Here is a 56,332-nt window from a genome sequence, read left to right as displayed (position 1 = left end):
TTTCTCGAATTCGAGCGCCAGAGCGAGTCTTACGAAGCACCGCTGGCACGCGTGAAGCACTACAAGGAGTTCGTACTCGCGCTCTCCGACGATCAGGCAAAGGTGCAGGGCGCACGCTGCATGGACTGCGGCATTCCGTTCTGCAACAACGGTTGCCCGGTCAACAACATCATTCCCGACTTCAACGATCTGGTGTATCGCCAGGACTGGAAGTCGGCCATCTCGGTCCTGCACTCGACCAACAACTTCCCGGAATTCACGGGACGTATCTGCCCCGCGCCGTGTGAAGCGGCCTGCACGCTGAACATCAACAGCGACGCCGTGGGCATCAAGTCGATCGAGCACGCGATCATCGACAAGGCCTGGAGCGAAGGCTGGGTCGAGCCGCAACCGGCCAAGCACAAGACCGGCAAGACGGTCGCCGTCGTCGGCTCCGGTCCCGCCGGCATGGCGGTCGCGCAGCAACTCGCGCGCGTCGGCCACGACGTCACCGTGTTCGAGAAGAACGATTGCGTGGGCGGCCTGCTGCGTTACGGCATTCCCGACTTCAAGCTGGAGAAGTGGCTGATCGACCGCCGCATGCGCCAGATGGAAGCCGAAGGCGTGACGTTCCGCACCGGCGTCTACGTGGGCAAAGATGCCCCCGACGCGCACATCAACAACTTCTCGAAAGAGACGATCACACCGGACCAGTTGCAGGCGCAGTTCGACGCCGTGGTCATCGCAGGCGGTGCGGAACAGCCGCGCGACTTGCCGGTGCCGGGCCGTGAGCTCGAAGGCATCCATTACGCGATGGAATTCCTGCCGCAGCAAAACAAGGTCAACGCGGGCGACAAGCTGGCGAACCAGATGCTGGCGACGGGCAAGCACGTGATCGTGATCGGCGGTGGCGACACCGGATCCGATTGCGTGGGCACGTCGAACCGTCACGGCGCGAAGGCGGTCACGCAGTTCGAACTGCTGCCGCAGCCGCCGGAGCAGGAAAACAAGCCGATGGTGTGGCCGTACTGGCCGACCAAGCTGCGCACGTCGTCGAGCCACGAAGAGGGCTGCGAGCGCGACTGGTCGGTGGCCACGAAGCGCTTCGAAGGCAAGAACGGCAAGGTCGAAAAGCTGATCGCCGTGCGTCTCGAATGGAAGGACGGCAAGATGCAGGAAGTGCCGGGTTCCGAGTTCGAGCTGAAGGCCGACCTCGTGCTGCTCGCGATGGGCTTCGTCTCGCCGCTGCAAACGGTGCTCGACGCGTTCGGCGTGGACAAGGATGCGCGCGGCAACGTGCGTGCCTCGACCGAAGGCGAGCGTGCCTACACGACGAACCTGCCGAAGGTGTTCGCGGCCGGCGACGTGCGTCGCGGTCAGTCGCTGGTGGTGTGGGCGATTCGCGAAGGCCGTCAATGCGCCCGTGCCGTGGACGAGTTCCTGATGGGCCATTCGGAACTGCCGCGCTAAGGTCTGGCTAAGTTGGACATGCGCACCTTCGGGTGCGTACGGTTTGTGCCTGCCAAAACCACAAATACGGGGTGGTTGTGATTTGAGAGGAGGGGCGCGGAGGTAGGCATCTGCGTCACTGTGAAGAAGCCGTCCGGATGGAAACGTCCGGGCGGTTTTTTCTTGCCTGTTCCTCCCGTGTCGCCCGCCGTGCGTCGCCACCCCGCGGATCCTCTAAATTCTGTAGATCGCTAAATATAAGACGTCATACAACAAGACGTCATTTCGTCGCATTCACATGTGAGATAACTCTCCCAACATGTGCAAACTTCAGTATTGATAAGGCTTTTAGCGGCGCGATGGTGAATCCGCTGAAAGACTAGGGATTATCCGTAAACCGCGTAATCTTTCATTGTCATCGTACATCTTCTGACGTAGGATGCCTCTCCAAGCAAGCGCGATGCTTGCCATAAAAATATCCACGAAAGAGAGACAACCATCATGGCACTGAAGATCAAAGGCCTGCGCTGGTGGATGATCGGACTGCTGACGCTCGGCACCGTCATGAACTACCTCGCACGTAGCTCGCTTGCCGTCGCCGCCCCCACGGTGATGAAGGATCTCCACATCACGACCCAGCAGTACGGCTGGATCACGGGCGCGTTCCTTGTGCTGTATCCGATCGGCGCCCCCATCACCGGTTATCTGATGGACCGTATCGGTCTGCGTCTGGGCTTCCTGTTGTGCGGCGTGATGTGGTCGGTGGTTTGCATGCTGCATGGTCTGGCCGACGGCTGGGTGGGTCTGTTCGTGCTGCGCGGTCTGCTGGGTCTGGCCGAAGCGTCGTTCATCCCGGCGGGCATGCGTGCCGCCGCGTTCTGGTTCCCGTCGAAGGAGCGCGCGCTCGCCGCCGGTATCTTCAACATCGGCACGTCCATCGGCGCGATCCTCGCACCGCCGCTGATCGCGTGGTCGATCCTGCGCTACAACTGGGAGACGGCATTCGTCATTGCCGGTGCACTCGGTCTCGTGTGGGGCGTGCTGTGGTTCGCGTTCTATCGTCACCCGACGGATCACCCGGCGCTCTCGCAGGCCGAGTCCGACTACATCAATGAAGGCCGCGTGGTCGATGCCGCCGCCGATGCCCGCAAGCCGAACCTCGGTTCGATCCTGCGTCAGCGCAACTTCTGGGGCATCGCGCTGCCGCGCTTCTTCGCCGATCCGGTGTGGGGCACGATCGTGTTCTGGATGCCGCTGTACCTCAATCAGGCGCGCGGTTTCGATCTGAAGACGATTGCCGCGACCGCGTGGTTGCCGTTCGTCGCGGCCGATATCGGGTGCCTGATGGGCGGCACGGTGTCGGTGTGGCTGAACAAGCACTTCAAGATTACGATCTTCAACGGCAAGCGCGTCGTGTTTACCATCGGCGCGATCATCATGACGGCGATGTGCGGCGTGGGCTTCGTGAAAGACCCGATGACGGCGATCTTCCTGCTGTGCCTCGGCGGCTTCGCGCACCAGACGCTCTCCGTCACCGTGATCTCGATGTCGGCCGACCTGTTCCAGCGCAACGAAGTGGCGACGGTCACCGGTCTGGCGGGGCTGTCCGCCGGGATCGGCAACCTGCTCTTCACGCTGGTGATCGGCACGTTTGTGACGGCAGTCGGCTACGCGCCGTTCTTCGTGGCACTGGGGCTGGGCGATCTGATCGGCGCGGTGATTCTGTGGACGGTGGTCAAGCCGCATATCACGGGCACGGCCACGCCGTCGCCGGTGCAGGCGCAGATGCGTAAGGGCGGGAACGGTGCAGGTGTCGACGTGAACCGGACCGCGAATGCCTAGCCAGCGAGACGACTGAAGATTTAACGTACGCCGCGCCGCACACTCCCCCCTTGGGTGTGCGGCGCGGGGTCGGTTTTGTTGTACCGATGAATCAGGAGCAAAAAGGATCACTATGAGCCAGACTTCCGGCAAACCCTTCCGCCGTCTTCTGCTGACTGGCGCTGCGGGCAACCTTGGCAAACAACTGCGCGGCAAGCTCGCAGAGTGGGCGGACATCGTGCGCGTGAGCGACATCGTGCCGATCACCGACACTGCGCCGCACGAAGAGTCGATGCAGGTCGACCTCGCCGACCGTGCGGCCGTGCACGCGCTGCTCGAAGGCGTCGATGCGCTGGTGCATCTCGGCGGCGTGTCCGTCGAAGCACCGTTCGACGACATCCTGCAAGCGAACATCCTCGGTCTGTACAACGTCTACAGCGCCGCGCAGAAGCAAGGCGTGAAGCGCATCATCTACGCCAGTTCGAATCATGCCGTCGGTTTCCATCCCGTGACGGAAGTGCTCGACGTCGACGCCCCGCATCGTCCCGACGGCATGTACGGCATCTCGAAGTGCTTCGGTGAAGACCTCTCGCGTTACTACTTCGACCGCTTCGGCCTCGAGACCGTGTGTCTGCGCATTGGCTCGTCGTTCGAACAGCCGAAGAATCCGCGCATGATGGTGACGTATCTGAGCTACCGCGACTTTATCGAACTCGTGCGTTGCTCGCTGTTCACGAATCGTGTCGGTCACGCGATCGTTTACGGCGTGTCCGACAACCCGACGCTGTGGGTCGACAACACCAAGGCGGCGTTCCTCGGTTTCCGTCCCCAGGACAGCTCGGCCGAGTTCGCCGGTCTATTCCCGGCCAAAGCGCCCGATCCGCAAATGGACGACTGGACGCAACGCTTCCAGGGCGGCCCGTTCGTGCTGATGGGGCCGATGGAGCCCAAGGCATGACGGGGGACGGCGTCTGCATCGAGCGCCTGGAGCCGTCGCGCGAGACACCTCACGCGGTCGGCGAAAGCCCGCTATGGCGTGCCGATGAACAGGCGCTCTACTGGGTCGACATCCCGGTAAGGCAACTGCATCGCGTAACGCCCGCCAATGGCGAACACCGTCAGTGGACATTCCCCGAGCAGGTCGCATGCTTCTCGTTCGACACAGCGGGCACGTTGCTCGCCGCGTGCGAAACAGGCGTGTTCGCCGTGCAGTTGGGCGCGCCGGGCGATGTGGCTGCGTCGGCGTGGACGCGTCTGGCCGCGCCCGAATTTCCTGCTTCGGGCATGCGCTTTAACGATGGACGTTGCGACCGTCAGGGCCGCTTCTGGGCGGGCACGATGGTGGCGGATATGTCGCTCGCAAGCGACGCGGGTTCGCTCTATCGCTTCGATGCAAAGGACGGACTGTCCGCACAGCTCGTCGACGGGCTCGTCACGCAGAACGGCCTCGGCTTTTCGCCGGACAGCCGAACGATGTATCTGAGCGATTCGCACCCGACGGTGCGTCGCGTGTGGGCGTTCGATTTCGATGCGGACAGCGGCACGATCCGCAACCGTCGCCTGTTCGTCGACATGAACCAGTATCCGGGGCGTCCCGATGGTGCGGCCGTCGATGCCGACGGGTGTTACTGGACGTGCGCTAACGATGGCAGCCGTCTGCTGCGCTTCACGCCGGTGGGCGTGCTGGACCGCGAGATCGTGTTGCCGGTATCGAAACCGTCGATGTGCGCGTTCGGTGGGCGCGACTTCGACACGTTATTCGTTACGTCGATTCGCCCCGGCGCGAATGCGAACGAACACGACGGCCATGTCTTCGCCGTGCGATGCGGTGTGCAAGGATTGCCGGAAGTGCCCTATTCGGGCGCGCTGCCGGTAAGAAGCGTGTAGGCGGGGGTACGAAGGTGGCGACGCCGCGCAGTAGTGCACAAGCGGCGCGCACTGAAGCGGGTCCGGGTTGGCTGGCTTACACAACGGCCATCCGGTGAGGCGGCGGGACGTCGGGGCGATCGTGGTGTTCGCGCCGGCGTCCCGTTTTGCCATGCAGACGGTGGGTTAATGCACGAAGTCAGTCGAGACGAGCGACTTGCCGCGCGTCTCGGGCAGCAGCAACGCGCACACGACGACGAGCAGATAGCCGCCGCCCGCGACCATCCCGATGGCCTTCACGAGCGAGCCGGTCTGCGCGAGTGTGCCCACTGCGATGGGGAAGAACGAGCCGATGCCGCGCCCGAGGTTGTAGCAGAAGCCCTGACCCGAGCCGCGAATGTGGTTCGGATACAGCTCCGTGAGATACGCACCGATGCCCGCGAAAATGCCCTGCACGACGATGCCCAGCGGGAAGCCGAGCAGCAGCATCGCGCTGTCGGTGATCGGCAGCATCGTGTACACCATGCCGAGTACGAACGACGCGACGGCGAAAAAGATGAACGCGCCACGGCGTCCGAGCTTGTCCGAGAGAATCGCTCCGACGATGTAGCCCACGAACGATCCGACGATCAGCACGATCAGGTAGGCGCTCGTGTTAAACACCGACAGACCGCGCACCGTCTTCAGATACGTCGGCAGCCACGTCGTGATCGCGTAATAGCCACCGAGCATGCCGGTGCACAGCAGACTGCCGAGGATCGTCGTCTTCAGATGCTCGGGCGCGAAAATCTGCGTGAAGTTGCTCTGCAACTGACCCTCGGCGATCTTGCGGCGCGTTTGCGTGAAGATCTCCGGGTCCGACACGTTGCGGCGCACGTAGACGATCCACACCGCAGGCAGAATCCCGATCCAGAAGCACGCACGCCATGCGTAGCCTTCATCGAGCACTGCGAAGAAGAACCAGTACAGCAGCGCGGCGGCCGCCCAGCCGACCGACCAGCTGCTTTGTACCGTGCCGACCGCTTTCGCGCGATGTTGCGGCGAGCGGATCATCTCGCCCATCATCATCGTGACGACGGTCCACTCGCCGCCGAAGCCGATGCCTTGCAGCGTGCGCGTCACGAGCAACTGCCAGAACGAGTTCGTGAAGCCGGAGAGGAACGTGAACAGGCAGAAGGTGGCAATCGTCCATTGCAGCACGCGCACGCGGCCGTAGCGATCCGCGAGAATGCCCGCGAGCCATCCGCCGACCGCAGATGAAATGAGCGAGCTGGTCGCGATCATGCCCGCCTCGCCCTTCGTCATGCCCCACGCGGCAATGAGCGTGGGGATCAGGAACGAATAGATCATGAAGTCGAACGCGTCGACGGCATAGCCGCTGAAGCCCGCATACAGGGCCTTGCGCTCCTTCGTGTTGAGTTCTTGGAACCAGGAAAAAAACGCCATGAAAACTCCTCGGTGGATCGTGTGCTTGTCGTTATGTGTGCGACGTGTGGTTGTTGTGTATCGATGCCGGGCATCGAGGGTCGGGTCCACGTCTGACCCGGTGATCGGCGGGTGGTCAGGGCTACATCAGAGTGTCAGGCCGCCATCGACATGAATCACCTGACCGGTGATTTGTCGCGCGTGCGGGCCGAGCAGGAAGGTCGCGAGGGCGGCGATGTCGTCGGGTTCGCAGAGGCGTCCGGTCGGTGTGGCGTCGGCCGCGCGCTGCCATGCGGCCGGATCGATGGCCGAGTGGCCGCTGTCCTTGCGTGTGTAGCCGGGCGCGACGCAATTGATCGTCACCCCCGCGCGGGCGTATTCGGCGGCGGCGCTTTTCGCTAACGCTTCGATGGCCGCCTTGGCGGCGGCTGTGGCCGGAAATCCGGGTTGGTTCGGCGCGAAGCGATGCGCCACGAACGAGCTGACGGCGACCACGCTGCCTTGCGACGAACGTTGGAGATCGGGCAGCGCGTGACGCAACAACGCGGCGAATGCACCGGGCATGGCGGCGAGCGTGCGCGCGAAGGCGTCGTCGTCGATGTCGGCCAGCGACTGGCGCGTGGCGAAGCCCGCATTGCTCACGATCTGGTCGACGGGACCGAAGGCGTCATGCGCGGCGTCGATGAGTCGCGCGGCGGACTGCGCGTGCGTCAGGTCCCCACACCACGTGGCGCACCGCGCGCCTACGTCTTCGCATGCACGACGCACCTCGGCGAGCCGCGCCTGACTGGCGTCGGACGCGCCGCGTGTGTGCAACAACAAGCGGGTGTCAGGGGAAGCGAGACGGCGGGCGATGGCCGCGCCGATGCCGGAAGCGGCGCCGGTGACGACAACGGTGCATCCGTCGCGCTGAGATGAATTCGGCGACCGGCCGGACGAGGAAGCTGGAGGAGTCACGATGAGCCCGGAGTTTGCCTGATGTTTGCCTGCTGGGGTGCTCGTGATTATGCCAAACCGCCTCGGTGCCGGAACAGCCGCGTCAATATTATTTACGAAGTGAACAAAGTGGATGAGTCGCCTGGTGGGAATGGCGTGGGGCGGCGTGAGAGTGTCCGCCCCCAGCGCCGTCATCAAGTCGTCACTATGCCGTCGCTATGCCGTCGCTACACTGCGCCGACGACCCGAGGCGGTTCGATCTCGTTCACCGCGTGCAACGTCATCGTGTGCTGATGGAAGCGGGCCAGCGTGTCGCGATGGGCCACACTGACGATGGCCGTGTCCGGCAGCCGCGCGTGCAGTGCGTCGTACACGGCTTCTTCGGTCTCGACATCGAGCGCGCTCGTCGCTTCGTCCAGAAACAGGAAGTCGGGCTTTTGCAGCAGCGCGCGCGCGGCCGCCAGTCGCTGTTGCTCGCCGCCGGAGAAACGCCGTGCCCAATGCGCCGAGGTCAGCAACGCGTCGCCGTATTGCCCGAGGTTCACGGCGCTCAGGGCTTGGCGGCACTCGGCGTCGGTAAACGTGTCGGGCGGCGAAGGGAACGCGAGCGCGGCCTTGAGCGTGTCGATGGGCAGATAGCTTTGCTGGGAGAGGAACAACACGCGGGCGTTGGCGGGGACTTCGATGCGTCCGCTGCCGAACGGCCACAGACCGGCCAGTGCGCGCAACATCGTGCTCTTGCCGCAACCCGAGCGGCCACGCACCAGCCAGCGCGATCCGGGGGCGAAGGCGAACGAACCGGGAGCCGCGAGCGGCACGCCGTTCGGCAGCGACAGCCGCAGGTCGGCGGCGGTGTAGGCCGCGACGTCGCTTGCCGTCACCACGGCGATGCCGTCTTCGGGGTGCGGCGTGGCGTCGATGACGCGTGTGAATTCGCGCAGACGGTTGATCGTCGCCTTCCAGTCGGCCAGCGTCGAGAAGCTGTTCACGAACCAGGAAAAACCGTCGCTCACTTGCCCGAAGGCGTCGATGATTCGCATCAGCACGCCCAGCGTGAACGCGCCTGCGAAGTAACGCGGTGCTGCCGCCATGATCGGAAAGACGATGGCGATCTGCGCGTAGATCGAGTTCGCGAAGATCAGGCGTTTCGTCACAACCATGATCTGCCACCAGTTCTCGCGCACCGCACCGAACGCCGACTTCAGACGCGACAACTCCGCGCCTTCGCCCCGATAGAGCGCGACCTGCTCGGCCGATTCACGCAGCCGGACCAGCAGAAAACGAAAGTCGGCTTCGACCTGTTGTTGCCGATAGCTGAGACCCACAAGGGGGCGACCGACCTTGAAGATCAGAAACGAACCGACGATGGCGTACAGCGCGGCTACCCACACCATGTAGCCCGGAATCGTCACGTTCATTCCTGCCAGCGCGAAGGACACCGCACCCGAGATCGTCCACAGAATCGTGATGAAGGAGAACAGCGAGACGAGCGTCGTCAACAGGTCGAGCGACAGCGCGAGCGACGAATTGACGAGCGTGCGGATGTCTTCGGAAATACGCTGGTCGGGGTTGTCGGCGAGGTGGTCGCGCTCGATACGGTAGTAGGCGCGATGGGCGAACCATTTTGTGAGGTTCGCGTCCGTCACCCACTGACGCCAGCGGATCTCCAGCATCTGACGGAAGTAAGTGCGAAACGTCGCGATGATGATGAAGCTGAATGCCAGCACCGCAAATTCGACGAGCGACGACTTGAAAACCGGCCAGTTGCGCTTGTCTAGGGCGTCGTAAAAGCCTGCGTTCCACGCGTTGAGCCGAACGTTGATGAACACAACGGCCAGGTTCAGTGCGATCACGAGCGCGAGCAGGCGTCGGCCCTCCCAGCGCTTCTCCGAGACCCAGTAGGGACGGATCAGTTGCCAGGCGGTGGGATGGCTGGGTGGTTTGGGCGGCGGTGTGGCGGTGTCGCCCGAGGGCTGCGGGGCGGAGGGCGTGTGGGTCGGCGTGTTGGCCATGATCGTCGGGCGGCGCAGCCGCAGTGGGGCAACGTTGTTATCTATACGTTTGGCACATATGGCCCATTTGACCGCAGTTCCCGATGGTGCGTTGCACGATTTGAGGCCCGAGCCGCGTGTGACGGGGATTTTCAGTTTACGGACCGTTACAAGCGACCGGAATCACGGGCAGGAGATCTCAAAAAACGAGACGCGACGAGCGTGCAATCGCCCGGGAAGCCAGCTTGCACGGGCGTCGGCATCTATGTTGTAATGGCTGCGGGCGAAACAGGGGTGCTCCGTAATTGGCGTAGTCACGTCAAAGAAGTCGCGGGGCTGAGAGAGACCCTTTGCACCCGACCCGGGTAATACCGGCGTGGGAAGTTTCCGACTCCTCCATTGGGGTAAGGTGGCCATCACCGTTTCGTCCTTTTGCTTTCATGAGGAAAGGGCCCCATGCGTTGCCTTCCACAACATTCGTCGTCTTCCCCTGAGTGCCTGCGCGCCTTCGCCTTGACGGCTTGCGCGGCAATGCGCGTATGAGCGCGACGGCTGCCATTTCCACGTCGCGTCCCGCCGGGTCACGTCCTGATATTGCCGTGCTGGGCGGCGGGCTGTCCGGCCGCCTGCTGGCGTGGCAACTGATTCGCGTCGGCGCGCGCGTGGCGCTGTACGAGCGGGGCGATGCCGATGGCTCGTCCGCTGCTGGCTGGGTCGCTGCCGCCATGCTCGCGCCGCTCGCCGAGGCCGCCGTGGCAGAACCGAGCATCGTCGAGATGGGCGCGGTCGGACTTGAGCGCTGGCCCGCGCTGATCGACGGCCTTCCCGAACACGTCTTCTTCCAACGCAACGGCACGCTGGTCGTGTGGCATCAGCCCGACCGCGCCGAGGCCGTGATGTTCGATCGTCGGATGCGCGCGAATGCACCGCCCGAGCTGCTGCGTGGCGGCGTCGAGCGGATTTCGGGCGCACAACTGAAGGACGTGGAGCCGGCGCTCGCCGGACGTTTCCAGGAAGGCTGGCTGCTGCCGAACGAGGGGCAACTGGATAACCGTCAGTTGTTGCGTGCGCTGGCCGCAGGACTGGCGAAGGCGGGCGCGAACCTGCACTGGCATACCGAAATCGGCGAGGGCGAGTATCCGGACGCCGGTCTGGTCATCGACTGCCGCGGACTGGGCGCACGCGAAGCGCTCACACAGTTGCGCGGCGTGCGTGGCGAGGTTGTGCGCATTCACGCGCCGGGGATCGGCCTGCGTCGCCCGGTGCGGTTGCTGCACCCGCGCTATCCGATCTACATCGCGCCCAAGGAAAACGATCTGTACGTGATCGGGGCGACCGAACTCGAATCGGAAGACATGTCGCCGATGACCGTGCGCTCTGCGCTCGAACTGCTCTCGGCGGCGCACTCGCTGAACCCCGCGTTCGGCGAAGCGCGCATCGTCGAATTGAACGTCAATTGCCGCCCGGCGCTGCCCGACCATTTGCCGCGCGTGCAGTGGGACGGTGCACGGTTGCTGCGTGTGAACGGTCTGTACCGTCACGGCTATCTGCTCGCACCGGCGGTCACCGGCGAAGCATGCGCGTTGGCGCAGGCATTGATGCAAACGAAGGGCGCGCCGTCGGGATCGGCGGACGCGTTCGACTGGGAGACGTGGCGAGCCAGCCGGCCGTGGCCGGAACTGTTTCGTCAGGCATGAGAGGACGCGGTACGCAATGGACATCCATATCAATCAACAGATGCTGAGCGTGGCCGACACGGCGACGCTGGCCGAGGCGCTCGCCGCCTACGGCGCCAAGCCGCCTTTTGCGGCGGCGATCAACGGGCAATTCGTGCCCAAGACGCAGTACGCCGCGCGCACGCTTGCGCAGGGCGACAAGATCGATGTCGTGCAACCGGTGGCCGGAGGCTGAGATGAACGCATTCACCGAATCGAACAACGTGGCGGCAAGCAGTACGCGCGATGCGCTCACGCTCTACGACACCCGCTTCGGCAGCCGCTTCCTGCTCGGCACGGCACGCTATCCGTCGCTGCAAGCGCTGAACGATTCCATCGATGCGGCGCGTCCGGGCATGGTGACGGTGGCATTGCGCCGTCAACTCTCGGGCACCGGGGCGCAAGCATCGGAAGGTCATTTCTGGGAGACGCTGCGCCGCCTCGCGGTGCCGGTGCTGCCCAATACGGCAGGCTGCCATTCGGTGCAGGAAGCGGTGACGACGGCGCAAATGGCGCGCGAAGTCTTCGAGACCGACTGGATCAAGCTCGAACTCATCGGCGACGACTACACGCTGCAGCCCGACCCGTTCGGTCTGGTGACGGCTGCCGAGCAACTGATTCGCGAGGGCTTCAAGGTCCTGCCGTACTGCACGGAAGATCTGGTGCTGTGCCGTCGGCTGCTCGACGTCGGCTGTCAGGCGCTGATGCCGTGGGGCGCGCCGATCGGCACCGGCAAGGGCGTGATCAATCCGTACGGTCTGCGCCTGCTGCGCGACCGTCTGCCGGACACGCCGCTGATCGTCGACGCGGGCCTCGGCTTGCCGTCGCACGCCTGTCAGGTGATGGAGTGGGGCTACGACGGCGTGCTGCTCAACACCGCCGTTGCGCTCGCCGCGCAGCCGGTGGAGATGGCCGGTGCGTTCGCGGGAGCGATCAAGGCGGGACGCGCCGCATGGCTCGCGGGTCCGATGGCCGAGCGCGAGAGCGCCGAAGCCAGCACCCCGGTCGTGGGTGTGCCGTTCTGGCATCAGTCCGGTAGCTGACCTCTCCCGCTTTCATGACTAACGGCCGCGCGATGCGAGGCCGCATCAACAAGGATTTTTCATGACGACGCACGCTGACGCCGCCGGGTCTGTACCTATGCGGCACGTGCAATGCCTGCCCACCGACGCATCGCTCGCGGTGGCCTGGCAGCAGGCCGGCGACGCGATCCGCGCGCGCCTCGCACCGTGGCCGGACGAGGCGACGTCGCCGCAATGGCGTTTGCATGCCGAGACGCCCGTCAGCGCGGGGCGGTGCGATGTCGTCTGGCTGCCGCTCGTGCCCGAGCATGGATTGGGCACGGCGGCGGCCGTCAGGGTGGACGCATGGCGTGCGCAGGGTGCGGTCGTGCTTCGCTCGCACACGCTCGCGCACGGACACGTGGAAGACACGCTGTACACGCCGGATGGCGTCTATCGTGTGGCGGGTGTCGACGATCCCGCATTCTTTCCTGCGTTTGCAGCGTTTCTGGACTGCGGATTCGAACCGCACGACGCACTGGTGCTCGGCCGCGCATGGCGTACGGACGGCAGTCATGCGCGTGCGGAAGACGTCGACACGCTGGGCGCATGGCCGACCGTGCTCGAGACGTTCCCCGCCGTGCTGGGGCAGGTGCCGTCGCCCGGCCACTTTCCCGCGTGCCCGGCGCGACTGGGTCTCTACCCGGTGCTGCCCGACGCCGATTGGTGCGAGCGCATGGCCGATCTTCAGGTCGGCACCGTGCAGCTGCGCATCAAGGATCCGGCGCATCCGGGACTGCGTAGCGAGATCGCGCGCACGGTGGCGGCCGGCCGCCGCGTGACGCACGACAGCGCGTGGTTCTTCAACGATCACTGGCGCGAGGCGGCGCAGGCCGATGCCTACGGAGTGCATCTCGGTCAGGAAGACATGGCGGCGCTGCGCGCCGACGAAGTCGCGACGCTGCACGCGAGCGGCATGCGGCTGGGCATCAGCACGCACGGCTATTACGAGATTCTCGCGGCGCATCACTTTCGTCCGAGCTATCTGGCCGTCGGCGCGGTGTTCCCGACGACGACCAAGGTCATCGCCACCGCACCGCAAGGGCTGGCGAAGCTGGCGCGTTACGTGAAGCTCATCGCGCCGCATTACCCGCTGGTGGCGATCGGTGGCATCGACGCGACCAACCTGCCGCAGGTGCTCGAGACCGGCGTGGGATGCACGGCCGTCGTGCGCGCCGTGACGGAAGCCGCCGACGTGGCGGCCGCGGTCCGTTCGATGCAGAACGAATTCGCGCGACGCGTGTGAGTTTGCGGTGCACCTGCGCTGTGATTACAGTTCGCGCGTCATGAAGACGGCGCCATCGCCATAGCCTGCCAGTTTGGCGGCGATCTGTGGCGAGACGTCTGCCGTCGCCCGATATCCGAAGCGCGCCCAGAACCCCTGCGATTGCTGCACGGCCACCAACGCCGAGGCGCGCAGGCCGAGCGATTGCGCCGCCGACAACGCGGCGGCATAAAGCTGACCGGCCACGCCCGCGCCACGTGTGCGCGGTGCAAGCGCCATGTCGTGGACGTACCAGCAGTCGGGGGTGTCCGGCAGCGCGTCGAGGACGGTGTCCAGTGGCGGCGGCGCGGCCAGACGCCACGGGTGCGTGAACAGATAGCCCGCGATGGCCGCTTCCGTCGGTCCGGCCGTTCCCGCATCCATCGCCACCCAGCAAGTCTGCGGCGACAAGGCCAGACGCGAGGCGAGGGTAGCTTCCGACTCCAGCATCAAGTCGGCGTACGCCAGTGCCTGGACTGTCAGCACTTGGGGAAGGTCGCCGGGTTGCATCGGACGAATCCGAAAGTCCGGTGTCGCCGTAGACTGCGGCGCGACGGGGCGAAAAGAGGGAGGGGTAGCGCGGGACATCCCGAAGAACGATAACGAGGGCGAAACGTCGTATTGTAGCAACGGCGCAACACCGGCGTGGGGGCAGAAAACGATAAGTCCTTGGTGCCGTTGGGTTTTTGCGGCGTTACGCCTATTGGAACGTTAACGCAGCAATACGTCCGGGGCCTGTAGAATCCCGCGGGGCAGCGTCGTTCCTTGCTTTCGCCGACCCGGCGTGGGCGGCATCGAATGGCAAACCCCCCTATAATTGGCGTTTTGCGCCGCACTATAAGACCCGAAACGTGCCTACCCCGAATCCGGAAAATCTGCTCGAACTGCGCGACGTCAGCTTCGGTTATGGCGAGCGTTTGGTGCTTTCCGGGCTGAATATGCGGTTTCCCCGCGGCAAGGTCATTGCGGTCATGGGCGGCTCCGGCTGCGGCAAAACGACCGTGTTGCGTCTGATCGGCGGTCTCGTGCACGCCAGTCGGGGGCAGGTCGATTTCGACGGGACCGACGTTTCCACGCTCGATCGCGACGGCTGGTATCGCTTGCGTCGCCGCATGGGCATGCTGTTCCAGTTCGGCGCGCTGTTTACCGACATGACGGTATTCGACAATGTGGCGTTTCCGCTGCGCGAACACACCCGTCTCGACGAAGATCTGATTCGCGATCTCGTGCTGATGAAGCTCAACGCCGTGGGCCTGCGTGGCGCACGCGATATGAAGCCCGCCGAGATTTCGGGCGGGATGGCGCGTCGTGTGGCGCTGGCCCGCACGATTGCGCTCGATCCGGACCTCGTCATGTACGACGAGCCGTTCACGGGGCTGGACCCGATCTCGATGGGCATCACGGCGAACCTGATCCGTAAGCTCAACGACGCGCTGGGCGCGACGTCGATCATCGTCTCGCACGATGTCGCCGAGACGTTCGCCATTGCCGACTACATCTACTTTATTAGCGAAGGCCGTATCGCCGCCGAGGGCGCGCCCGACGCGCTGCGCGCCTCGAACGACCCGACGGTGCGCCAGTTCATCGACGCCCAGCCGGACGGCCCCGTGAAATTCCAGTATCCCGCGCCGCCGCTCGCGGAAGATTTCGGTATCGGAGCGCGTGCATGATTACCACCATCGGCAGTTTTGTCCGCGGCCATGTCGAGCGCCTGGGTTACGGTGCGCGCATGTTTCTGCGCATGCTCGGATCGAGCGCCGCGTTGCTGCGCCGTCCGCGTCTGGTGACGGACCAGGTTCACTTCGTCGGCAATTATTCGTTCGTCATCATCGCCGTCTCGGGCTTGTTCGTCGGTTTCGTGCTCGGCCTGCAAGGCTATTACACGCTCAACAAGTACGGCTCGGAGCAGGCGCTCGGTCTGCTCGTCGCGCTGTCATTGGTGCGTGAGCTGGGGCCGGTTGTCACGGCGCTGCTGTTCGCCGGGCGCGCGGGCACGTCGCTCACCGCCGAGATCGGTCTGATGAAGGCGGGCGAGCAACTGACCGCCATGGAGATGATGGCGATCGACCCGATCGCCCGCGTGGTCGCGCCGCGTTTCTGGGCGGGCGTGATCGCCATGCCGATCCTCGCCGCGATCTTCTCGGCGGTCGGCATTTTCGGTGGCTACCTCGTCGGCGTCGAGATGATCGGCGTGGATTCCGGCGCGTTCTGGTCGCAGATGCAAGGCGGCGTGGACGTATGGTCCGACGTCGCGAACGGCGTCATCAAGAGCATCGTGTTCGGCATTGCCGTCACCTTCATCGCGCTGTATCAGGGCTTCGAAGCACAGCCGACGCCGGAAGGCGTGTCGCGTGCTACGACGCGTACGGTCGTGCAGGCATCGCTGGCCGTGCTCGGCCTCGACTTCCTGCTTACGGCACTCATGTTCAGCTAAGAGGCCGGCTCGCCTGCCAAGACATAGACAGACAGTTTGCGCACACTGACACAATGAAAAAACACCCTCTCGACTTCTGGGTCGGCCTGTTCGTGGTCCTCGGCTTCGCCGCCCTCCTGTTCCTCGCGCTCAAAGCGGGCAACATGAGTTCGCTGTCGTTCTCGAAGACGTATCCGATCACGGTGCGGTTCGACAACATCGGCGGCCTCAAGCCGCGTGCGGCCGTCAAGAGCGCCGGCGTGGTGGTGGGGCGCGTGGCGTCAATCAAGTTCGACGACAAGCGCTATCTGGCCGACGTCACGCTCAATCTGGATTCGCAGTACCAGTTCCCGAAGGATTCGTCGGCGAAGATTCTGACGTCGGGTCTGCTCGGCGAGCAATACATCGGACTTGAGCCTGGCGGCGACGATCAGATGCTCAAGGGCGGTGATACGATCACGCTCACGCAGTCTGCCATCGTGCTGGAAAACCTGATCGGCCAGTTCCTGTACAACAAGGCAGCAGATGCCGGCGGCGCTCAGGCGGGCGACGCATCGGCAGCACCGGCGGCAGCGCCGGCGGCTGGGGCAGCACCGGTAACCCAAGGAAAATAAAAGAAAATGACCAGCTTCCGTACTTCGGCAGTGTTGGCCGCTGGCGCGTTGGCGCTGGCAGGCTGTGCGACTGTCACGAACCCGAACCCCGCTGACCCCATCGAAGGTTTCAACCGTTCGATGTACAAGTTCAACGACACGCTCGACAAGGCCGTGCTCGTGCCCGTGGCAAAGGGCTACCGTTTCACGGTGCCGGAACCGGCGCGCGACATGGTCACGAACTTCTTCTCGAACGTGGGCGACGTGTACAACCTCGCCAACAACCTGCTTCAGTTGCAGATCACGGCCGCCGCGCAGGATCTGATGCGCCTGACGATCAACACCTTCTTCGGTGTCGGTGGTCTGTTCGACTTCGCTACGCCGGCCGGCCTGCCCAAGCACAGCCAGGATTTCGGCGTGACGCTGGGCAAGTGGGGCTTGCCTGACGGTCCGTACCTCGTGCTGCCGCTGCTCGGCCCGAGCACGGTGCGCGACAGCGTCGGCATGGCTGGCAACATGTTCATCGACCCGACGTCGTATATCAAGCCGGACTGGATCAGGTATTCGCTGTACGGTGTGCGTCTCGTGAATACGCGCGCCAACCTGCTCGACGCGTCCAACCTGCTCGAAGCCGCCGCGCTCGATCCGTACTCGTTCACGCGCGACGCCTATCTCGCACGTCGCAAGTATCTGGTGAACGGCGGTGCGACGAGCGATACGTCGCTGCCGAATTACGAAGATGAGGACGGTGCCGGTGCTGCCGGTGCAGCCGCAGCGGGTGGCGCCGGTGCGCAGCCGATGCCCGCCGCCAAGCCCGCCTCGGGCGCGAGCGCCCCGGCGCCCGCCTCCGGTGCGCAGGCCGAACCGGACGCGCCGCAAGGCTCGCCCGTGCCGGGCAAAATGGTGCCGGGTGGTTTGCCCTTCCGTCGTTAATCGTTACCGATCGTCGATAACTGTCGTTGCATCGGAGTTCGGCGCTTTAATCGCGTGGTAGCCGCGTGATCGCTACGCGATAGGCGCGCCGTCTCCGGGCAACAGTTTGTTACACGACACTCCCGGCAATCCGAGAACTCCAGACGCCGCGCGGGTATCAAAACCCGCAACACTCGTCACTCGAAAGAGGAAGTCCACAATGAAGAAGTTCTGGCTCATTCCCGTCATGGCTTTCATGACGTACACCGCCGCTGGCTCTGCCATGGCGCAAGCGCAGTCCCCGGATGCACTCGTGAAGCAAACCGTGACCGAAGTGATGGCTGCGGCCAAGAGCGACCCCAACATCCAGAAGGGCGATCTGAACAGCATTACGCGTCTGGTCGAGCAGAAGATCATGCCGCACGCCGATTTCGCCAAGACGACGCAACTGGCTACCGGCGCGGCATGGCGCAAGGCCACGCCGGAGCAGCAAAAGCAGCTGACCGAACAGTTCAAGACGCTGCTGCTGCGCACGTACGCCGGTGCCATTGCCCAGATTCGCGACCAGCAGGTCAATTACAAGCCGTTCCGCGGCCAGCCGAGCGATACCGATGCCGTGGTGTACACCGACGTCATCAACAACGGTCAGCCGATCGAACTCGACTACCGTCTGTACAAGACGGCCAGCGGCGAATGGAAGCTGTATGACCTGAATGTGCTGGGCGCATGGCTGATTCAGACGTATCGCAATCAGTTCGCCGAGAAGGTCAACCAATCGGGCGTCGATGGCCTGATCCAGTTCCTGACCCAACGTAACCAGCAACTCGCAGGCGGCAAGTAAGCCCATGCTCGCGTTGCACACCGCCCTGACTCACGACACTGCCGGCGACGTCCTCGCGCAGGCCATCGATCGCATCGACGCGGGCGAGACCCAGATCGACTGCGCCGGGCTCACGCATTTCGACTCGTCGGCGCTCGCGGTGCTGCTGGCCTTGCGCCGTCACGCGAGTCGGCGCGGTGCGATGTTGGCGTTCACTAACTTGCCGACAGGGCTGGCCAGCCTTGCACTGGTGTACGGCGTCGACCATCTGCTTTCGAGCTGATTCGTCTGGCCGGACTGCCGCCGTCTCGAAGAAGCGCCGTCATGTGACGGCGCTTTTTTTATGGTTGGGCGGATAACGGCCAAGGTGGGCTAAGGCGGGTGCGAGCACGGCCGCCACCGGCTTCCTTTATAATCAGGGGTTTTCTGCCGACTTTTGGGCAGTGACCCCCCGTCCGGGCTCCGACACTGCCACCCTCGGTGCAGTCCCCCCGATCCGGAAAACAATAATGGCGTACCCGCGAAGACGGGTGCGTGCAGTCATGGCCGCCATCGAAATCCGTAACGTCAAAAAACGCTATCAGGCGTTGCAGGCGCTCAAGGGCGTCAGCTTCTCGATCGAAGAAGGCGAATTCTTCGGTCTGCTCGGCCCCAACGGCGCGGGCAAGACCACGCTGATCAGCATTCTCGCGGGCCTCGCGCGCGCGGACTCGGGCAACATCAGCGTGCTCGGTCACGACGTAGTGCGCGACTACCGCGACGCCCGCCGCAAGCTCGGCGTGGTGCCGCAGGAACTCGTCTTCGATCCGTTTTTCTCCGTGCGCGAGACGCTGCGTATCCAGTCCGGCTACTTCGGACTCAAGCGCAACGACGACTGGATCGACGAAGTGATGGCTAACCTCGATCTGACCGACAAGGCGGACGCGAACATGCGTCAGCTCTCGGGCGGCATGAAGCGACGCGTGCTGGTGGCGCAGGCGCTGGTGCATCGCCCGCCGGTGATCGTGCTCGACGAGCCGACCGCCGGGGTCGACGTCGAACTGCGTCAGACGCTCTGGAAGTTCATCTCGCGTCTGAACCGCGAAGGTCACACGATCGTGCTGACCACTCACTATCTCGAAGAAGCGGAAGCGCTGTGCGATCGCATCGCCATGCTCAAGCGCGGCGAAGTCGTGGCGCTTGAGCGCACAGCGTCGCTGTTGCAGCGCTTCGCGGGCACGCGCCTCGTGCTGCGCTTCAAGCAGGGCACGTTGCCGGCCGAATTGCGTCCGTTGCTGGTCGACGGGCAGGACACGAACGGCCATCAGTTTGCGCTGCGCCTGTCGGGCTGCGACGAAGTGGAATCCATTCTCGCCACCTGCCGTGCGGCAGGCGGCATCGTCGAAGACATCGACATTCAGAAGGCCGACCTCGAGGACGTATTCGTGCAGATCATGTCGGGCTCGCGCGCGCAGGAGGTGGCAGCATGACCGGCTTCAGCACGTTGTTCTACAAGGAAGTGCTGCGCTTCTGGAAGGTGAGTTTCCAGACCGTGGCTGCGCCGGTACTCACCGCGCTGCTGTATCTGATGATCTTCGGCCACGTGCTCGAAGACCGCGTGAAGGTCTACGACCAGATCAATTACACGTCCTTCCTCGTACCCGGACTGGTGATGATGAGCGTGTTGCAGAACGCGTTCGCCAATAGCTCGTCGTCGCTGATCCAGTCGAAGATCACGGGCAACCTGGTGTTCGTGCTGCTGCCGCCGCTCTCGCATTGGGAGATGTATGGCGCGTACGTGCTGGCGGCCGTTGTGCGCGGACTGGCGGTCGGACTGGGCGTTTTCCTCGTGACGGTCGCGTTCACGCATCTGACGTTTGCCGCACCGCTGTGGATCTTGGGCTTCGCCTTCTTCGGCGCGGCGATTCTCGGTACGCTGGGATTGATCGCGGGCATCTGGGCCGAGAAGTTCGACCAGCTCGCTGCGTTCCAGAACTTCCTGATCATGCCGGCGACGTTCCTCGCGGGCGTGTTCTATTCGATTCAGTCGTTGCCGCCGCTGTGGCAGGCCGTCTCGCACTTCAACCCGTTCTTCTACATGATCGACGGGTTCCGTTACGGCTTCTTCGGCGTGTCCGACGTGGCCCCGACGACGAGTCTCGCTGTCGTCGGCGTGACTTTCCTGATACTCGCAACCGTGGCGCTGAATCTGCTGCGCCGTGGCTACAAACTGCGTCACTGAACTTCTCCAGGATCAGCCATGCTGCCTACCCCCGAACAAATCAAACAGTACATCGAAGCCGGTCTGGCTTGCGATCACGTGGCCGTCGAAGGTGACGGTCAGCACTTCTTCGCGACCATCGTCAGCGCACAGTTCGAAGGCAAGCGCCTCATTGCGCGCCATCAACTCGTGTACGGCGCGCTGGGCGACCGCATGAAGGCCGAAATCCACGCGCTCTCGATGAAGACGCTCACGCCGGCGGAGTATCAGGCGCAATGAGGATTACGCAAGAAAGCGCTGGCGCTGCCGGCAACGGCGAGGTTCTCGCTGGCGAGCGTGTGGCCGCGGACCACCTGGAAATCGAAGGTGGCGAGCGGCTGGAAGGCGAGATTACCGTCTCGGGCGCCAAGAACGCGGCGCTGCCCATTCTGTGTGCCAGCCTGCTGACGGCCGAGCCGCTCGTGCTGGGCAACGTCCCGGATCTGCACGACGTGCGCACCATGCTGACGCTGCTCGCGCGCATGGGCGTGAAGGTCGAACGCAACGGCGAGTCGGTGACGCTGGACGCGTCGCAGATTACCGAGCCTGCCGCACCGTACGAGCTGGTGAAGACCATGCGCGCGTCGATTCTGGTACTCGGTCCGCTGCTCGCCCGTTGTGGCGAAGCGCGTGTGTCGTTGCCGGGCGGCTGCGCCATCGGCGCCCGACCCGTCGATCAGCACATCAAGGGCCTGCAGAAGATGGGCGCCGAGATCACGTTGACGCATGGCGACATCGTGGCGCGGGCGTCACGTCTGCGCGGCGAAACGCTGGTGACGGACATGATCACCGTGACGGGCACCGAAAACCTGCTCATGGCGGCCACGCTGGCCGACGGCGTGACCGTGCTGGCCAACGCCGCGCGCGAGCCGGAAGTGACCGATCTGGCCCATCTGCTCGTGAAGATGGGCGCGAAGATCGACGGCATTGGCACCGATCGTCTCGTGGTGACGGGTGTCGCGCGCTTGCATGGTGCAACGCACGATGTCGTGCCGGACCGTATCGAAGCAGGCACGTTCCTGTGTGCGGCGGTGGCCACGCGCGGCGACATTACGTTGCGCCGCGTGGTGCCGGGCACGCTCGACGCCGTCATCGAAAAACTGCGCGAGACCGGCGCGAATGTGACCGGCGGCGCGGATTGGCTGCGCGTGCAGATGGATCGTCGCGCGCAGGCCGTGAGTTTCCGGACGTCGGAATATCCGGCGTTCCCGACCGACATGCAGGCGCAGTTCATGGCGCTGAACTGCATTGCACAGGGCGCGTCGCACGTCGTGGAAACGATCTTCGAGAACCGCTTCATGCATGTGCAGGAATTGACGCGTCTGGGCGCGAATATCGGCATCGAAGGCAATACGGCGCGCATTTCCGGCGTGGATCGTCTGTCGGGTGCGCACGTGATGGCGACCGATCTGCGCGCGTCCGCCAGTCTGATCGTCGCGGGCCTGACGGCCGACGGCCGTACCCTCGTCGACCGCATTCATCACCTCGATCGCGGCTATCATCGTATCGAGGCCAAATTGTGCGCCGTGGGCGCGCGAATCCGGCGTGTCGAAGCATGCCAGGGAGAGATTGCATGAGTACCGTGAAGCTGGCCACGCCAGCCCAGCCGCTGGCCCAACCGCTTACGCTGGCGCTCTCGAAAGGGCGTATCTTTACGGAGACGCTGCCGCTACTCGCAGCGGCCGGTATCGAGGTGACGGAAGATCCCGAAACCTCGCGCAAGCTGATCCTGCCGACGACCGATCCGAATCTGCGCGTGATCATCGTGCGCGCGACGGACGTGCCGACGTATGTCCAATATGGGGCCGCCGACTTCGGCGTGGCCGGTAAGGACGTACTCATCGAACACGGCGGTGGCGGCCTTTATCAGCCGATTGATTTGAACATTGCGCGTTGCCGCATGTCTGTGGCTGTACCGAAGGGTTTCGACTACGCGAATGCCGTACGTCAGGGCGCACGTCTGCGTGTGGCGACCAAGTACGTCCAAACCGCGCGCGAACACTTCGCGGCCAAGGGCGTGCACGTCGACCTGATCAAGCTGTACGGCTCGATGGAGCTGGGCCCGCTCGTGGGTCTGGCCGACGCGATTGTCGATCTGGTGAGCACCGGCGGCACGCTGCGGGCCAATAATCTGGTGGAAGTGGAGGAGATCATGGAGATCTCGTCCCGCCTCGTGATCAACCAGGCTGCGCTCAAATTGAAGCGTGAGTCTTTGCAGCCTATTCTGGATGCCTTCGAGCAGGCGTCCCGGCAAACAGCATGAAACTCGATATTCGCAAACTCGATTCGTCCGCTGACGGATTCGCCGCGCAGTTGCGCGACGTTCTGGCGTTCGAAGCGAGCGAAGACGCCGCCATCGACCGTGCGGCCGCCGAAATTCTCGCCGACGTGAAAGCGCGCGGCGACGCTGCCGTCATCGAATACACCAACAAGTTCGATCGTCTCAGCGCCCCCGACATGGGCGCGCTGGAGCTGTCTGCCGACGTGTTGGCGGCGGCCCTCGAAGGGCTTGAGCCGAAGCGTCGCGCGGCCCTCGAAGCAGCGGCTGCGCGTGTGCGTGCCTATCACGAGAAGCAGCGCATCGAATGCGGCAGCCACAGCTGGCAATACACCGAGTCGGACGGCACGGTGCTTGGCCAGAAGGTCACGCCGCTCGATCGCGTCGGCATTTACGTGCCGGGCGGCAAGGCGGCGTATCCGTCGTCGGTGCTGATGAATGCGATTCCCGCACGCGTGGCAGGCGTCAAGGAAATCGTCATGGTGGTGCCCACGCCGGATGGCGTGCAGAACCCGCTGGTGCTGGCAGCGGCGCACATCGCCGGGGTGGACCGCGTGTTCACCATCGGTGGCGCACAGGCGGTGGGCGCGCTGGCGTATGGCACCGAAACGGTGCCGGCTGTCGACAAGATCGTCGGTCCGGGCAATGCCTTCGTGGCGGCAGCCAAGCGTCGCGTGTTCGGTACTGTGGGCATCGACATGATCGCCGGTCCGTCGGAAATTCTCGTGATCTGCGACGGTTCGACCGATCCCGACTGGGTGGCGATGGACCTGTTCTCGCAGGCCGAGCATGACGAACTCGCCCAATCCATCCTGCTGTGCCCGGACGCCGAGTACATTGCGCGCGTGTACGCGTCGCTGGAGCGTCAGATCGACGACATGCCGCGCCGTGAGGTGATCGCTGCGTCGCTGCAAGGGCGTGGCGCGCTGATCAAGGTGCGCGATATGGCCGAAGCGTGCGACATCGCCAACGTGATCGCGCCCGAGCACCTGGAAATCTCGGCCGAGACGCCGCAGCAGTGGGGCGACAAGATCCGCCACGCCGGTGCGATCTTCCTCGGCAAGTTCACGAGCGAAAGCCTCGGCGACTACTGCGCCGGGCCGAACCACGTGCTGCCGACCTCGCGCACCGCGCGTTTCTCGTCGCCGCTGGGCGTGTACGACTTCATCAAGCGTTCGAGCCTCATCGAAGTGAGCGAGGGCGGTGCCCGCATGCTCGGCGAGATCGCGGCCGAACTGGCATACGGCGAAGGCCTGCAAGCGCACGCGCGCAGCGCCGAATACCGTTTGCATCACGAGTCCTGACATGCGCGACGACGCCCTGCGGCCCGCGTATTGTCCCTCGACGCCGGCCACTGCCCGGCGTCGGACCCGCGCAAACGCCACACTCGCATTGCCCCTGTTGGTTTCGCTGCCAGCCCGCGTCTCGCGGGCTGCGCTGCGCTCTGTCGCACGGTCGGTCGCACGGACGGTCTTGCTGTTCGGTCTCGGGCTGACGGCGGCCACGGCGGCGCACGCTGCGGGCAGCTATTGCCAGCACGCCAGATTCGAGGGCGCCTCCGTCGAGAAGATGACGGTGTGCGTGCGGCGTCAGGCGTTCGATAACGACGTGTACGTGCTGCGTCTGGACGGCAAGACCGCGCTGCGCGGCACCGACGACGAAGTGGCGCACGGCGTGTTCGGCCGCGTTGGCAACCGGCTCGTCGCCATGCGCTGCGAGGCCGAGGAGTCGCCCGCGCGGGTGAGCCCGGCCGTGGCGCAGGCGTTGTCGTGGCAGACGGGCGTGCGCGTGCAGCGCATCACCGACGCGCTTGGCAACGTGGAGACCGGCCGCCGCTGCACCGTCAAGATCGACGGCGCCGACGCGGGCTTGCTGACGTTCGCGTTCAACTGAGTCCGTTCATCCGCCCCTGCGCCCCTAACCCAATACCCCTCGCCTTCGATTCGCCATGTCCGTCGACCAAGTGATTCGCCCCGATGTGCTCGCTATGAGCACCTATCCCGTGCCCGATGCCAGCGGCTTTCTGAAGCTCGACGCGATGGAGAACCCCTACGGTCTGCCCGATGCGCTGCGCACCGCGCTGGCGCAGCGTCTGGCGGATGTGGCGCTCAATCGCTATCCTGCGCCGCGCCCGCAGGCGCTGCTCGAGAAGCTCTCGCGCACGATGGGCGTGCCCGCAGGCGCGAAGTTGCTCCTCGGCAATGGCTCGGACGAAATCATCAGCATGATCGCGATGGCGACGGCGCGTCCGGGCGCGGCGGTCATCGCGCCGATGCCGGGATTCGTAATGTACGAGATGTCGTCGCGGTTCGCGGGTGTCGAGTTTGTCGGCGTGCCGCTCACGGCCGACTTCTCGCTCGATATGCCTGCGATGCTGGGCGCGATTGCGGCGCATCCCGGCGCGGTGGTCTATCTGGCGTATCCGAACAACCCGACCGGCAATCTGTTCGCCGACGCGGACATCGAGACGCTGGTGCGCGCGGCAGGCAACGGGCTGGTGGTGATCGACGAGGCGTACCAACCGTTCGCGGGCAAGACGTGGATGCCGCGTCTGCCCGAATTCCCCAATCTGCTGGTGATGCGCACCGTCTCCAAGCTCGGACTGGCGGGTATTCGCCTGGGCTATGTGGCGGGCGGCGCCGAGTGGCTGGATCAGCTCGACAAGGTGCGCCCGCCCTACAACGTGAACGTGCTGACGCAGGCGTGCGCCGAATTCATGCTCGATCACCTCGACGTGCTCGACGCGCAGGCGGCCGAGTTGCGCGCGGAGCGCACCCGTCTGGCGGCCACGGTGGCGGCGCTTCCCGGGGTGACGGTGTTCGCCAGCGACGCGAATTTCCTGCTCGTTCGGGTGCCGGATGCAGACAAAACCCACGCTGGGCTGCTCGCGCACAAGGTGCTGATCAAAAACGTGGGTAAAATGCACGTATTGCTGGCCAATTGCCTCAGATTGACGGTCGGCACCCCCACGGAGAATGCCGCAATGGCCAAGGCTCTGGCGGCATCACTCTAACAAGCTATACGACGAGAACTCACCATCATGCGCATTGCGGAAGTCGTTCGCGATACCAGCGAAACGCAAATACGCGTCAAGATTGACCTGGACGGCACCGGCCGGAAGACGCTCGATACCGGCGTGCCGTTTCTGGACCACATGCTCGACCAGATCGCGCGCCACGGCCTCATCGACATGGATGTCGAAGCCAAGGGCGATACCTACATCGACGACCACCATACGGTGGAAGACGTCGGCATCACGCTGGGTATGGCGGTGGCCAAGGCCATCGGCGACAAGAAGGGCATCGTGCGTTACGGCCACAGCTATGTGCCGCTCGACGAAGCCCTCTCGCGGGTGGTGATCGACTTCTCGGGTCGTCCCGGTCTCGAATTCCATGTGCCTTTCACGCGCGCTCGCGTGGGCAACTTCGACGTCGACCTGCTCATCGAATTTTTCCGTGGCTTCGTGAATCACGCGGGCGTCACGCTCCATATCGACAACCTGCGCGGCATCAACGCCCACCACCAGTGCGAGACGGTGTTCAAGGCGTTCGGTCGTGCCCTGCGCATGGCGGTCGAGATCGATCCGCGTGCTGCGGGTGTCGTGCCGTCCACGAAGGGAAGCCTCTGACATTGACGGGTCTGTAGCGCTCGCGACGCCGGTTCGACCAGTGTCGCCAGCCGGATAGCCCGCCGGACGCGAGTCCGGCGCCCCTGCGAAGATTCATCGACCGGCCGAACGCCGGCGCCGCGTGCCCCTTATGACGCTCGACGCCTTCAAGTTCTTCATTTCGTTGCTGGCCCTGATCAATCCGCTCGGGGCGATTCCGCTGTTCATCAGCCTGACGTCGACGCAGACGCGGGAAGAGAAGCGCCACACGATCAACGTTGCGGCGATTGCCGTGGCACTGGTGGTGGCGGGGTCGGGACTGTTCGGTGAGGCCATCATCCGCTTCTTCGGCATCTCGATTGCGTCGCTGGAAGTCGGTGGCGGCGTGATCATGCTGCTCATGGCGGTGAACATGATCAACGCGCAGACCGGGAACACGCGGGCGACGGCGGAAGAGCGTCACGAAGCGGAGGAGCGGCCGAACATCGCCGTGGTGCCGCTGGCGATTCCTCTGCTCACCGGGCCGGGAACGATCAGTACCGTGATCATCTACTCCGGCCGCGCGCACGGCTGGGCGCAGATTCTGGCGCTCATGGCGATTGGCGTGGGGGTGGGTGCAGTGTGCTGGGTGGCGTTGCGCAGTGCCGGACGTATCGAAGGCTGGCTCGGGCGCACCGGCATCAACATCGGCACGCGCCTGATGGGGTTGATCCTCTCGGCGCTGGCCGTGGAATTCATTATCGATGGTTTGAAAATACTGCTGCCGGGTTTGAGATGAATAAGATTGCGATTGTCGACTACGGAATGGGCAACCTGCGCTCGGTCTATCAGGCGCTGCGTGCCGCAGCCCCGGAGGCCGACGTGAGCATCAGCAGCGACGCCGCCGAGATTCGCGCCGCCGACCGCGTGGTGCTGCCGGGTCAGGGCGCGATGCGCGACTGCATGGGCTGCCTGAACGAGTCGGGCCTGCGCGAGGCCGTCGTCGAAGCCGCCGCCACCAAGCCGATGTTCGGCGTGTGCGTGGGCGAGCAGATGCTGTTCGATATGTCGGACGAAGGCAACACCCCTGCGCTGGGCCTGCTGCCGGGCCGCGTGGTGCGCTTCGATCTCGAAGGTCAGGTGCAGGACGACGGGTCGCGCTTCAAGGTGCCGCAGATGGGCTGGAACCGCGTGTGTCAGACGCAGGGCGCTCACCCGATCTGGGCCGGTGTGCCCGACGACAGCTATTTTTACTTCGTGCACAGCTACTACGTTGTGCCCGCGAAGCCCGAACTGACGGCCGGCGAGACGGTCTACGGCGTGCCCTTTACCTGTGCAGTGGCCCAAGACAATATCTTCGCCACTCAGTTTCACCCGGAAAAGAGCGCCCAGGCGGGGCTTGCGCTTTACCGCAATTTTGCACAATGGAAGCCCTGATGACGCCCCGTGCGACACGCCGGTATCCGGTTTCCTTCCCGAGCGTGCCCTCCATCACGGCTTATACTGTGCCATGTTGACGAAACCGATCCCGATGCGCCGAAGTCCGGCAAGACCGGGGTCGGTTTCATGTTGTCCGCGTAACTTGCGAATTCCTTTTACTTCCCACTAGCGACGTTTCACGATTGCCTATGCTGCTCATCCCGGCCATCGACCTTAAAGACGGTCAATGTGTTCGCCTTAAACAAGGCGACATGGATCAAGCCACCGTATTCTCGGAGGACCCCGCCGCCATGGCTCGACATTGGGTCGAGCAAGGTGCGCGCCGCCTCCATCTGGTGGACTTGAACGGTGCATTTGCTGGCAAGCCGCGTAACGAAGCGGCCATCCACGCCATCATCGAGGAAGTCGGCGCCGACATCCCCGTGCAACTGGGCGGCGGTATTCGCGACCTGGGCACCATCGAGCGCTTTCTCGACGCCGGTCTGTCGTACGTCATCATCGGTACGGCGGCCGTGAAGAACCCCGGTTTCCTGCGCGATGCCTGCAGCGCGTTCGGCGGCCACATCATCGTCGGCCTCGACGCCAAGGATGGCAAAGTGGCCACCGACGGCTGGAGCAAGCTCACCGGCCACGAAGTCGTGGATCTGGCGCGCAAGTTCGAGGACTACGGCGTCGAGTCGATCATCTACACCGACATCGGTCGCGACGGCATGCTCCAGGGCATCAACATCGAAGCGACGGTGCGCCTCGCGCAGGCGGTGACCGTGCCGGTGATCGCCAGCGGCGGACTGTCGAATCTGGGCGATATCGATGCGCTGTGCAAGGTCGAAGGCGAGGGCGTCGAAGGCGTCATCTGCGGTCGTGCCATCTACTCGGGCGATCTGAATTTCGCGTCGGCGCAAACGCGTGCCGACGAGCTTTCCGAAGGAGCGGCATAAGCGGGACTACGGCTGCGGCCGTCTCGCGTGCCAACATCATGGCTCTCGCTAAACGCATCATCCCGTGTCTGGACGTGACGGCCGGCCGCGTGGTCAAGGGCGTCAACTTCGTCGAACTTCGCGACGCGGGCGACCCCGTCGAGATCGCCCGCCGCTATGACGAGCAGGGCGCGGACGAACTGACGTTCCTCGACATCACCGCGACCTCCGACGGGCGCGATCTCATTTTGCCGATCATCGAAGCGGTGGCCGCGCAGGTCTTCATCCCCCTCACGGTGGGTGGCGGCGTGCGCGAAGTGGCAGACGTTCGCCGTCTGCTCAATGCCGGTGCGGACAAGGTCAGCATGAACTCGTCGGCAGTCGCGAATCCGCAACTGGTCGCCGACGCGGCGGCCAAGTACGGCTCGCAATGCATCGTCGTGGCCATCGATGCCAAGCGTGTCTCGGCCGACGGCGAAGCGCCGCGCTGGGAAGTCTTCACGCACGGCGGTCGTAAGAACACCGGTCTCGACGCGGTGGCCTGGGCCAAACAGATCGAGGCGCTGGGGGCGGGTGAAATCCTGCTCACGAGCATGGACCGCGACGGCACCAAGAGCGGCTTCGATCTGGCGCTCACGCGTGCCGTGTCCGACGCCGTGAGCATTCCCGTGATCGCCTCGGGCGGCGTGGGTTCGCTGGCCGATCTGGCCAACGGCGTGACCGAAGGCCATGCGGATGCCGTGCTGGCCGCGAGCATCTTCCACTACGGCGAGCACACCGTCGGCGAAGCGAAGCGCTTCATGGCCGATAAGGGCATTTCCGTACGTCTGTAAGCCCTCTGAACGGGACTCGACGCATCATGACGCAAGACTGGCTGGACAAAGTAAGTTGGGACGAGCAGGGCCTCGTGCCCGTGATCGCGCAGGAAGTCGGCAGCAACGACGTGCTGATGTTCGCCTGGATGAACCGCGAAGCGCTCGCGCGCACCGTGGAAATCGGCGAGGCCGTCTATTACTCGCGTTCGCGCAAGCGTCTATGGCATAAGGGCGAGGAGTCGGGGCACGTGCAGAAGGTGCATGAGATCCGTCTCGATTGCGACGAAGACGTCGTGCTGCTCAAGGTGACGCAGAACGATGGCATCGCCTGCCACACGGGCCGTCATTCCTGCTTCTTCCAGAAGTTCGAGGGCAACGCCGCGGAAGGTCAGTGGACCACCGTCGAGCCGGTGCTCAAGGACCCGAACAAGATCTACAAGTGATTGCCATGAACGATACGCTCGAGCGTGTTGCCGAAGTGATCGCGTCGCGTAAGGGCGGCGATCCCGACAAGTCGTACGTTGCCCGTCTGTTTCACAAGGGCGACGACGCCATTTGCAAGAAGATCGGCGAAGAAGCGACCGAAGTCGTGCTCGCGGCCAAGGACATTCGCATTGGCGGGGCGGACGATCTGCGTCAGAAGCTCGTCAACGAGACGGCCGATCTGTGGTTTCACTGCATGGTGCTGCTGGCCCACCACGACCTGAGCCCGAACGAAGTGCTCGCCGAGCTGGCGCGTCGCGAAGGGCTGTCGGGCCTTGTCGAGAAGGCACAGCGCGGCACGCGCGGCGAACACGCGGACTGACATCGGCGTCTGCTGCTGTTTCTGTGGCAGCACCCCCAGCCCACTTTGCTCCCTGCACTCCATTTGTCCGACACTGCCGAGTCATCCCGAGACATTCCGAGACATCTCGCAGGCTCTCAAGAGGAGACGCTTCATGAACTATCCGCAACAATCCGGCGGCCCGGGCCATCCCTATACCGTCAATACGACGACGGTCACGAACGCGCCAAGCGAGGAGCAGGAGCGCGCGATGCGCAAGCTCACGCACGTGCTCTACGCGCTGTATGCGCTGTTCTGGCTCACTGGCGGTGTGACCGCCATCGTGGCCATCATCGTCAACTACATCAAGCGCGACGACGCGGCCGGCACGCTGTACGCGTCGCATTTCACCTGGCAAATCCGCACCTTCTGGTGGTCGGTGGTCTGGGCGGTACTGGGCGTGGCGCTTGCCGTCGTGGTGGTCGGGTTCGCGATTCTCTGGGTGCTGGGCATCTGGACGCTGTACCGGATCGTCAAGGGCTGGCTGTATCTGAACGACAACAAACCCATGTACGCGGCGCGCGCCTGACGGACGCAGGGGGGCGCTTCGGTTCATCAGAGCATTCGAGAGGAAGACACAAGCATGACGCACGACAACTGTATCTTCTGCAAAATCGTCGCCGGGCAGATCCCGAGCGCGCAGGTCTATAGCGACGACGACGTCGTGGTGTTCAAGGACATCAATCCGGCCGCCGACCTGCACCTGCTCATGGTCCCGCGCAAGCATATCGCCACGTTGCAGGACTGCCAGCCCGAAGATCAGGCGCTGCTCGGCAAGATGATGCTGCTCGCGCCGAAACTGGCCCGCGAGCAGGGTTACGCTTTCGATGGCGACGCAACGAACATCGACGGCAACGGGTTTCGCGTGGTGATGAACACCGGGCCGGGCGGCGGGCAGGAGGTTTATCATCTTCACATGCACATTCTGGCCGGACCGCGGCCGTGGAAGCGCATGTAGAGTCGGCGTGACAGCGAAGTCCGGGAATATCGCGACGGTTTGCCGCGTTATCGGATGGAACGGTGCAGCACTCGCGCGTCGGGAAAGGTTTCACGAAACATTTATTTCTACCCGGCGTCGCGCCCGGTTACGATGCTGGACGTGACGCGCAATGTGCCACAATGGGGCACATGGTTGCGTAACACGGGGCAAACATAGCGCACTACGCCAAAGGCCGGAGGGCCTGCGCAGTGGGGCTCGATAAAACCTCGTCGCGACGCGGCAGAGGTAGGTAAACGCAAGGAGAGTGGTCATGGGTTCGTTGAGTATTTGGCACTGGCTGATCGTGCTGGTGATCGTGATGATGGTTTTCGGCACCAAGAAGCTGCGCAACATGGGTAGCGATCTGGGTGGTGCGGTCAAGGGCTTCAAGGACGGCATGAAGGAAGGCGAAGCCTCCCCGTCCAAGGAAGATCCGGCGGCTGCCAAGGAACTGCGCGATTCGACCACCATCGACGTGCAGGCCAAGGACGCGAGCAATCACAAGCAAGGCTAAGCCGGCGTCGACATGATCGATCTCGGCCTTTCCAAACTGATGTTGATCGGCGTGGTTGCGCTGGTCGTGATCGGTCCCGAACGCCTGCCCAAAGTGGCGCGCACGGCGGGCGCGCTGTTTGGCCGCGCCCAACGCTATATCAACGACGTGAAGGCCGAAGTGAGCCGCGAGATGGAACTCGACGAGTTGCGCAACATGCGCAGCCAGTTCGAGGACGCGGCCCGCAGCGCGCAGAACACCGTTCAGAAGCAGTTGCATGAGCAGGAGGCATCGCTCAACGATGCCTGGGCGAGCGCCACCGGCACGTCGTCGAACGAGATCGCCGGGGGCGGTACCGATGCTGCGACCGGGTACTCCGATAGCTACCTGTCCGAGCCGGTGGTGACGTCGAGCCTGCGCGCGAAGCCCAAGCGTCGCAACTGGCGTGTGCGCCGGGCTGCAACGCCCATGTGGTTCAAGCAGGCCAGCACGACGCGCACGCAGGTGCAGTCGGGTGCGGCGCGCGTGGCGCGTCACACGCCGGCCAAGCTGCGCCGGCCCATCAAGTTCTTCTGACGCCTTTCGAGGCATAATCGCGCCGAACTTCCCGCCATCAGGCACTGTGCTGGCTTCATTCCTGGATAAGTCGACGTGAGCGACGAGAAACAAATCCCCGAAGGGGGCACCGAAGAGACCTTCATCTCGCATCTGGTCGAGCTGCGCAACCGCATCATTCGTGCGGGCACGTCCGTGATCGTGGTCTTCCTGTCGCTGGTCTACTGGGCCCCGGACATCTTCCGGCTGCTCGCCCGCCCGCTCACCCAATCGCTGCCCGCCGACGGCAAGCTGATCGTCACCGACATCACCGGCTCGTTCTTCGTCCCGATGAAGGTCACGTTGATGGTCGCGTTCGTGATTGCGCTGCCCATCGTGCTGTATCAGGTGTGGGCGTTTATCGCGCCAGGGCTGTATCAGCACGAGAAGAAGTTGGTCATGCCGCTGGTCGTGAGCAGCTACTCGCTGTTCCTGATCGGTATGGCGTTCGCGTATTTCCTCGTCTTCCCGACGGTGTTCCACTTCATCGCGCACTATAACGCGCCCCTTGGCGCGGAGATGAACACCGATATCGACAATTACCTGAGCTTCGTGCTGACGATGTTCATGGCGTTTGGCGTGACGTTCGAGGTGCCGGTGGTGGTCGTGGTGCTTGCCCGCATGGGCGTCGTGAGCATCGCCAAGCTCAAGCAGATTCGTCCGTATGTGGTGGTCGGAGCGTTCGTGCTGGCGGCTGTCGTCACGCCGCCGGACATCCTCTCGCAACTGCTGCTGGCCGTGCCGCTCTGTATCCTCTACGAGCTGGGCCTGATCGCCGCACGGATCTTCGTCAAACAGGGGCAGGCCCCCGACGGCGAGAACACCGAAGAGGACGGCAAGGCGACGTCCTGATCGCCGCCTGCCGGGTCTACACAAGGAAGCACGGGTTTCGTCCCGTGCTTTTTTGTTGGTTGAGCCCGGCGCGCGTCGGTTGCGTGTGATCGCGCGTCGACGACTGCCGTCGGTCGTACGTATCGATCGAATGCCTGCGCGGCTCGGATGCCCAAACGAAAACGGCCGCGCCGAAGCGCAGCCGTTATCTTGTTACTCAGGGGTGTTTCCACCCGTTGATCCCCGCCATCGGGCGGGCGCCGGGACTTCAGTCGGCGTTGTTCTCGTCGCTGCCGTCGTCTTCGTCCTGCACGGCGCGCTTGGGCGGCGGGGGACGCTTGCCGATCGTCGCCGTCAGATCCAGTTCCTTCTTCTTGCGCGTGACATGCAGCTTGGCCTGCGTGCCCGGCTTGATCTGGGCGATGACGTTGAGCAACTCGGTCGTGTCGCGAATCGACTCGTCGTTCACCTTCGTCAGGATGTCGCCCGGCTGGACGCCTGCCTTATCGGCCGGACCACCCTGCACGACGCCCGCGATGATGACGCCGGAATCCTGTTGCAGCCCGAAAGACTCGGCGATGTCCGAGGTGATGTCCTGCGGTTCGACACCAACCCAGCCGCGCGTGACGCCGCCGGTCGTGATGATGCTCTCGAGCACCGAGCGCGTCGTCGACACGGGAATCGCGAAGCCGATGCCCATATTGCCGCCGCTGCGCGAGTAAATTGCCGTGTTGATGCCCAGCAGATTGCCGTTCACGTCGACCAGTGCGCCGCCCGAGTTACCGGGGTTGATGGCGGCATCGGTCTGGATGAAATTCTCGAACGTGCTGATGTCGAGGTGGTTGCGGCCCAGCGCGCTGATGATGCCCATGGTGACCGTCTGGCCGACGCCGAACGGGTTGCCGATGGCGAGTACCACGTCGCCCACGCGCACCTGTTCCATGCGCCCGAGGGTGATGGCGGGCAGATTGTCGAGCGTGATCTTGAGCACGGCCAGATCGGTTTCCGGGTCGCTGCCGACCAGCTTGGCGCGGGCTTTGCGGCCGTCGGCGAGGGCGACTTCGATCTCGTCGGCGCCGTCCACCACGTGATGATTCGTGAGAATATAGCCTTCGCTGCTCACGATCACGCCAGAACCGAGGCTCGACACCGGGTCCTGACGCACCGTGCCGCCGCCATCTCCGAAGAAATAGCGGAACAGCGGATCATCGAGGCGCGGGTCGCGATTCTGCTTTTGTTCCTTGCTGGAAAAAATGCTGACGACCGCGGGCATGGCCTTTTGTGCGCCATCCGCATAGGAGCCTGCTGCCGGTTTGTCGGACAGACTCGGCGCGACTTCCTGCAAGGCGATGATCGGATTGGCGAGTTGCTTGCCGAACGAACCCTGGCGTTGCAGCCACTGAGGCTTGAGAGTGGCGATGATGAAGAGCAACGCAAGCAGCACGGTGACCGCTTGCGCGAACAGTAGCCAGAAGCGTCTGAGCATGAAGAAGCGAGGCCTTATATGAATCGTGTTGAACTCGAATTGTATCTGAACGATACCCTGCAAACCGCGCAATTTCGCGATTACTGCCCGAACGGCCTACAAGTCGAGGGACGCAGCGAGATCAGGAAAATCGCCAGCGGTGTGACCGCCAGCCTGGCGTTTCTCGAGGCTGCCCGCGACTGGGGTGCGGATGCCGTGCTCGTCCATCACGGTTATTTCTGGAAGAACGAAGAGGCCCGCATTACCGGAATGAAGCGCAAGCGTCTCGGGCTGCTGATCGGCAACGATATCAACCTCTTCGCCTACCATCTGCCGCTCGACGCACATCCCGAACTGGGCAACAACGCCCAACTCGGCAAGCTGTTGGGGTTCGCCGACGATGGTGGCCGTTTCGGCCCCGATCAGCTCGGATGGCTCGGTGCACCCGCGCAACCGATGACGCTCGCCGCCCTCGCAGCCCACGTCGAAGCGCAACTGGGACGCCAACCTCTGGTGCTGGGTGACCCCAGCCGTCAGGTGAACCGGGTGGCGTGGTGTACCGGCGGGGCGCAGGGCTTCTTCGAAGCGGCGATTGCCGCCGGGGCGGACGTGTACATCAGCGGTGAGGTGTCCGAGCCGACACAGCACCTCGCGATGGAAAGCGGTGCGGGGTATCTGGCGGCAGGGCATCACGCGACCGAGCGCGGCGGTGCCCGGGCGCTCGGCGAGCATGTCGCGGAACGCTTCGGACTCGAACATCGATTCTTCGATATGCCGAACCCGGCCTGAGGTTGGGCAGAGCAATAAAGGCAGGGTAATAAAAGCCGCCACCCGAGGGGCGGCGGCTTCAAACGGCGCTGGCGACTGCCTCAGCCGTTCTGCTTCTTGAGGCTGTCGCGGATTTCGCGCAGCAAAACAATGTCTTCCGGGGTGGGCGCCGGGGCGGCCGGGGCTTCCGGCTCCGGGCGCTTCAGGCGGTTGATCTGCTTGACCATCATGAAGATGATGAACGCCAGAATCAGGAAGTTCAGGGCGACGGTGATGAAGTTGCCGTAGCCGAACACGGCAACACCGGCCTTGGTCAGGTCGGCGTAGGACGTGGGGTTGCCTTTGAAGTCCGGCGGGATGGCGCCGAGCAGGATGAATTTGCTCGAGAAGTCAAGCCCGCCGAAGATGGCGCCGACAATCGGCATGATCAGGTCTTTGACGACCGAATCGACGATCTTGCCAAAGGCCCCGCCGATGATCACACCGACGGCCAGATCGATCACATTGCCTTTGACGGCAAATTCCTTGAATTCCGACATGAAGCTCATGCCATTCCTCCGCTGTTTTTAATGAGGGGCCTGGGGGAGCATCGCTGTACCAGCCCTCGTGAATTGGCATTGATTGACCGGTAATCTCATGCGGGTCTCGGGATGACGGCACGCATAACGTTGATCGGTCGGTCGATTGATGCCGATCGATGTCACGCGATTGCCACAGGCCGCGCATGACGTCACCGGGGTGAGACAAGGAAAATGATGACTAAATGTCGTGCACGCGTCAACGAAAGCGGCGATCATAGCGGTTCTCGAGCAGCATCCCAAAAGCGAAACCCCGGGTGGGCGGTAGCCACCCGCAGGGTACGTTAATCCTTTGAAAATACGCGAAAACCACTAGGAGACAGGGGCGTTTTGCCGTTGTTGCAGGCATTTACGCTCGCGTATGATTTAAGGTTGACGGAAATACAAATTCAACCGTGTGGGGCTTGTGATGAGTAACAATCAGAATCGTGCCGTCGACAGCAACCGCCGGAACCTTTTGATTGCAACGTCCGTAGCTGGAGGCGTAGGCGGCGTTGCAACACTGGTTCCTTTCGTCAGTTCCCTCGAACCTTCGGAGCGCGCCAAGGCTGGCGGAGCGCCCGTTGAAGCCGACATCGGCGGGCTACGGCCTGGCGAGAAGATGACGGTCTCCTGGCGCGGCCTTCCCGTGTGGATCGTACGCCGCACGCCGGACGAAATGGCTTCGCTGTCCAAAGTGACCGCCGCATTGGCCGATCCGGACTCCAAGGAAACGTTTTCCTTTCCGATGCCCGACTACGCCAAGAACGAATTCCGCACGCGTGTCGAGCATAAGGATCTGCTCGTGGTCGTCGGGGTTTGTACACACCTCGGCTGCATCCCTTCCGGTCCCTATCAGGCGAACAGCCTCCCGGCCCTGGGTCAGGATCCGGGCTTCCTGTGCCCGTGCCATGGTTCGACCTACGATATGTCGGGGCGTGTTTTCAAGAACAAGCCGGCGCCAAAGAATCTCGACGTTCCTCGTTTCATGTTCCTGAGCGACACCAAGATCGTGATCGGTAAAGACGAAAAAGGAGAAGCGTAAATGGCCGCCGACAAACAAGTCGACACGACGGGCTTGCTGGGCTGGATCGACCGCCGGTTTCCGCTCACGCAGCTCTGGAAAGACCACGCATCCGAGTATTACGCGCCCAAGAACTTCAATTTCTGGTACTTCTTCGGCTCGCTGGCCATGCTGGTGCTGGTGATCCAGATTCTCACCGGCATCTTTCTGGTGATGAACTACAAGCCCGACGCCAACCTTGCGTTCGCGTCGGTCGAGTACATCATGCGCGAGGTGCCGTGGGGCTGGCTCATCCGCTACATGCACTCGACGGGCGCCTCGATGTTCTTCGTCGTGGTGTATCTGCACATGTTCCGCGGGCTGCTCTACGGCTCGTACCGTAAGCCGCGCGAACTGGTGTGGGTGTTCGGTTGCCTGATCTTCCTGTGCCTGATGGCCGAAGCGTTCATGGGCTATCTGCTGCCTTGGGGTCAGATGTCCTACTGGGGCGCGCAGGTGATCGTGAACCTGTTCTCGGCGATTCCGTTCATCGGCCCGGACCTGTCGCTGTGGATTCGCGGCGACTACGTGGTGTCGGACGCCACGCTCAACCGCTTCTTCGCGTTCCACGTGATTGCGATCCCGCTGGTGCTCATCGGGCTGATCGTCGCGCACATCATTGCGCTGCACGAAGTCGGGTCGAACAACCCGGACGGCGTCGAGATCAAGGACAAGAAGGACGCCAACGGCCGTCCGCTCGACGGGATTCCGTTCCATCCGTACTACACGGTTCACGACATCATGGGCGTGGGCGTGTTTCTGATGGTCTTCTCGGCGATCGTGTTCTTCGCGCCGACGATGGGTGGCTACTTCCTGGAAGCGAACAACTTCATCCCGTCGGACCCTCTCAAGACGCCGCCGCACATCGCACCGGTGTGGTATTTCACGCCGTTCTATTCGATGCTGCGCGCCACCACCGATGACTTCAAGCATCTGCTGATGGGCATTGCGGTGCTGGTCACGGCGGTCTGGTGGATCAAGGGCCGCGCGGCCGTCACGACCAAGGTTGCGGCGTCGGGCGGTGTGGTGTTGCTGCTGCTGGCGATGTACCTGACCGAGGCGAAGTTCTGGGGCGTGGTGGTGATGGGCGGCGCGGTGGTGACGCTGTTCTTCCTGCCGTGGCTCGACCATAGCCCGGTGAAGTCGATTCGTTACCGTCCGGGATTCCATAAGGTGTTGCTGGGTATTCTCGTCGTTGTTTTTGCGGTGCTGGGGTATCTGGGGATCCAGGAGCCGACGCCCGTGAAGACTGCCATCTCGCAGATTGGCGCGCTGTATTACTTCGGATTCTTCTGGCTGATGCCGCTGTGGAGCAAGCGCGGCACCTTTAAGCCGGTGCCGGAGCGCGTGACCTTCGCGGCGCATTGAGCGCACTCAAACGACGACTAGGGATATCAAGATGAGAAAACTGTTGCTTATCCTGGCGCTCCTGAGTGGCTTCACGGCGCCGGCTTTGGCTGAAGAGGGTGGGGCGCTGGACACGGCGCCCAACCGGATCGACGATCTGGCGTCGCTGCAGCGGGGCGCCAAGTTGTTTGTGAACTACTGCCTGAACTGCCACTCGGCGGCGTCGATGCGGTATTCGCGGCTCAAGGATCTGGGCTTATCGGAGGTGGAGATCAAGAACAATCTGCTCTTCACCACCGACAAGATCGGCGAGACGATGACCGTCGCCATGCGCACGGCGGATGCCAAGGAGTGGTTCGGCTCGGCCCCGCCAGACCTGTCGGTCGAGGCCCGCGCCCGGGGAACGGACTGGCTGTACACCTACCTGCGTACGTTCTACCGGGACGATTCGCGTCCGACCGGTTGGAATAACGTCGCGTTCCCGAATGTGGGCATGCCGAACCCGTTCTGGCAGTTGCAGGGCCAGCGTGGAATCAAGCATGCGCAGGGGGCGGAGCATGGTCCGGCGCAGTTCGTGCAAATCACTCAAGGGACGATGAAGCCGGTGGAATTTGATTCTGCTATGGCGGATTTGGTATCTTATCTGGATTGGATGTCGGAACCGGCGCAGCGAACGCGTCGGCAGTTGGGTGTCTGGGTTCTGTTGTTCCTGGGACTCTTTACGGTACTTGCCTGGCGCCTGAATTCGGCCTATTGGAAGGACGTGAAGTAAAATAACGTCTGTACGACGGGGCCAGGGTTTGGGAAGCTCGGTTTCCCGCCCCGGCCCCGTTGGTTTTTAAGGAAGACGCGCTATGATGGTTTTGTACTCGGGCACGACGTGCCCCTTCTCCCAGCGTTGCCGGCTGGTTCTGTTCGAAAAGGGCATGGATTTCGAAATCCGTGACGTCGATCTGTTCAACAAGCCGGAAGACATTGCGGTGATGAACCCGTACGGTCAGGTGCCGATTCTTGTCGAGCGCGACCTGATTCTGTACGAATCGAACATCATCAATGAGTACATTGACGAACGTTTCCCGCATCCGCAACTAATGCCGGCCGATCCGGTGCAGCGTGCACGTGCGCGTCTGTTCCTGTTCAACTTCGAGAAAGAGCTGTTCGTGCATGTGAGCGCGCTCGAGAACGAGAAGGGCAAGGCAGCGGAGAAGAATCACGAGAAGGCACGTTTGTCGATTCGTGATCGTCTGACGCAGCTTGCGCCGATTTTCGTGAAGAACAAGTACATGCTGGGTGAGGAGTTCTCGATGCTCGACGTGGCGATTGCGCCGCTGCTGTGGCGTCTGGATCACTACGGCATCGAACTGTCGAAGAATGCTGCGCCGTTGATGAAGTATGCCGAGCGGATTTTCAGCCGTCCGGCGTACATTGAAGCACTGACGCCGTCCGAAAAGGTCATGCGTCGCTAATGTGTCGATATGCCCGCTGGCGAGGCTGGTTTGCCGGGGAATGGCGAACGGGTTTCGCGGCGGGATAAGTTGGTTATATGCCTGAAACGTCTACCAAGCCTTATTTACTGCGCGCGCTGTACGAGTGGTGTACCGACAATGGGTACACGCCGTATCTGGCCGTGCATGTCGATGCCAGAACGCGTGTTCCGCGCGAGTTTGTGAAAGATGGCGAGATCGTGCTGAACATCAGCTTCGACGCCACGAGCGGATTGCAGATGGGCAACGACTGGATTGAATTCAGCGCCCGCTTTGGCGGCATCTCGCAGAAGGTGGAAGTGCAGGTGCCGAACGTGCTCGCGATTTATGCCCGCGAGAACGGTCAGGGCATGGCGTTCCCGGTCGACAAGCAGGCGTCTGCGGACGAGAGCCCCGAGCTGGAAGCGGTGCCGACGGCGCAGGAGCCGGATGGCGACGACCCGGATCCTACGCGTCCCGGTGGCAATGGCGCGGCTGGCAGCAATGCCGGACGTGCGCATCTGAAGGTCGTGAAGTAATACGTCACGGCGGTGAGACGCGAGACTTTCGAGTGTCGCGTCGCGCTGCGAAATAACGTGCGATTTCGCACCGACAGGTAGTCGCAGTGACCGACGAATCGGTTACAATACACGACTTCGCCGGCTTAGCTCATCTGGTAGAGCAGTTGATTTGTAATCATCAGGTGGCGGGTTCGAGTCCTGCAGCCGGCACCAATAAAATCAAGGGGTTACAAGATTTATCTTGTAACCCCTTGTTCATTTTCAAAGCCGTGTAGGCATCATGTAGGCAATTCGTGCCGTCTTGGCCGCGCTTCACGGCTGCCGTCAGGGCGGGCATCGACCGAGCTGACCAGCTTGACCGGGTGTTTTCTCAATTGCGGCGGTCTCGCCGTTCCACCTGGCCAGCCAAATCTCTAATACCCCAATGTCGGTGCCCCAATAAGTGTCAGGCGTATGCGACTGTTCACTTTGACGACCGTGCGCGCGACAGCTTGATTTTTGTCGTCGCTTCCCTCCACGACGGCAGCACACTTACGACGCTTTTCCGCGAAAGCTTGGTCAGCCTGGTCATGGCGGTCGCGCACCATCATGCGGTTCTCTCTCGGTAGTCGGGCACAAATACCCCACCACCCCAGTCTTGCGCCCCCAGTGGCACCCCACCTGAAGATGGCTGTGTTCTGAGCGCGCCACGAAGGCGAAATGCTCAGGAACACAAAGGCAATTTCAGCAAACGACCACAGGGGAAATGATTATGCTGACGCAAGAAAAACTGACCGACCCGAGCGCATCCTTCATGCAAACCATGATGAGCCTCTTTTTCACTGACGAGGTCACACCTTACTCCGGTCGAAAAGAAGTCGAAGCGCTCCCGCCGATGGAAACAATGGTGCTCGGGTTGATGTGCCTGGAGCGGACGTACAACAGCGAACATTTTCCCAATCGTCTTCGCTTTAAGTACCGCTCGTTCAGCCCACGGGAATGCGGAATCTTCACCGAAGTCGGCATTCTCGGCCTGGTGCAGCGCGGATACCTGCGGCTCGCTTCGAAAAGAGCTGAAACAGCACTCAATGCGAGGGATGAAAATGTCTGGGGCCTCGGAAACGTACCGTTCGTCGTGACGGCGAAGGGTGCTCGCCGCATCGGCTACCTGGTCGCCGACCTCCGTGGCGGGCTCTACAAGGATGTCGTGAAGGAGTTGCAGGCCGAATCGCGCGAAGCTGCCAAAAGCTGGTGGGCCGATGTCCACGTCTCGATGCTGGGCTAAGTGCGGGCTGAAGCCACCGCGTTAGCGGTGGCTTCTCCAATTGACCAGACTGACCAGCTAGACCGGGAAACCTGTCAATTTGCCTGGTCAAGCATCTGCATCAAGTCGGCGGGGTGCTTCATCAGGTAATAGCTCCAGCGACCGTATCGGCTGTCGCGGTTCACGGCCTCGCACCACCGCTTGGCTGCTGCTTCTTTTACGAGAGCGTCGTCAATCACTTGCCCCTTGATTTCGACAACGAGCTTTTCACCCGACACCAGCTCGACGATGAAATCCGGCAAGTAGTTCCGCTTGGTTCCGTCTTTCCGATATGGCACGACGAAGCCGAGATGGTCGTTCTTGACCCAGGCTCGAACCTGCCGGTGCGTATCGAGGCAGTAGGCCGCGCTCTGCTCCAATTTCTTGGTGACCATGTGCGGGGGACGTCGCCCTTCAGGTCGCTTCGTTGAATAATGCTGGCGGCGTCATCCGTTCCAATCAGGATGTCGGGCTCGGCGGTGTGATGAACGGCGCTGGCCAGACGACGGCAGGGCGCAATCTGACGTTGGCGGCGATTGGCGACTACGTTAACTCTTCGGCCAACCTCCTACGCGCTGACGGTGTGCTGAAACTGACGTCCACGGGCCGGTTGACCAACACCGGGGCATTCAGCGCCCCCGGGACACTGGACATTCACGCTGCCGAGATCGTCAACGCAGCAAATGGCGGCTTCAATGCTGCGACGACACGCCTGAGCGCAGACGGCCTTTTCTCCAACGCGGGCAGCATTGGCGGTGACACCGTTCGGCTTCAGGCGGGAAGCTTCGTCAACACCAATGCTGTGTTGGGCAACGACGTACAGATTACCGCCAACGATATCGAGAACAACGGCGCGGCTGCCGTTATGGGCGGTGCGCAACGGCTCGCGCTGTATGGGACGAACGCCGTGTCGAACTACGACGGCGCGCTGATGTACAGCATGGGCGATATCGAAATCGGGCGTGACGGCACACGTGACGGCGCAGGCCTGCTTGCCAATCAGATTGCGGTGCTGAACAACCGTTCGGCGAACATCATCGCCGACGGCAATCTCGATATTGCGGCGCGTGTGGTGAACAACACGCGCACCAGCATCGTGACACAGCCGGGAACGCCGGAAACCACGACGAAGAGTTATAGCTTGTACACCGCCGGGCTGATCGGTGGAACGGAAACGCAAGCGCACACCAGCCTGACTTTCAAAGAGTGGAACTGGGGGGCGGGCGCGGCGCCTATCTCATCGGCGCTGCTGCAACACCTTGCTGCGCCAATCACCGTCGAGGTGCCGAAGTCACAAGTGACGAACCTGAACGCGACCGCCCAGACGTTTAGTTTGACGACGCCGCTCGAAGAGTCGTACCAAGACCTCACGACCGCGGGGCAGGGGCCTTGCGATGACCACGGTCAATGTCAGTCGACTACCAAAACGCGGGAAGTGGGTAAGAACCCCACGCAGTACTACAACAATATCGTCGACAACGGATCTGTTGATTTTCAGCAAATGTTGACCCGGGGGGGATGCGGCTATTTTCTTGGACTGTTTTACGTCGTTAACCCGAGGCTTTCACGGTACTCGATGGGGCTGAGATAGCCAAGGGAGCCCTTGATCCGCTTTTCGTTGTACCAGCGAATGTAGGCGTTCAGTGCCTCTACGAATTGCACGATGGTCGTCGAACGCCAGTCCCCTGGATAGAACATTTCGGTCTTCAGCCTTCCGAAGAATCCCTCACAGGCCGCATTGTCTGGTGAGCAGGCTTTACGCGACATGGATCGGATCAGATTAGCCTTTGCAACTCGCGATAGCCAGCCAGGCCAACGGTAGTGGCCACCCCGATCGGAATGTACGATCGGCTTCTCATCGTCCTCGGTCACGGTCTCGATAGCCGCATCTAACATGGTATTCACGAGCTCGGCGTCGGGGCTTGTGCCAATCGACCAACTGACTACCATGCCATCGAAGCAGTCGATCATCGGCGATAGATATACCTTCCCGGCCGGGATCTGGAACTCGGAGATATCCGTCAGCCACTTTTCGTTGGGGGCGGTAGCGTGGAAATCGCGATTGATGATGTTATCTGGGGCAGGGCTAATTTCCCCGACATAAGAACGATATCGGCGCCGCTTGGGCCTCGCCGCGTAGAGGCCGCCTTGTTTCATGAGGCGACGCACGACTTTCTCCGATAGAAACACGCGTTGTCTGCTGAGCGCTGCCTGCACCCGACGATAGCCGTAGGATCGGTGATTGTCCTCGAAGATTTCCGCAACGGTACGACGAACTTCGGCATATTTGTCGGCAACCCGCATGGGCGACCGATGGTAGAAATAGGAGCTGCGCGCCAAGTCCAGCTGCTCAAGCAGCTCAGCCAAAACGTACTGCTCTCTCAGGGCGTCAACCAGCGTCGTCTTCTCCCGGTTGCTCAGGAGTTGCAGGTCGACGCCCAGGTCTTTTTTTAGGTTCATCGCGCAATAGCGTGGAGGGATTTGACAAGTTTTCGTACTCTTGATGGCAGGAATTTGCCATCAGGAGTGCGTGGAGATGCTGGATCGCAAGCTGCTGGAGTCGCTGGGAGGCTGGCAGGGCTATGCCGTCGAACGCGTGGAGTGGCCCGAGGGCACAGGGCGCACGCTGTCGATCTATTTGAAGCCAACCGCCAAGGTGATGCTGTGCGAGCAGTGCGGCGCACGATGTCGCCAGGTCCATGAGACCACGGTGCGCCGGGTGCGAGATCTGCCGTTATTTGAGTACCGGGTTGTTCTTCATGTTCCACGCCGGCGCTTGTTGTGTGAGCAATGCGGTGGCCCGCGCCTGGAGCGGCTTACTTGGCTGGGTCGCTACCAGCGGGTGACGGATCGGCTTGCGGCGGCCTGCAGCCAATTGCTGCAATCGAGCAACGTGCAGGCGGTGGCGAGGTTCTTCGAGCTGGGTTGGCATACCGTCAAGACGCTGGACAAGGCCCGGCTCCGAGCGTCAGTGCGCGAACCGGATTGGTCCAGGATCGAGTATTTAGCGATGGACGAGTTCGCCCTGCATAAAGGGCATCGGTACGCGACGGTAGTCGTCGATCCGATCAGCAGGCAGGTGCTGTGGATCGGCCCAGGACGCTCACGCGAGACGGCTCGGGCGTTCTTCGAGCAATTGCCGCGTGGGGTCGCCCAACGCATCAAGGCCGTAGCCATCGACATGACTACGGCCTACGAGTTAGAAATCCAGGCCCACTGCCCACGGGCGGAGATCGTCTATGACTTGTTCCATGTCGTGGCCAAGTACGGACGAGAGGTCATTGATCGGGTGCGCGTGGATCAGGCCAACCAACTGCGCCAGGACCGTCCCGCGCGCCGGGTCATCAAATCGAGCCGCTGGCTGTTATTGCGCAACCGCGACAAGCTAGACCGGCAGCAGGCCGTCCGGCTCGACGAATTGCTGCAAGCCAACCAGCCGCTGCTGACGGTCTATGTCCTGAGGGACGAACTCAAGCGGCTCTGGTTCTACCGAAGACCTGCCTGGGCAAAACAAGCCTGGCACCACTGGTGCGAGCAGGCCGAGCAAAGCGGAATAGCCCCCTTGAACACCTTCGCTCAGCGTCTGAAAGGCTATCTGCATGGCATCCTGGCCAGATGCCGACATCGTCTAAACACCAGCATCGTTGAGGGCATTAACAACACTATCAAGGTCATTAAGCGGCGCGCCTACGGCTACCGAGACCAGGAATACTTCTTCCTCAAAATCCGCGCCGCCTTCCCCGGTAATGCTCAATGAACCCTTTTTTTAGGAGTTCATTCGCCTTCTTCAACAGGTCCTGTTCAAGCTGCAGATTGCGAATTTTGCGCTGGAGCGCTTCGACCTGCCGTTCCAGTTCGTCCCGATCTGTCTCTGCGGGCGAGCCTTTGTCGCGTTTCATGGATGCAGGAGCCTCTCGGCCGAGTAACTGGTTCTTCCAGTTGTACAGCGTCACCCTGTCGACGTCCAGCTTTCGGGCCACCGCCTCTGCACTTCCTTCCCGTGTGCACAGTTCGTACACCGCAGCCTGCTTGGACACCAATGAAGCAGTTGGTCGACCGGCCTTGCCAACCACGCATTTCCTGGTTTCCGGATAGCGCTCGCGAACCCACTCCGTTAGTATCTGGCGACAGGGATAGCCCAATGTCCTGAGGGTGAAGGCGAAGCAGCGCCCGTGGTTGACGTAATGCTCGAGTGCTACGTTCTTCTGTTCTTCTGAGTACTTCGGCTTTACGCGAACATACCCCCTCTGCAGATCGCCAATCTTCTCGAATTCGTTACACCACGCCTTGAGAGAATTCTTCGTCGGGTAACCCAACTGGCGAATGGTCGCTTTGCTGCGCTTCCCGAGTTTCAGGTACAGCTCGACCGCCCGAACGCGTTCTTGGTATGAATACATGGACTACCTTCAAAGTAGTCCAAGATTTTGTCCGCATCCCCAAAGGGTCAGTTCTTGGTGCACATCAACAGACACCAATTGTTGGGCGAATTCGGCCGGCACCCGGGCCTTGGGATCTGTGTGACGCCGACTCTCGTTGTAGTCCCCGTGCCATGCCTCGATGATCGCTTTCGCTTCGTCCAGCGTCTCGAACCAATGCAAGTTCAAACACCTATCACGGAATGATTCGTTAAGCGTCTCAATGTGGCAATTGTCCGTAGGCTTCGCTGGGCGACTGAAGCAGAATCCTCGATGCAGATCAATCCCGATCCTTCCCCCCAACCCACTCAATGCGCCGAGCATCCAGCCGGAGTTTGAGCGGTGCGTCGGCGTCGAGCTTCTTGGCGGTAATCATAAATTTCCATTTGCCTTCAGTGTCGGGTTGGCGAAAGAACGCCACCACGGCAACGTACTTCGTATCGTCCTCAATCGGCCGGGAGAAACTTAGGGCGCCGCCCGGCACCACCACGCCCGCCGTGCTCGCCAGACGCTCTCTTCCAAGCACTTCGCGATCCTGCCTGAGCAATTCGTCATACGACGCCGCGTCGAACGCTTTCCCATCCTTTAACTGATAGACACGAACCACCACCGACGTGGGCCTGCCCGCCTCATCAAAATTTAAAGCATCTCTTGCCTGAACGTCGATGTCGACGGACTCCACGCGCTTGTTAAACACGGCGTTAAACGCGTTCACCGTCCCGTTGGAAGCACTTTGCCAGAGCCCGCAGGCCGATAGCAGAAGCACGGGCAACAGGAGCGCAATCGACTTGCGGGCGAGCGGTGCGAATTTCGTCAAATTTCGATGATTCATGCGTTGGTGTAAGTGAGCAGTGGATTGGGTTTTGCGGCCGGAATGGCGCGATGCACACCCAAGGTGATTCGGATCTCGCGGCATGTATGACTCGGCAGCACGCATGTCCATCCGAGACGTGGCGCGTGCGTCGCATCCTCACCTCCGAGACGCAGCGCGGGCACCATCGTGGAAGACATGACCAGACGTACGTAGACGTCATCCGTTGTCCCCACGTAAAGCGCGATCATTGCCATGAGTTCGGCATGTAACACCGAACCAGGTAAAAGCGGTTCGACCTGCGACGCGTCGCCTATGTGTATCAGTGCCTCCACCGCGCCATGGCGATAAGTCAGACGCCTCCCCAGCACATAGTCCGAGCCCAGGCCGCGCGATCCGGCGATGTCGCCGGGACGGGCCGACGTAAGCGGCTTTGGTCTACCCGCTCCGATGGTCTTCGGGAAAAACTCTCTGACCTTGACGTCCATACCCGGCACAGTGACTGCCATTGCCCCGGCCAATCCTTCGGCCGTGCGTGAGCGCTGAATGAGCAGCCCGAGAATCGCGAGCATGCGCACCCCGGGCAACCCGGCTCGTCGGGGCTTGTCGCCGTCCGGAAACCCGGCCATACACAGCAGGTTGCGCGAGTGCTCATCGTCGCCCCCGGCGCGAAAGCTCTCGGCGTAGCGGTACTTCTTCCACCCCCGGTAGAGCAGGGTGACGGCACGATGATTGAACTGATCGAGGAAAGCGGCCGCGGCTTCATGCCCTTCCTCGCGCAGCGCGATGTCATCGATCATGTGCGATGGGACGAACGCATCCACGCCATATAGCCCCATGAACGTCGTGCGCAGCACGGGCGGCGAATTGGGCAGGTCCTCGTCCTGCTCGACGCTCACGACCTCCGCTGCGGGAAACCCCATACGCGGCCACGGAAGGAAGCGTGCGGCCTCATGGGCTGGCGAGTTCTGCGTGCCGATGCCCGGCGCCCATGGTGCGCGAAGCTCCAGCAGACGGCACAGTTGCATAAAGTTCATGCGCGGCGCGCGCTGTAACAACGCTTTCATCCACGCGTCTTTTGCGGGCATGTCTCGTGCCGTCACAGTGGATTCCGATACGTCTTGCTGCGTGGCCAGTCGATGCGTGTTTGCGACGGAAGACTGATCAGCGTGAGTCGGGTAAACAGATTGATCTCGGCGTACATCTCGAAGAAGCGGTGCAGCAGCTCGCCAAATAGCATCAGATCGCCTTCGCCGGTAAACGCGTGAGCGTCGAGCGTCACTTCGATATGCGCACCCCGCTCGACCGCCCCGCCCGACACTTCTTCGACCAGCGATTGAGAAACGTGGCGAATGCCATCGAGCCGTCGCCGGTTCAACGCGCTGTGCTCCGTGTCCGTCCAGTCATACAGCGCGAGTGCGCCGCGCAGCACTTCCGCGTCCATGAGCGAAAGAAAGTTCGGTGCCAGATGCGAGAGCACGCGCCACTGAAACCGGTCGCTGGTCGGGGGATACAACGGTGCCGTGGGGGCGACGAGATTCTGCACGCCTGCGACGTTCGGGGTGTTCGATACCAACTCGCACAAACTGGCCGAGCGTAGCGACTTGCGCGGGACCATTCCGTTGGTCCCCGTCAGTTGTAATGACAAACTCTCTTCCGGCAAGGTCTCCATCGTGTCCCACGCGTGTCCGCCCAGCACAAGCCAGGTTTCCTGATGGCCCGAGACACCGGCGCGCACGCGCGTATGGAAATAGCGCTCCGGCGCTTCGTGGCGAAGCATGCCGCCGCGGTGCCTGAACGTCGAGAACGGGACATGCCGGTACCGCATCGCAGATGTCTGATCAAACGCTTCGACGGAATCCACCGAGTAGATTTCGGTGTGCGCGCCGAATTGCCCCGCCGGTCGCACACGGTATTCGGCGTCGTGGTGATTGATGTCGATGGGCTCGGCATCGAGCGAAAACAGATTGATCGCCGGTGTGCAAAACAGGCGCACATTCTGGGCGTCGAATGGCTGATCGGCGGGATACGGCTCAGATAGCACGAACTCAAGCTCGAAACGGTCGGACGCCGCGGGCAGGCTGGCGATATCGAAGCCGCAAAGCTCCACGAACAGGAACTTCTCCCGAAATGAGAAGTACTCCAAGAGCAACTGATATCCGGAGAACGCATTCTCCGCCTTCGGCCAGAGTCTCTCGTCGGCAGAGAATCCTGCCAGCTTCACTGCAATGCCAGCGATCGGCACTGCTTCTCCTTGACGAATTTCGGGGACACGGCACAGCACCGTGTCGACCTGACGCGTGAGCGCAAGATGCGTCGCGAAGGCCGTGGGAGAGTCGGCGCTGAGGAACAAACGCAATCGCGACAGATCTGTCTCGTCGCGCCGCGCCGCAGTGTCGATGACGAAACCCAGGCGAATGACCGAGCGGCCGTCATACCGTACCTCCGGCTTCGCATGGCTGATCTGGATCGGATGAAGCGCGACGGGTTGTGTCGTCCGGTACTCGCATTGCATCCGTCGCTGCACTTCGCCCTCCTGCGCGCCCGGTATCGCGATGGGCGATGAGCGAATCACGACACCCGGCTCGATGACTTCGGTGCCCTGCACCTTTCCTGTCGAGGGCTGAAGCGCCACGACGGACAGAGACGGGATCATGCGCAAGTAGTGAGGCCATAGCAGGCTCACCAGTCCTTCCGTGAGTTCGGGGAGTTCGTCGTCGAGCTTCTGACGCAGTCGTCCGGTCAGGAAGGCAAAGCCTTCATAGAGTCGCTCGACGTAGGGGTCCAGCGCACCCACGCGGTCCATGTTGAGCATACGGGCGCGGTCCGGATGGGCGCGGGAAAATTCCTTACCTGCCTCGCGGAGGTAGCGCATTTCCGCTTCGTAGTAACGCAGGGTGGGATCGTCTTTCGTCATGAGAAGGGGCGTTAAGCGTTAGTCAGTGCACGAGCGGGATCGAGCACGGTCATTTCTGCCTGCAGTTCGGCGATGCGGCGCGCCAGTGCGATGTGGTCGGCATCTTTACGCGCCGCCGCGGTCTTGAGACCGCGCACCAGTTGCTGCTTGACATGAAAGGCGAGATAGGGCTCCCATTGCGTTACCGAGACGGCACGCGCGCTCGCATCCAGTTCGGTGAGCAATGCGACGGTGGCGTCGGCGCGGCCAGCCTGCTCAGCCACACTCGCCATCAATAGCCGCTGCAAGAAACGATGCCGTTGTGATGTCACGCCGGGCAAGGCGTCGAGCCAGGCGATCGCTGCGTCAAGGCCTTCGGCGTTCGCTTTTTCGTGCGCCTGAGCTTCGATCTCGGACCAGTCGCCGGTACTCTCCCCCGAGCTGCTCAACGAGACGGGTAACGGCGCAGGACTTTCCCCAGCGGCGAGATTGCGAACGACGGCGTGCGTGGCGAGCCAGTCGAGCGTCGCGTCGTCGGCAAACGGCGTACGGTCATCGAACGTCAGGCGCTCGATATCCGGGAGTCGCTCCAGAAGCAATGCGACGTCGGTACGCAAAATGTCACGCCATCCGCCATAGGGATGCCCTGCATGCTCAAGCGCGAGGTGCTGGAAATACTGGAGGTCGAACCAGAAGTGGTTGGCATCCTGCACATAGGCGTCCTCCACGCGCTCGAGAATCTCCGTCCATTGACGCTGCAACACCAGACGTTTGAGATGCTGACGGAGTTCGGCGCGGGGTGGCGGCAGACGCGTCCGGCCATTGTTGTCGGCAGGAGGAAGCTCCTGCAATGTGTCCCAACGAACGCTGCGCACCAACCGTGCGGCGCTCAGATAGCCGCCCTCCCGATCGCGGAGCCAGTTGGCCATGGCACGCGCCTGATCGAGCAGATCGTGTGACGAGGCGATGGCTTTGACGGCGCGCATGGCGGATGAAATCGGCGCCGCTTCGGTTGTCGCCGGTGCCGCGCGTTTCGCGGCGTGCGGCGTATCGCCGACATCTTTGCTTTCCAGCAACGCCACGAGCGGCTGCAAATTCGGGCGCACGTTCTCCGACCACTTTCCTACGTGCCCGAGAAGCACATCGAGGGCGGCGAGCGCTCTCTCGCGGTCCTCATCGGCGAAGCGGTCAAACGTCGACAGGCATTCGAAGGTCCGCGGTGTCACCAGCATCTCAAGCGCACCTTTGCGGGCTTCCACGCGTGCGGGCAGCACCGTTTCACCGAACCGGTCGACGAGTGCCGCGATCAGTTCCAGCCCGTCGGTGAACCCGCCGGTGCCGTCCCGCCGCATTCGTGCGAGTGCGTAATAGCCCGCCACGCGCAAATCCTTGCCGATCTCCACGACGAGGCGCTCGCAATGGTCGACGATCACCGTGTCGTCGATGCCGCCGAGCTTGCCCGACTCGTCCTTGATGATGAAGAAGGCATCCTCATAGCCAGGATCGCGCCCGGCGGGGGCAGTCTCGGAGATGGGGCGTAACCATGCGTTCCAGGTATCCAGCCGCGCACGCGCAAATTGTTCTGCGTGGCGGATGGACGGAATCAGTCGATTCAAGAGGCCTGCGAGCATCAATTGACTCCCGCACCGGACGTACGCGCATTCACCCTGCGCGGCGAATTGGAAGGTCTCGTCGACCCCGTCGCGAAAATACGGGGCGGAAGGGTGAAGTGCCTCAGTTGAAGGACTTCAAGCGGACCCGAACCGGCTTCGCTTCGCATCTGCACGCGCAAAGGGACGCCCGAGGTCTGGTCCGGCGTCCAGGTGAGTAGATAGCGCGCGCTGTCCTGCTGGTCGACGCGAGCGCGTTCAAGTAGCCGGATGAGCCCGAAGCGGCCTTGCGCGTCCAGCGACGACTGCAACCCGCTTCGAGCGGTTTGCCACTCCACGCGCGTGACGTTCTCCAGCGTCTGGCCGGGCCATTCGAAGGGCATCCACGCTTCCTTCTGATTGAAGTAGTGGAGGTTCCGGCCGGAGAGGACGAACCGCACGTCGGTGATGCCCGGCGCGGGAACGCCGCGCAACTCGAAGCGCACATGGCCGTCGCCCGAGGGGAACATGACGGTCGCCGCGCGCGTAAGCCTGTTCAGCGCGACGAGATACTGAGGGTCCAGCGACAGGCCACCCTGATTCGGCCCCTGCGTCGCGACCCAGCGATCGCCTTGCCGCTCGATTACGCCTGCCAGTTGTGTCGCGACGAACTGCGCGACGACACCGCCGTCCGGTCGCATGAAGCGCGCCATTTCCGGCAGTGAAGCGTCGTTGTCCGAGTCGGCGAACGGATAGCGTCCGCCGAAGGTCGCCTGCCAATCGGCCACGACGGCGTTGCGCCAAATCTCGTTCAGGTTCGCAGCGGCGGGTTGCACTACCACTTGCCATGCCTGATCGAGCGGGGCTTGGAGTACCGCGCCGAAGCCCGCCCATTGCCCGCCGAGACTTGCAGCCACGCGTGTGGCGTAGTCGCGACTGTCCGCGATCTCCGACGTCTTGCCCTGCAACACCGCCTGCGCGGCGATGCGGGCCATGGCGTCGGGATCCGGCGCCGAGGCCATCTGCTGCAACCTCAAGCGCATTGCGGTGGTTCGTTCGAGATAGCGAGCGAGGGTGAGATCGCTCGTGCCAGCCAAAGCCGACGTTCCCGGCGCGCTGCCCGCACTCGTTAAATCTCTCCCGGTGAGTCGCAGGATCGGGCCGAACGCATTGGCGAGCGGAACGACCGACGCGGGCTCGCGCAGTGACGGATCGACATCGCGGCCCACGAGCTGGTGGGCTTTATCGAGCAGGCCGTCTGCGAGCGACTGTTTGGTGACGCCGGTGTTTGCCTGATAGTTGATCGCCTCCATGAGCGCAACCATCGGCGAGCGCTGCGGATCGCCGAGCAGAAGCAATTGGTCGACGGTGCCCGTGAGCGACGACGCGTGTTGCCAGCGCAAGCTGTTGAGAAAGTCTGCCCACGCGCGGGCGAAATCGTCGAAGTAACGTTGACGCAGAGCGATCTCGAGCGCCGACGTATTCGGCACATCGCGCTCGACATCCGACAGCACCCAATCGCCGGTGACATCCTGTCGCCTGCTGGCGTCGTCGATCGCTCGCGAAATACGCTCTTCGTACGCTGCGCGGGTGAATACGCCGGGGAGGGTATGCGTAGTTGTGAAGAGCCCGCGGCTGCTGGTGTCGCCGAGCAAACTGGCGAGCGTGACGGGCGGGTACTTCGCCTGTGCGTCTTCGACGATCTTGTCGTAGAGCATGTCGGCGGAATTCTGGATCCCGCGCACGCTGATGATCGTCTGTCGCGTGGCGTCGACGAGACCCTGGTCGACGGGCGTGGCGAGCGAAATGCCGTTGCGTGTCGTGCCGAGATGAGACGCCATGAAGGCGAGCGTTTGCGAACGTAGATCGCTCCACGCTCCCGGGGACATACCGGGGAGATGCGGTTGAAGCGGTACCTGCGTTCCCAGCAACAGTGGCTTGAGGAGGTCCGCGTTGGCGTGGGCGGTGTTGGCCAGCATCAAGTAGGCTTCCAGCGTGTTGTGCGCGGCGTCGGCTTGCACGTTGTCGCTGTCCGCAATTTCGGCGTCCGACAGCGACGTCAGGCGCATCAGGCGAGTTTCGAGCTCGCGTTTGACCGGTAACAGGACCACTGTTCGTGCGGCGCTGACGTACTGCGGCCACATGGCGTTGAGCAGGGCGCTATCTTGATTCAATCCGAAACGAGTCGACCAGGGGGCACCCTCGCGTTCACGGACTTCGAACGTATCCATCTGGCGGCCGAGGTTGTCTAACGCCTGCATCTGCTGCGTCTGGTCCGACGCGCGATGCCATAGGGCGAGGGCGTCTTGTGTCGCCTTGTTGGCGGCGCGGTTGTGCAGGCCGGACAGGTTGACACCCAGAATCCAGACGAACAATACGGCTGTGACTGTCCACGCGACGATGCTCGAGAGTGAGAGACCGACGCGTCGTCCGCGCACTTTGCGGCTATGCGTACCGATCAGGTCCCAGAGCTTTCGATGATTAACGGCCGAGGTTGTCGAGCGATGTTGCGACGCCTGCGTTTCAGGTATCGAGGTTGCCAAGTGGGCGTTCGCGGGGCCGAGCGGCGCAAACAACAGGCCGTGAACGGAATGACGCCAGAATCGCGATGCGGCAGTTTGGGAGACCAACGCGGACAACGCACTGTGCATACGCGCAATGTGCTGAGCGAGGCCCGCCGCGGTGCGTCGGGTAGCGTCGGTGCTCAGGCGAGCCACGCCGGCGTCGGCAAGTCGTCCGGACAGCGCGGTTAGCGACGCTTCAATTCCCTTCGCGCCGTCAGCCCGAACGCGCTCGGCGGTCCAGGTCAGGCCGATGGCGTCGTCGGCGTGCTGCTCGTCATCGCCCTGATCGGTGACATCGAGCAGATAGACGGGCGCCGCCCAGCGAAGCGCACGCGCGAACCGGGAGATGTGGGATGCGAGGGTCTCGGGCGGGAGCAGGGTATGCGCTGACCCGTCAGCGGCATGGGCGGTGAGTGCGACGACGGCGTCGATTGGGCGACGACGTCGCAGACGCCGAATCTGCGTGAGCCATTCGCGATCGTTGGCAGCAAGCTCGTCTGGGACATAGAGCAAGACGGAATCGGTCGTTAGCAGGAACCCCGTCGAGACCGACGCGGGCGAGAGACGCTTTACGAGCTGCTCGTCCCCAGTGACGAGGATCCAGCGTTCGCGATATCGCCAGCGACGGCCGTGGCGGTTGCGGAGCGCGTTTTGGAGAGAGCTGGAACGCAATCTGGCGGAGCTAACGTCTTCGGACGTTGACGCCAAATGACGGCCGAACCCTCGATCTTGCGCGGCTTGCTTGACTGCTCGCCAAGCGTTCGAGATACGCGAGCCGTCAGCGAAGCTGAAGATGAGCAGAATCACCACAAACGCGACACATAGGAAAGCAATCGCGGGACCTCGCTCCTCCGTGGAGAGCCCGATGGACTCGGGTGGAGCGGCCCCATGAAACACCGGACACAGCGACCCACTTACAATAACGGGTAGGCATAAGACTGTGTTTTTGACTAACACCAAGCAGGAAGTGATGGAAGTGTTGACGGGCCCAGAGCGCCGGCGTCGCTGGACGGCGGAGCAGAAACTGTCGATGGTTCGCGAGAGTTTCGAACCGGGAAAATCGGTTTCAATGGTCGCGCGCCATTACGGCGTGAACCCGAACCAGCTATTCCACTGGCGCAAGCTGTACCAGGACGGTAGCCTGTCAGCGGTCAAGGCTGGCGAAGAAGTGGTTCCGGCATCGGAGTTGGCTGATGCGCTCAAGCAGATTCGCGAGCTGCAACGGATGCTCGGCAAAAAAACAATGGAGAACGAGATTCTCCGGGAAGCAGTTGAATACAGCCGAGCAAAAAAATGGATAGCGCACTCGCCCTTGCTGCCGGAGGACGGCCAGTGAAACTGGTCTGTGAAGTTCTCGGCGTGTCGCGCTCGAACGTATCGGCACGACTGTCGCGTCCGGCGACGTGGCGCGATGGCCGGCAATCAAGGCCGACCGACGACGAAACTGTAGTCGAGGAAATCCGCCGTGTCGTCGGCGATTTGCCCAGCTATGGCTACCGGCGGGTTTGGGGCACGTTGCGCAACGAGCGCGTTGCAGTTGGACTGGCGCCGTTCAATGCCAAGCGCATTTATCGCATCATGCGAACGCATGGGCTGCTGACGCAGCGCCGACCGATTGCGCCGCGAGCCCACCGTCGACATGATGGCAAAGTGGCCGTCGCGCGCAGCAATCAGCGATGGTGCTCGGACGGCTTCGAGTTCCGCTGCGACAACGGCGAGCCGCTGCGTGTGACGTTTGCGCTGGATTGCTGCGACCGAGAAGCGATGAGCTGGGCGGCGACGACAGCAGGCCACAGCGGCGACATTGTGCGCGACGTGATGCTGGCCGCAGTGGAAAATCGGTTCGGCAACGAGGTGCATACGCCGTCCGAAATCGAGTGGCTGAGCGACAATGGTTCGGGCTATACGGCTGACGATACGCGCCGGTTTGCGATGAACATCGGACTAAAGCCATTGACCACGCCCGTGTGCAGTCCGCAAAGTAACGGCATGGCCGAGAGCTTCGTGAAAACGATGAAGCGCGACTACGTCGCCTTCATGCCGAAGCCGGATGCTGCAACCGCTGCTCACAATCTGGCCATTGCATTTGAGCATTACAACGAGAAGCACCCCCATAGCGCGCTGAAATACCGCTCGCCTCGCGAGTTCCGGCGCTCGATGGATTCAGCAACCTTAGTGTGATGGTGTGTCCGGTTTTACAGGGTCAACTCCATCGGGCCGTAGCCAGACAAGCAGGCCTGGCAGAACGACAAACACAATGGCCCCAAAGAGGTCGAGTGCGAATTTCCTGTTCATGCCGATATTTCTATGTTGTTTCATTCGTGATCGCCAGTCGTCACTACCGCTACGAA

The 56,332-nt window shown here is 62.6% G+C and carries 56 protein-coding genes, 1 tRNA gene, 4 pseudogenes and 1 riboswitch (2 of these 62 cut by a window edge); of the genes and pseudogenes, 45 read left to right on the top strand and 16 right to left on the bottom strand.

Features of this window, described 5'->3' with window-relative positions; genetic code table 11:
• From MB84_RS22850 to MB84_RS22835, 4 genes are all read left to right on the top strand, one after another.
• Positions 1-1,449: the 3' portion of a glutamate synthase subunit beta gene (locus MB84_RS22850; RefSeq protein WP_046290009.1), read on the top strand. Its footprint begins 18 nt before the window's first position; only the last 1,449 of its 1,467 coding nucleotides appear in the window; its start codon lies off the left edge, out of view; it ends in the stop codon at positions 1,447-1,449.
• A gap of 480 nt (positions 1,450-1,929) precedes the next feature.
• On the top strand, positions 1,930-3,270 hold the full coding sequence (locus tag MB84_RS22845) for an MFS transporter (protein WP_065225820.1): 1,341 nt from the start codon (positions 1,930-1,932) through the stop codon (positions 3,268-3,270).
• A gap of 112 nt (positions 3,271-3,382) precedes the next feature.
• Positions 3,383-4,207: an NAD-dependent epimerase/dehydratase family protein gene (locus MB84_RS22840; protein ID WP_046290008.1), complete on the top strand. Its 825-nt coding sequence runs from the start codon at positions 3,383-3,385 to the stop codon at positions 4,205-4,207.
• Complete coding sequence (locus MB84_RS22835) at positions 4,204-5,136, top strand: SMP-30/gluconolactonase/LRE family protein (RefSeq protein ID WP_046290007.1); 933 nt, start codon at positions 4,204-4,206, stop codon at positions 5,134-5,136. Before MB84_RS22840 ends, MB84_RS22835 begins: the two co-directional genes overlap by 4 nt.
• A gap of 165 nt (positions 5,137-5,301) precedes the next feature.
• Here MB84_RS22835 and MB84_RS22830 read toward each other — a convergent pair whose 3' ends face one another.
• The 3 genes from MB84_RS22830 to MB84_RS22820 all read right to left on the bottom strand — a co-directional run bounded on the left by MB84_RS22830 (position 5,302) and on the right by MB84_RS22820 (position 9,488).
• On the bottom strand, positions 5,302-6,561 hold the full coding sequence (locus tag MB84_RS22830) for an MFS transporter (RefSeq protein WP_046290006.1): 1,260 nt from the start codon (positions 6,559-6,561) through the stop codon (positions 5,302-5,304).
• 126 nt (positions 6,562-6,687) lie between these two features.
• A complete protein-coding gene (locus tag MB84_RS22825; protein ID WP_046293171.1) occupies positions 6,688-7,407 on the bottom strand; it encodes an SDR family NAD(P)-dependent oxidoreductase in 720 nt (239 codons plus the stop codon).
• Positions 7,408-7,703: 296 nt separating this feature from the next.
• Positions 7,704-9,488 carry an ABC transporter ATP-binding protein/permease gene (locus MB84_RS22820; protein ID WP_046290005.1) on the bottom strand — a complete coding sequence of 595 codons (1,785 nt, stop codon included), beginning with the start codon at positions 9,486-9,488 and terminating at the stop codon, positions 7,704-7,706.
• A gap of 259 nt (positions 9,489-9,747) precedes the next feature.
• Positions 9,748-9,867, top strand: a riboswitch (TPP riboswitch).
• 139 nt (positions 9,868-10,006) lie between these two features.
• Here MB84_RS22820 and MB84_RS22815 point away from each other — a divergent pair.
• The 4 genes from MB84_RS22815 to MB84_RS29170 all read left to right on the top strand — a co-directional run bounded on the left by MB84_RS22815 (position 10,007) and on the right by MB84_RS29170 (position 13,489).
• A complete protein-coding gene (locus MB84_RS22815) occupies positions 10,007-11,164 on the top strand; it encodes an FAD-dependent oxidoreductase (RefSeq protein WP_046290004.1) in 1,158 nt (385 codons plus the stop codon).
• A 16-nt stretch (positions 11,165-11,180) separates the two neighbouring features.
• On the top strand, positions 11,181-11,378 hold the full coding sequence (gene thiS, locus MB84_RS22810; protein WP_039393642.1) for a sulfur carrier protein ThiS: 198 nt from the start codon (positions 11,181-11,183) through the stop codon (positions 11,376-11,378).
• A 1-nt stretch (position 11,379) separates the two neighbouring features.
• Entirely contained in the window at positions 11,380-12,225 is an 846-nt protein-coding gene (locus MB84_RS22805; protein WP_046290003.1) for a thiazole synthase, read from the top strand.
• A gap of 61 nt (positions 12,226-12,286) precedes the next feature.
• Positions 12,287-13,489 (top strand): thiamine phosphate synthase, encoded by a 1,203-nt coding sequence (locus MB84_RS29170; RefSeq protein WP_245725438.1) that lies wholly within the window; start codon positions 12,287-12,289, stop codon positions 13,487-13,489.
• A 24-nt stretch (positions 13,490-13,513) separates the two neighbouring features.
• Here the strand turns inward: MB84_RS29170 and MB84_RS22795 are convergent, their stop codons facing one another.
• The gene (locus MB84_RS22795; RefSeq protein WP_046290002.1) at positions 13,514-14,017 is read right to left on the bottom strand and encodes a GNAT family N-acetyltransferase; all 504 of its coding nucleotides are present in this window, start codon (positions 14,015-14,017) and stop codon (positions 13,514-13,516) included.
• A gap of 341 nt (positions 14,018-14,358) precedes the next feature.
• Between MB84_RS22795 and MB84_RS22790 the strand changes: the two genes are divergently transcribed.
• The 26 genes from MB84_RS22790 (at position 14,359) to tatC (ending at position 33,261) form a co-directional block, all read left to right on the top strand.
• A complete protein-coding gene (locus tag MB84_RS22790) occupies positions 14,359-15,177 on the top strand; it encodes an ABC transporter ATP-binding protein (RefSeq protein ID WP_046290001.1) in 819 nt (272 codons plus the stop codon).
• Positions 15,174-15,941 carry a lipid asymmetry maintenance ABC transporter permease subunit MlaE gene (mlaE, locus tag MB84_RS22785; RefSeq protein WP_046290000.1) on the top strand — a complete coding sequence of 256 codons (768 nt, stop codon included), beginning with the start codon at positions 15,174-15,176 and terminating at the stop codon, positions 15,939-15,941. The genes MB84_RS22790 and mlaE overlap by 4 nt, the downstream gene beginning before the upstream one ends.
• A 53-nt stretch (positions 15,942-15,994) precedes the next feature.
• On the top strand, positions 15,995-16,534 hold the full coding sequence (gene mlaD, locus MB84_RS22780) for an outer membrane lipid asymmetry maintenance protein MlaD (RefSeq protein ID WP_046289999.1): 540 nt from the start codon (positions 15,995-15,997) through the stop codon (positions 16,532-16,534).
• 6 nt (positions 16,535-16,540) lie between these two features.
• Positions 16,541-17,446 (top strand): MlaA family lipoprotein, encoded by a 906-nt coding sequence (locus MB84_RS22775; protein WP_046289998.1) that lies wholly within the window; start codon positions 16,541-16,543, stop codon positions 17,444-17,446.
• 199 nt (positions 17,447-17,645) lie between these two features.
• Entirely contained in the window at positions 17,646-18,266 is a 621-nt protein-coding gene (locus tag MB84_RS22770) for an MlaC/ttg2D family ABC transporter substrate-binding protein (protein WP_046289997.1), read from the top strand.
• Positions 18,267-18,270: 4 nt separating this feature from the next.
• Positions 18,271-18,528: an STAS domain-containing protein gene (locus tag MB84_RS22765; RefSeq protein ID WP_046289996.1), complete on the top strand. Its 258-nt coding sequence runs from the start codon at positions 18,271-18,273 to the stop codon at positions 18,526-18,528.
• 259 nt (positions 18,529-18,787) lie between these two features.
• Entirely contained in the window at positions 18,788-19,714 is a 927-nt protein-coding gene (locus MB84_RS22760; RefSeq protein WP_039393625.1) for an ABC transporter ATP-binding protein, read from the top strand.
• Positions 19,711-20,466 (top strand): ABC transporter permease, encoded by a 756-nt coding sequence (locus MB84_RS22755; RefSeq protein ID WP_039393623.1) that lies wholly within the window; start codon positions 19,711-19,713, stop codon positions 20,464-20,466. The genes MB84_RS22760 and MB84_RS22755 overlap by 4 nt, the downstream gene beginning before the upstream one ends.
• Before the next feature lie 18 nt (positions 20,467-20,484).
• A complete protein-coding gene (locus MB84_RS22750; protein WP_039393621.1) occupies positions 20,485-20,724 on the top strand; it encodes a BolA family protein in 240 nt (79 codons plus the stop codon).
• Complete coding sequence (gene murA / locus MB84_RS22745) at positions 20,721-22,061, top strand: UDP-N-acetylglucosamine 1-carboxyvinyltransferase (protein ID WP_046289994.1); 1,341 nt, start codon at positions 20,721-20,723, stop codon at positions 22,059-22,061. The genes MB84_RS22750 and murA overlap by 4 nt, the downstream gene beginning before the upstream one ends.
• A 32-nt stretch (positions 22,062-22,093) precedes the next feature.
• Positions 22,094-22,747, top strand: coding sequence for an ATP phosphoribosyltransferase (gene hisG, locus MB84_RS22740; protein WP_157122927.1), 654 nt, complete (start codon positions 22,094-22,096; stop codon positions 22,745-22,747).
• Complete coding sequence (hisD, locus tag MB84_RS22735) at positions 22,744-24,066, top strand: histidinol dehydrogenase (RefSeq protein ID WP_046289992.1); 1,323 nt, start codon at positions 22,744-22,746, stop codon at positions 24,064-24,066. The genes hisG and hisD overlap by 4 nt, the downstream gene beginning before the upstream one ends.
• A gap of 169 nt (positions 24,067-24,235) precedes the next feature.
• Entirely contained in the window at positions 24,236-24,655 is a 420-nt protein-coding gene (locus tag MB84_RS22730) for a hypothetical protein (protein ID WP_157122820.1), read from the top strand.
• Positions 24,656-24,710: 55 nt separating this feature from the next.
• Positions 24,711-25,775 (top strand): histidinol-phosphate transaminase, encoded by a 1,065-nt coding sequence (gene hisC / locus MB84_RS22725; RefSeq protein WP_046289990.1) that lies wholly within the window; start codon positions 24,711-24,713, stop codon positions 25,773-25,775.
• Between the two features lie 27 nt (positions 25,776-25,802).
• Positions 25,803-26,390, top strand: a complete 588-nt coding sequence (gene hisB, locus MB84_RS22720) for an imidazoleglycerol-phosphate dehydratase HisB (protein WP_039393608.1) — start codon at positions 25,803-25,805, stop codon at positions 26,388-26,390.
• 130 nt (positions 26,391-26,520) lie between these two features.
• Positions 26,521-27,147 (top strand): MarC family protein, encoded by a 627-nt coding sequence (locus MB84_RS22715; RefSeq protein ID WP_039393607.1) that lies wholly within the window; start codon positions 26,521-26,523, stop codon positions 27,145-27,147.
• The gene (gene hisH, locus MB84_RS22710; protein WP_046289989.1) at positions 27,144-27,785 is read left to right on the top strand and encodes an imidazole glycerol phosphate synthase subunit HisH; all 642 of its coding nucleotides are present in this window, start codon (positions 27,144-27,146) and stop codon (positions 27,783-27,785) included. Before MB84_RS22715 ends, hisH begins: the two co-directional genes overlap by 4 nt.
• Before the next feature lie 191 nt (positions 27,786-27,976).
• Complete coding sequence (gene hisA, locus MB84_RS22705; RefSeq protein WP_046289988.1) at positions 27,977-28,726, top strand: 1-(5-phosphoribosyl)-5-[(5-phosphoribosylamino)methylideneamino]imidazole-4-carboxamide isomerase; 750 nt, start codon at positions 27,977-27,979, stop codon at positions 28,724-28,726.
• 38 nt (positions 28,727-28,764) lie between these two features.
• Positions 28,765-29,538, top strand: coding sequence for an imidazole glycerol phosphate synthase subunit HisF (hisF, locus tag MB84_RS22700; protein ID WP_039393600.1), 774 nt, complete (start codon positions 28,765-28,767; stop codon positions 29,536-29,538).
• A gap of 26 nt (positions 29,539-29,564) precedes the next feature.
• A complete protein-coding gene (gene hisI / locus MB84_RS22695; RefSeq protein WP_046289987.1) occupies positions 29,565-29,963 on the top strand; it encodes a phosphoribosyl-AMP cyclohydrolase in 399 nt (132 codons plus the stop codon).
• Positions 29,964-29,968: 5 nt separating this feature from the next.
• Positions 29,969-30,325 (top strand): phosphoribosyl-ATP diphosphatase, encoded by a 357-nt coding sequence (locus MB84_RS22690; RefSeq protein ID WP_046293169.1) that lies wholly within the window; start codon positions 29,969-29,971, stop codon positions 30,323-30,325.
• A 229-nt stretch (positions 30,326-30,554) separates the two neighbouring features.
• The gene (locus tag MB84_RS22685) at positions 30,555-30,872 is read left to right on the top strand and encodes a DUF4870 family protein (protein WP_046293168.1); all 318 of its coding nucleotides are present in this window, start codon (positions 30,555-30,557) and stop codon (positions 30,870-30,872) included.
• Positions 30,873-30,926: 54 nt separating this feature from the next.
• A complete protein-coding gene (locus MB84_RS22680; RefSeq protein WP_046289986.1) occupies positions 30,927-31,301 on the top strand; it encodes a histidine triad nucleotide-binding protein in 375 nt (124 codons plus the stop codon).
• 292 nt (positions 31,302-31,593) lie between these two features.
• Positions 31,594-31,836: a Sec-independent protein translocase subunit TatA gene (gene tatA, locus MB84_RS22675; protein ID WP_039393592.1), complete on the top strand. Its 243-nt coding sequence runs from the start codon at positions 31,594-31,596 to the stop codon at positions 31,834-31,836.
• A gap of 12 nt (positions 31,837-31,848) precedes the next feature.
• On the top strand, positions 31,849-32,391 hold the full coding sequence (tatB, locus tag MB84_RS22670; protein WP_046289985.1) for a Sec-independent protein translocase protein TatB: 543 nt from the start codon (positions 31,849-31,851) through the stop codon (positions 32,389-32,391).
• Between the two features lie 75 nt (positions 32,392-32,466).
• Positions 32,467-33,261 carry a twin-arginine translocase subunit TatC gene (gene tatC, locus MB84_RS22665; protein WP_046289984.1) on the top strand — a complete coding sequence of 265 codons (795 nt, stop codon included), beginning with the start codon at positions 32,467-32,469 and terminating at the stop codon, positions 33,259-33,261.
• A 247-nt stretch (positions 33,262-33,508) separates the two neighbouring features.
• Here tatC and MB84_RS22660 read toward each other — a convergent pair whose 3' ends face one another.
• Positions 33,509-34,726: a Do family serine endopeptidase gene (locus tag MB84_RS22660; RefSeq protein WP_046289983.1), complete on the bottom strand. Its 1,218-nt coding sequence runs from the start codon at positions 34,724-34,726 to the stop codon at positions 33,509-33,511.
• A gap of 18 nt (positions 34,727-34,744) precedes the next feature.
• Between MB84_RS22660 and MB84_RS22655 the strand changes: the two genes are divergently transcribed.
• Positions 34,745-35,494, top strand: a complete 750-nt coding sequence (locus MB84_RS22655) for a Nif3-like dinuclear metal center hexameric protein (protein WP_046289982.1) — start codon at positions 34,745-34,747, stop codon at positions 35,492-35,494.
• A gap of 80 nt (positions 35,495-35,574) precedes the next feature.
• On the opposite strand, the gene mscL is transcribed toward MB84_RS22655, so the two are convergent.
• Entirely contained in the window at positions 35,575-36,021 is a 447-nt protein-coding gene (gene mscL / locus MB84_RS22650) for a large conductance mechanosensitive channel protein MscL (RefSeq protein ID WP_046289981.1), read from the bottom strand.
• A 439-nt stretch (positions 36,022-36,460) separates the two neighbouring features.
• On the opposite strand from mscL, the gene petA reads away from it, so the two are divergent.
• From petA to MB84_RS22615, 7 genes are all read left to right on the top strand, one after another.
• Complete coding sequence (gene petA, locus MB84_RS22645; RefSeq protein ID WP_046289980.1) at positions 36,461-37,075, top strand: ubiquinol-cytochrome c reductase iron-sulfur subunit; 615 nt, start codon at positions 36,461-36,463, stop codon at positions 37,073-37,075.
• Positions 37,076-38,461, top strand: coding sequence for a cytochrome b (locus MB84_RS22640; RefSeq protein WP_046289979.1), 1,386 nt, complete (start codon positions 37,076-37,078; stop codon positions 38,459-38,461).
• Positions 38,462-38,492: 31 nt separating this feature from the next.
• Positions 38,493-39,212, top strand: a complete 720-nt coding sequence (locus tag MB84_RS22635; protein WP_046289978.1) for a cytochrome c1 — start codon at positions 38,493-38,495, stop codon at positions 39,210-39,212.
• A gap of 82 nt (positions 39,213-39,294) precedes the next feature.
• Complete coding sequence (locus MB84_RS22630) at positions 39,295-39,906, top strand: glutathione S-transferase N-terminal domain-containing protein (RefSeq protein WP_044457268.1); 612 nt, start codon at positions 39,295-39,297, stop codon at positions 39,904-39,906.
• Positions 39,907-39,983: 77 nt separating this feature from the next.
• Positions 39,984-40,442, top strand: coding sequence for a ClpXP protease specificity-enhancing factor (locus MB84_RS22625; protein WP_046289977.1), 459 nt, complete (start codon positions 39,984-39,986; stop codon positions 40,440-40,442).
• A gap of 119 nt (positions 40,443-40,561) precedes the next feature.
• Positions 40,562-40,637, top strand: a tRNA-Thr gene (locus MB84_RS22620).
• A gap of 538 nt (positions 40,638-41,175) precedes the next feature.
• Complete coding sequence (locus tag MB84_RS22615; RefSeq protein ID WP_046289976.1) at positions 41,176-41,688, top strand: hypothetical protein; 513 nt, start codon at positions 41,176-41,178, stop codon at positions 41,686-41,688.
• A 74-nt stretch (positions 41,689-41,762) separates the two neighbouring features.
• Here the strand turns inward: MB84_RS22615 and MB84_RS22610 are convergent.
• A pseudogene (locus MB84_RS22610) lies at positions 41,763-42,095 on the bottom strand (restriction endonuclease); the annotation flags it as partial.
• Between the two features lie 194 nt (positions 42,096-42,289).
• Between MB84_RS22610 and MB84_RS22605 the strand changes: the two are divergent.
• Positions 42,290-43,297 (top strand): hypothetical protein, encoded by a 1,008-nt coding sequence (locus MB84_RS22605; protein ID WP_245725437.1) that lies wholly within the window; start codon positions 42,290-42,292, stop codon positions 43,295-43,297.
• Here MB84_RS22605 and MB84_RS22600 read toward each other — a convergent pair.
• A pseudogene (locus MB84_RS22600) lies at positions 43,249-44,160 on the bottom strand (IS3 family transposase); the annotation flags it as partial. The gene MB84_RS22605 and the pseudogene MB84_RS22600 sit on opposite strands and share 49 nt — an antisense overlap.
• An 82-nt stretch (positions 44,161-44,242) precedes the next feature.
• Here MB84_RS22600 and MB84_RS22595 point away from each other — a divergent pair.
• The gene (locus tag MB84_RS22595) at positions 44,243-45,463 is read left to right on the top strand and encodes an ISL3 family transposase (protein WP_046289972.1); all 1,221 of its coding nucleotides are present in this window, start codon (positions 44,243-44,245) and stop codon (positions 45,461-45,463) included.
• A 4-nt stretch (positions 45,464-45,467) separates the two neighbouring features.
• Here the strand turns inward: MB84_RS22595 and MB84_RS22590 are convergent.
• From MB84_RS22590 to MB84_RS22565, 7 genes and pseudogenes are all read right to left on the bottom strand, one after another.
• Positions 45,468-46,103, bottom strand: a pseudogene (locus MB84_RS22590) (IS3 family transposase); the annotation flags it as partial.
• A 9-nt stretch (positions 46,104-46,112) separates the two neighbouring features.
• Positions 46,113-46,382 (bottom strand): annotated as a pseudogene (locus MB84_RS29165) (integrase core domain-containing protein); the annotation flags it as partial.
• 19 nt (positions 46,383-46,401) lie between these two features.
• Complete coding sequence (tssJ, locus tag MB84_RS22585) at positions 46,402-46,938, bottom strand: type VI secretion system lipoprotein TssJ (protein ID WP_245725436.1); 537 nt, start codon at positions 46,936-46,938, stop codon at positions 46,402-46,404.
• A gap of 11 nt (positions 46,939-46,949) precedes the next feature.
• Positions 46,950-48,020, bottom strand: a complete 1,071-nt coding sequence (gene tssG, locus MB84_RS22580) for a type VI secretion system baseplate subunit TssG (protein ID WP_046289970.1) — start codon at positions 48,018-48,020, stop codon at positions 46,950-46,952.
• An 11-nt stretch (positions 48,021-48,031) separates the two neighbouring features.
• The gene (gene tssF / locus MB84_RS22575) at positions 48,032-49,849 is read right to left on the bottom strand and encodes a type VI secretion system baseplate subunit TssF (RefSeq protein WP_046289969.1); all 1,818 of its coding nucleotides are present in this window, start codon (positions 49,847-49,849) and stop codon (positions 48,032-48,034) included.
• Between the two features lie 11 nt (positions 49,850-49,860).
• Positions 49,861-51,459, bottom strand: coding sequence for a type VI secretion system protein TssA (gene tssA / locus MB84_RS22570; protein WP_046289968.1), 1,599 nt, complete (start codon positions 51,457-51,459; stop codon positions 49,861-49,863).
• Entirely contained in the window at positions 51,459-54,494 is a 3,036-nt protein-coding gene (locus MB84_RS22565) for an ImcF-related family protein (protein ID WP_245725435.1), read from the bottom strand. The genes tssA and MB84_RS22565 overlap by 1 nt, the downstream gene beginning before the upstream one ends.
• A 457-nt stretch (positions 54,495-54,951) precedes the next feature.
• On the opposite strand from MB84_RS22565, the gene MB84_RS22555 reads away from it, so the two are divergent.
• Positions 54,952-56,162, top strand: a protein-coding gene (locus tag MB84_RS22555) for an IS3 family transposase (RefSeq protein ID WP_157122856.1) whose coding sequence is annotated in 2 segments (ribosomal slippage) — positions 54,952-55,267 and positions 55,267-56,162 — 1,212 coding nt in all. Because the reading frame shifts where the segments join, the coding sequence is not laid out codon by codon here.
• 134 nt (positions 56,163-56,296) lie between these two features.
• On the opposite strand, the gene MB84_RS22550 is transcribed toward MB84_RS22555, so the two are convergent.
• On the bottom strand, positions 56,297-56,332 hold the end of the coding sequence (locus tag MB84_RS22550) for a hypothetical protein (protein ID WP_046289967.1). Its footprint extends 1,230 nt past the window's final position; only the last 36 of its 1,266 coding nucleotides appear in the window; its start codon lies off the right edge, out of view; its stop codon occupies positions 56,297-56,299.

The organism is Pandoraea oxalativorans (genome assembly GCF_000972785.3).
Classification (GTDB): Bacteria; Pseudomonadota; Gammaproteobacteria; order Burkholderiales; family Burkholderiaceae; genus Pandoraea; species Pandoraea oxalativorans.
The sequence above is the reverse complement of the archived record's forward strand: the minus strand, read 5'-3'. Positions and strand labels throughout refer to the sequence as shown.

Coding starts and splice junctions, on each gene's coding strand:
- tatB (WP_046289985.1), top strand. CDS start 31,849: ATGATCGATCTCGGCCTTTCCAAACTGATGTTGATCGGCGTGGTTGCG.
- hisH (WP_046289989.1), top strand. CDS start 27,144: ATGAATAAGATTGCGATTGTCGACTACGGAATGGGCAACCTGCGCTCG.
- MB84_RS22845 (WP_065225820.1), top strand. CDS start 1,930: ATGGCACTGAAGATCAAAGGCCTGCGCTGGTGGATGATCGGACTGCTG.
- murA (WP_046289994.1), top strand. CDS start 20,721: ATGAGGATTACGCAAGAAAGCGCTGGCGCTGCCGGCAACGGCGAGGTT.
- MB84_RS22775 (WP_046289998.1), top strand. CDS start 16,541: ATGACCAGCTTCCGTACTTCGGCAGTGTTGGCCGCTGGCGCGTTGGCG.
- MB84_RS22815 (WP_046290004.1), top strand. CDS start 10,007: ATGAGCGCGACGGCTGCCATTTCCACGTCGCGTCCCGCCGGGTCACGT.
- tssA (WP_046289968.1), bottom strand. CDS start 51,459: ATGCTCGCAGGCCTCTTGAATCGACTGATTCCGTCCATCCGCCACGCA.
- MB84_RS22660 (WP_046289983.1), bottom strand. CDS start 34,726: ATGCTCAGACGCTTCTGGCTACTGTTCGCGCAAGCGGTCACCGTGCTG.
- hisI (WP_046289987.1), top strand. CDS start 29,565: ATGACGCAAGACTGGCTGGACAAAGTAAGTTGGGACGAGCAGGGCCTC.
- MB84_RS22655 (WP_046289982.1), top strand. CDS start 34,745: ATGAATCGTGTTGAACTCGAATTGTATCTGAACGATACCCTGCAAACC.
- MB84_RS22690 (WP_046293169.1), top strand. CDS start 29,969: ATGAACGATACGCTCGAGCGTGTTGCCGAAGTGATCGCGTCGCGTAAG.
- mscL (WP_046289981.1), bottom strand. CDS start 36,021: ATGAGCTTCATGTCGGAATTCAAGGAATTTGCCGTCAAAGGCAATGTG.
- MB84_RS22760 (WP_039393625.1), top strand. CDS start 18,788: ATGGCCGCCATCGAAATCCGTAACGTCAAAAAACGCTATCAGGCGTTG.
- mlaE (WP_046290000.1), top strand. CDS start 15,174: ATGATTACCACCATCGGCAGTTTTGTCCGCGGCCATGTCGAGCGCCTG.
- MB84_RS22755 (WP_039393623.1), top strand. CDS start 19,711: ATGACCGGCTTCAGCACGTTGTTCTACAAGGAAGTGCTGCGCTTCTGG.
- tatA (WP_039393592.1), top strand. CDS start 31,594: ATGGGTTCGTTGAGTATTTGGCACTGGCTGATCGTGCTGGTGATCGTG.
- thiS (WP_039393642.1), top strand. CDS start 11,181: ATGGACATCCATATCAATCAACAGATGCTGAGCGTGGCCGACACGGCG.
- hisD (WP_046289992.1), top strand. CDS start 22,744: ATGAAACTCGATATTCGCAAACTCGATTCGTCCGCTGACGGATTCGCC.
- MB84_RS22625 (WP_046289977.1), top strand. CDS start 39,984: ATGCCTGAAACGTCTACCAAGCCTTATTTACTGCGCGCGCTGTACGAG.
- MB84_RS22750 (WP_039393621.1), top strand. CDS start 20,485: ATGCTGCCTACCCCCGAACAAATCAAACAGTACATCGAAGCCGGTCTG.
- MB84_RS22630 (WP_044457268.1), top strand. CDS start 39,295: ATGATGGTTTTGTACTCGGGCACGACGTGCCCCTTCTCCCAGCGTTGC.
- MB84_RS22830 (WP_046290006.1), bottom strand. CDS start 6,561: ATGGCGTTTTTTTCCTGGTTCCAAGAACTCAACACGAAGGAGCGCAAG.
- MB84_RS22795 (WP_046290002.1), bottom strand. CDS start 14,017: ATGCAACCCGGCGACCTTCCCCAAGTGCTGACAGTCCAGGCACTGGCG.
- tssF (WP_046289969.1), bottom strand. CDS start 49,849: ATGACGAAAGACGATCCCACCCTGCGTTACTACGAAGCGGAAATGCGC.
- MB84_RS22835 (WP_046290007.1), top strand. CDS start 4,204: ATGACGGGGGACGGCGTCTGCATCGAGCGCCTGGAGCCGTCGCGCGAG.
- MB84_RS22640 (WP_046289979.1), top strand. CDS start 37,076: ATGGCCGCCGACAAACAAGTCGACACGACGGGCTTGCTGGGCTGGATC.
- MB84_RS22680 (WP_046289986.1), top strand. CDS start 30,927: ATGACGCACGACAACTGTATCTTCTGCAAAATCGTCGCCGGGCAGATC.
- MB84_RS22820 (WP_046290005.1), bottom strand. CDS start 9,488: ATGGCCAACACGCCGACCCACACGCCCTCCGCCCCGCAGCCCTCGGGC.
- hisB (WP_039393608.1), top strand. CDS start 25,803: ATGCGCATTGCGGAAGTCGTTCGCGATACCAGCGAAACGCAAATACGC.
- MB84_RS22770 (WP_046289997.1), top strand. CDS start 17,646: ATGAAGAAGTTCTGGCTCATTCCCGTCATGGCTTTCATGACGTACACC.
- MB84_RS22715 (WP_039393607.1), top strand. CDS start 26,521: ATGACGCTCGACGCCTTCAAGTTCTTCATTTCGTTGCTGGCCCTGATC.
- MB84_RS22805 (WP_046290003.1), top strand. CDS start 11,380: ATGAACGCATTCACCGAATCGAACAACGTGGCGGCAAGCAGTACGCGC.
- MB84_RS29170 (WP_245725438.1), top strand. CDS start 12,287: ATGACGACGCACGCTGACGCCGCCGGGTCTGTACCTATGCGGCACGTG.
- MB84_RS22840 (WP_046290008.1), top strand. CDS start 3,383: ATGAGCCAGACTTCCGGCAAACCCTTCCGCCGTCTTCTGCTGACTGGC.
- MB84_RS22635 (WP_046289978.1), top strand. CDS start 38,493: ATGAGAAAACTGTTGCTTATCCTGGCGCTCCTGAGTGGCTTCACGGCG.
- MB84_RS22595 (WP_046289972.1), top strand. CDS start 44,243: ATGCTGGATCGCAAGCTGCTGGAGTCGCTGGGAGGCTGGCAGGGCTAT.
- hisF (WP_039393600.1), top strand. CDS start 28,765: ATGGCTCTCGCTAAACGCATCATCCCGTGTCTGGACGTGACGGCCGGC.
- hisC (WP_046289990.1), top strand. CDS start 24,711: ATGTCCGTCGACCAAGTGATTCGCCCCGATGTGCTCGCTATGAGCACC.
- mlaD (WP_046289999.1), top strand. CDS start 15,995: ATGAAAAAACACCCTCTCGACTTCTGGGTCGGCCTGTTCGTGGTCCTC.
- hisA (WP_046289988.1), top strand. CDS start 27,977: ATGCTGCTCATCCCGGCCATCGACCTTAAAGACGGTCAATGTGTTCGC.
- MB84_RS22765 (WP_046289996.1), top strand. CDS start 18,271: ATGCTCGCGTTGCACACCGCCCTGACTCACGACACTGCCGGCGACGTC.
- MB84_RS22615 (WP_046289976.1), top strand. CDS start 41,176: ATGCTGACGCAAGAAAAACTGACCGACCCGAGCGCATCCTTCATGCAA.
- tssG (WP_046289970.1), bottom strand. CDS start 48,020: ATGCCCGCAAAAGACGCGTGGATGAAAGCGTTGTTACAGCGCGCGCCG.
- petA (WP_046289980.1), top strand. CDS start 36,461: ATGAGTAACAATCAGAATCGTGCCGTCGACAGCAACCGCCGGAACCTT.
- MB84_RS22685 (WP_046293168.1), top strand. CDS start 30,555: ATGCGCAAGCTCACGCACGTGCTCTACGCGCTGTATGCGCTGTTCTGG.